This window comes from Pseudomonas sp. B3G-3, assembly GCF_028640915.1.
Taxonomy (GTDB): Bacteria; Pseudomonadota; Gammaproteobacteria; order Pseudomonadales; family Pseudomonadaceae; genus Aquipseudomonas; species Aquipseudomonas chlororaphis_I.
Map to the genome: position 1 here is coordinate 1 of NZ_JAQZAB010000115.1, position 57671 is coordinate 57671.

General features: G+C 61.7%; 50 protein-coding genes (1 of these 50 running past the window's edge). 15 read left to right on the forward strand and 35 right to left on the reverse strand.

The window, feature by feature from the left end:
* Nucleotides 1-217: 217 nt before the first annotated feature.
* From rpoS to PVZ80_RS20215, 8 genes are all read right to left on the reverse strand, one after another.
* A complete protein-coding gene (rpoS, locus tag PVZ80_RS20180; RefSeq protein WP_007924026.1) occupies nucleotides 218-1222 on the reverse strand; it encodes an RNA polymerase sigma factor RpoS in 1005 nt (334 codons plus the stop codon).
* 106 nt (nucleotides 1223-1328) lie between these two features.
* On the reverse strand, nucleotides 1329-2162 hold the full coding sequence (locus PVZ80_RS20185) for a peptidoglycan DD-metalloendopeptidase family protein (RefSeq protein ID WP_007924027.1): 834 nt from the start codon (nucleotides 2160-2162) through the stop codon (nucleotides 1329-1331).
* Between the two features lie 209 nt (nucleotides 2163-2371).
* Nucleotides 2372-3007, reverse strand: coding sequence for a protein-L-isoaspartate(D-aspartate) O-methyltransferase (locus tag PVZ80_RS20190; RefSeq protein WP_172833404.1), 636 nt, complete (start codon nucleotides 3005-3007; stop codon nucleotides 2372-2374).
* Between the two features lie 41 nt (nucleotides 3008-3048).
* Nucleotides 3049-3798: a 5'/3'-nucleotidase SurE gene (gene surE / locus PVZ80_RS20195; protein ID WP_009047229.1), complete on the reverse strand. Its 750-nt coding sequence runs from the start codon at nucleotides 3796-3798 to the stop codon at nucleotides 3049-3051.
* Entirely contained in the window at nucleotides 3786-4844 is a 1059-nt protein-coding gene (truD, locus tag PVZ80_RS20200; protein ID WP_135006284.1) for a tRNA pseudouridine(13) synthase TruD, read from the reverse strand. Before truD ends, surE begins: the two co-directional genes overlap by 13 nt.
* On the reverse strand, nucleotides 4841-5314 hold the full coding sequence (gene ispF, locus PVZ80_RS20205; RefSeq protein WP_007924033.1) for a 2-C-methyl-D-erythritol 2,4-cyclodiphosphate synthase: 474 nt from the start codon (nucleotides 5312-5314) through the stop codon (nucleotides 4841-4843). The genes truD and ispF overlap by 4 nt, the downstream gene beginning before the upstream one ends.
* Nucleotides 5315-5366: 52 nt before the next feature.
* Nucleotides 5367-6218: an S-formylglutathione hydrolase gene (fghA, locus tag PVZ80_RS20210; protein WP_162094495.1), complete on the reverse strand. Its 852-nt coding sequence runs from the start codon at nucleotides 6216-6218 to the stop codon at nucleotides 5367-5369.
* An 82-nt stretch (nucleotides 6219-6300) separates the two neighbouring features.
* Nucleotides 6301-7413 carry an S-(hydroxymethyl)glutathione dehydrogenase/class III alcohol dehydrogenase gene (locus PVZ80_RS20215; protein ID WP_016705316.1) on the reverse strand — a complete coding sequence of 371 codons (1113 nt, stop codon included), beginning with the start codon at nucleotides 7411-7413 and terminating at the stop codon, nucleotides 6301-6303.
* A 106-nt stretch (nucleotides 7414-7519) separates the two neighbouring features.
* Here PVZ80_RS20215 and PVZ80_RS20220 point away from each other — a divergent pair, with 106 nt between their 5' ends.
* The gene (locus PVZ80_RS20220) at nucleotides 7520-8416 is read left to right on the forward strand and encodes a LysR substrate-binding domain-containing protein (RefSeq protein WP_009047227.1); all 897 of its coding nucleotides are present in this window, start codon (nucleotides 7520-7522) and stop codon (nucleotides 8414-8416) included.
* Nucleotides 8417-8547: 131 nt separating this feature from the next.
* Here the strand turns inward: PVZ80_RS20220 and ispD are convergent, their stop codons facing one another.
* The 23 genes from ispD to rpsB form a co-directional block, all read right to left on the reverse strand.
* Complete coding sequence (gene ispD / locus PVZ80_RS20225) at nucleotides 8548-9255, reverse strand: 2-C-methyl-D-erythritol 4-phosphate cytidylyltransferase (protein ID WP_016705315.1); 708 nt, start codon at nucleotides 9253-9255, stop codon at nucleotides 8548-8550.
* Complete coding sequence (gene ftsB / locus PVZ80_RS20230; protein ID WP_007924039.1) at nucleotides 9252-9530, reverse strand: cell division protein FtsB; 279 nt, start codon at nucleotides 9528-9530, stop codon at nucleotides 9252-9254. The genes ispD and ftsB overlap by 4 nt, the downstream gene beginning before the upstream one ends.
* Nucleotides 9531-9702: 172 nt before the next feature.
* A complete protein-coding gene (eno, locus tag PVZ80_RS20235; RefSeq protein WP_009047225.1) occupies nucleotides 9703-10992 on the reverse strand; it encodes a phosphopyruvate hydratase in 1290 nt (429 codons plus the stop codon).
* Between the two features lie 157 nt (nucleotides 10993-11149).
* The gene (gene kdsA / locus PVZ80_RS20240; RefSeq protein ID WP_009047224.1) at nucleotides 11150-11995 is read right to left on the reverse strand and encodes a 3-deoxy-8-phosphooctulonate synthase; all 846 of its coding nucleotides are present in this window, start codon (nucleotides 11993-11995) and stop codon (nucleotides 11150-11152) included.
* A gap of 5 nt (nucleotides 11996-12000) precedes the next feature.
* Complete coding sequence (locus tag PVZ80_RS20245) at nucleotides 12001-13632, reverse strand: CTP synthase (protein WP_007924045.1); 1632 nt, start codon at nucleotides 13630-13632, stop codon at nucleotides 12001-12003.
* Between the two features lie 274 nt (nucleotides 13633-13906).
* Nucleotides 13907-15235, reverse strand: a complete 1329-nt coding sequence (tilS, locus tag PVZ80_RS20250) for a tRNA lysidine(34) synthetase TilS (RefSeq protein ID WP_273864470.1) — start codon at nucleotides 15233-15235, stop codon at nucleotides 13907-13909.
* Nucleotides 15236-15354: 119 nt separating this feature from the next.
* Nucleotides 15355-16302: an acetyl-CoA carboxylase carboxyltransferase subunit alpha gene (locus tag PVZ80_RS20255; protein WP_016705313.1), complete on the reverse strand. Its 948-nt coding sequence runs from the start codon at nucleotides 16300-16302 to the stop codon at nucleotides 15355-15357.
* A gap of 140 nt (nucleotides 16303-16442) precedes the next feature.
* Nucleotides 16443-19967 carry a DNA polymerase III subunit alpha gene (gene dnaE / locus PVZ80_RS20260; protein WP_009047221.1) on the reverse strand — a complete coding sequence of 1175 codons (3525 nt, stop codon included), beginning with the start codon at nucleotides 19965-19967 and terminating at the stop codon, nucleotides 16443-16445.
* 69 nt (nucleotides 19968-20036) lie between these two features.
* Nucleotides 20037-20669 (reverse strand): ribonuclease HII, encoded by a 633-nt coding sequence (rnhB, locus tag PVZ80_RS20265; protein ID WP_016705311.1) that lies wholly within the window; start codon nucleotides 20667-20669, stop codon nucleotides 20037-20039.
* Nucleotides 20670-20680: 11 nt separating this feature from the next.
* The gene (gene lpxB, locus PVZ80_RS20270; RefSeq protein ID WP_009047219.1) at nucleotides 20681-21811 is read right to left on the reverse strand and encodes a lipid-A-disaccharide synthase; all 1131 of its coding nucleotides are present in this window, start codon (nucleotides 21809-21811) and stop codon (nucleotides 20681-20683) included.
* Between the two features lie 2 nt (nucleotides 21812-21813).
* Nucleotides 21814-22590, reverse strand: a complete 777-nt coding sequence (lpxA, locus tag PVZ80_RS20275) for an acyl-ACP--UDP-N-acetylglucosamine O-acyltransferase (RefSeq protein ID WP_007924057.1) — start codon at nucleotides 22588-22590, stop codon at nucleotides 21814-21816.
* Nucleotides 22587-23027 carry a 3-hydroxyacyl-ACP dehydratase FabZ gene (gene fabZ, locus PVZ80_RS20280; RefSeq protein ID WP_007924058.1) on the reverse strand — a complete coding sequence of 147 codons (441 nt, stop codon included), beginning with the start codon at nucleotides 23025-23027 and terminating at the stop codon, nucleotides 22587-22589. Before fabZ ends, lpxA begins: the two co-directional genes overlap by 4 nt.
* A 109-nt stretch (nucleotides 23028-23136) precedes the next feature.
* Entirely contained in the window at nucleotides 23137-24192 is a 1056-nt protein-coding gene (gene lpxD, locus PVZ80_RS20285; protein ID WP_273864471.1) for a UDP-3-O-(3-hydroxymyristoyl)glucosamine N-acyltransferase, read from the reverse strand.
* A gap of 3 nt (nucleotides 24193-24195) precedes the next feature.
* Complete coding sequence (locus PVZ80_RS20290) at nucleotides 24196-24699, reverse strand: OmpH family outer membrane protein (protein ID WP_007924063.1); 504 nt, start codon at nucleotides 24697-24699, stop codon at nucleotides 24196-24198.
* A 45-nt stretch (nucleotides 24700-24744) separates the two neighbouring features.
* The gene (gene bamA, locus PVZ80_RS20295; RefSeq protein WP_009047217.1) at nucleotides 24745-27132 is read right to left on the reverse strand and encodes an outer membrane protein assembly factor BamA; all 2388 of its coding nucleotides are present in this window, start codon (nucleotides 27130-27132) and stop codon (nucleotides 24745-24747) included.
* A 74-nt stretch (nucleotides 27133-27206) separates the two neighbouring features.
* Complete coding sequence (gene rseP, locus PVZ80_RS20300; RefSeq protein ID WP_009047216.1) at nucleotides 27207-28559, reverse strand: sigma E protease regulator RseP; 1353 nt, start codon at nucleotides 28557-28559, stop codon at nucleotides 27207-27209.
* A gap of 53 nt (nucleotides 28560-28612) precedes the next feature.
* Complete coding sequence (gene ispC / locus PVZ80_RS20305; protein ID WP_009047215.1) at nucleotides 28613-29803, reverse strand: 1-deoxy-D-xylulose-5-phosphate reductoisomerase; 1191 nt, start codon at nucleotides 29801-29803, stop codon at nucleotides 28613-28615.
* Complete coding sequence (locus PVZ80_RS20310; RefSeq protein ID WP_028681758.1) at nucleotides 29800-30606, reverse strand: phosphatidate cytidylyltransferase; 807 nt, start codon at nucleotides 30604-30606, stop codon at nucleotides 29800-29802. Before PVZ80_RS20310 ends, ispC begins: the two co-directional genes overlap by 4 nt.
* On the reverse strand, nucleotides 30606-31361 hold the full coding sequence (gene uppS / locus PVZ80_RS20315) for a polyprenyl diphosphate synthase (RefSeq protein ID WP_009047213.1): 756 nt from the start codon (nucleotides 31359-31361) through the stop codon (nucleotides 30606-30608). The genes PVZ80_RS20310 and uppS overlap by 1 nt, the downstream gene beginning before the upstream one ends.
* 16 nt (nucleotides 31362-31377) lie before the next feature.
* Nucleotides 31378-31935: a ribosome recycling factor gene (gene frr / locus PVZ80_RS20320; protein ID WP_009047212.1), complete on the reverse strand. Its 558-nt coding sequence runs from the start codon at nucleotides 31933-31935 to the stop codon at nucleotides 31378-31380.
* Complete coding sequence (gene pyrH, locus PVZ80_RS20325; RefSeq protein ID WP_007924076.1) at nucleotides 31932-32675, reverse strand: UMP kinase; 744 nt, start codon at nucleotides 32673-32675, stop codon at nucleotides 31932-31934. The genes frr and pyrH overlap by 4 nt, the downstream gene beginning before the upstream one ends.
* 208 nt (nucleotides 32676-32883) lie before the next feature.
* Nucleotides 32884-33750, reverse strand: coding sequence for a translation elongation factor Ts (gene tsf / locus PVZ80_RS20330; RefSeq protein WP_009042383.1), 867 nt, complete (start codon nucleotides 33748-33750; stop codon nucleotides 32884-32886).
* 204 nt (nucleotides 33751-33954) lie between these two features.
* Complete coding sequence (gene rpsB, locus PVZ80_RS20335; protein ID WP_007924078.1) at nucleotides 33955-34695, reverse strand: 30S ribosomal protein S2; 741 nt, start codon at nucleotides 34693-34695, stop codon at nucleotides 33955-33957.
* A gap of 407 nt (nucleotides 34696-35102) precedes the next feature.
* Between rpsB and map the strand changes: the two genes are divergently transcribed.
* Genes map through dapC form a run of 3 tightly spaced genes read left to right on the forward strand, consistent with a single transcriptional unit; the run spans nucleotide 35103 to nucleotide 39874 of the window.
* Nucleotides 35103-35885 (forward strand): type I methionyl aminopeptidase, encoded by a 783-nt coding sequence (gene map, locus PVZ80_RS20340; protein WP_009047211.1) that lies wholly within the window; start codon nucleotides 35103-35105, stop codon nucleotides 35883-35885.
* Nucleotides 35886-35932: 47 nt separating this feature from the next.
* Nucleotides 35933-38635: a [protein-PII] uridylyltransferase gene (locus PVZ80_RS20345; protein WP_038581786.1), complete on the forward strand. Its 2703-nt coding sequence runs from the start codon at nucleotides 35933-35935 to the stop codon at nucleotides 38633-38635.
* A 39-nt stretch (nucleotides 38636-38674) separates the two neighbouring features.
* On the forward strand, nucleotides 38675-39874 hold the full coding sequence (gene dapC / locus PVZ80_RS20350; protein WP_009047209.1) for a succinyldiaminopimelate transaminase: 1200 nt from the start codon (nucleotides 38675-38677) through the stop codon (nucleotides 39872-39874).
* 109 nt (nucleotides 39875-39983) lie between these two features.
* Here the strand turns inward: dapC and PVZ80_RS20355 are convergent, their stop codons facing one another.
* On the reverse strand, nucleotides 39984-41630 hold the full coding sequence (locus PVZ80_RS20355; protein ID WP_009047208.1) for a Na+/H+ antiporter: 1647 nt from the start codon (nucleotides 41628-41630) through the stop codon (nucleotides 39984-39986).
* A 280-nt stretch (nucleotides 41631-41910) separates the two neighbouring features.
* On the opposite strand from PVZ80_RS20355, the gene PVZ80_RS20360 reads away from it, so the two are divergent.
* The 4 genes from PVZ80_RS20360 to PVZ80_RS20375 all read left to right on the forward strand — a co-directional run bounded on the left by PVZ80_RS20360 (nucleotide 41911) and on the right by PVZ80_RS20375 (nucleotide 44971).
* Nucleotides 41911-42219, forward strand: a complete 309-nt coding sequence (locus PVZ80_RS20360) for an arsenate reductase (protein ID WP_231999350.1) — start codon at nucleotides 41911-41913, stop codon at nucleotides 42217-42219.
* Between the two features lie 34 nt (nucleotides 42220-42253).
* The gene (gene dapD / locus PVZ80_RS20365; RefSeq protein ID WP_009047206.1) at nucleotides 42254-43288 is read left to right on the forward strand and encodes a 2,3,4,5-tetrahydropyridine-2,6-dicarboxylate N-succinyltransferase; all 1035 of its coding nucleotides are present in this window, start codon (nucleotides 42254-42256) and stop codon (nucleotides 43286-43288) included.
* A 76-nt stretch (nucleotides 43289-43364) separates the two neighbouring features.
* The gene (locus tag PVZ80_RS20370) at nucleotides 43365-44570 is read left to right on the forward strand and encodes an aminotransferase class V-fold PLP-dependent enzyme (protein WP_028681756.1); all 1206 of its coding nucleotides are present in this window, start codon (nucleotides 43365-43367) and stop codon (nucleotides 44568-44570) included.
* Nucleotides 44567-44971, forward strand: coding sequence for a SufE family protein (locus tag PVZ80_RS20375; RefSeq protein ID WP_009047204.1), 405 nt, complete (start codon nucleotides 44567-44569; stop codon nucleotides 44969-44971). Before PVZ80_RS20370 ends, PVZ80_RS20375 begins: the two co-directional genes overlap by 4 nt.
* Nucleotides 44972-45070: 99 nt before the next feature.
* Here PVZ80_RS20375 and tcdA read toward each other — a convergent pair whose 3' ends face one another.
* Nucleotides 45071-45886, reverse strand: a complete 816-nt coding sequence (gene tcdA, locus PVZ80_RS20380; RefSeq protein WP_162098622.1) for a tRNA cyclic N6-threonylcarbamoyladenosine(37) synthase TcdA — start codon at nucleotides 45884-45886, stop codon at nucleotides 45071-45073.
* A 263-nt stretch (nucleotides 45887-46149) separates the two neighbouring features.
* Between tcdA and PVZ80_RS20385 the strand changes: the two genes are divergently transcribed.
* From PVZ80_RS20385 to PVZ80_RS20400, 4 genes are all read left to right on the forward strand, one after another.
* Nucleotides 46150-48744, forward strand: a complete 2595-nt coding sequence (locus PVZ80_RS20385; protein WP_053268333.1) for a glycosyltransferase — start codon at nucleotides 46150-46152, stop codon at nucleotides 48742-48744.
* 233 nt (nucleotides 48745-48977) lie between these two features.
* A complete protein-coding gene (gene dapE / locus PVZ80_RS20390) occupies nucleotides 48978-50129 on the forward strand; it encodes a succinyl-diaminopimelate desuccinylase (protein ID WP_053268449.1) in 1152 nt (383 codons plus the stop codon).
* Nucleotides 50129-50938 (forward strand): putative RNA methyltransferase, encoded by an 810-nt coding sequence (locus PVZ80_RS20395; RefSeq protein WP_038630709.1) that lies wholly within the window; start codon nucleotides 50129-50131, stop codon nucleotides 50936-50938. Before dapE ends, PVZ80_RS20395 begins: the two co-directional genes overlap by 1 nt.
* An 83-nt stretch (nucleotides 50939-51021) precedes the next feature.
* Entirely contained in the window at nucleotides 51022-51399 is a 378-nt protein-coding gene (locus tag PVZ80_RS20400) for a hypothetical protein (RefSeq protein ID WP_007927921.1), read from the forward strand.
* Between the two features lie 94 nt (nucleotides 51400-51493).
* Here the strand turns inward: PVZ80_RS20400 and PVZ80_RS20405 are convergent, their stop codons facing one another.
* Nucleotides 51494-51703 (reverse strand): cold-shock protein, encoded by a 210-nt coding sequence (locus tag PVZ80_RS20405; RefSeq protein WP_007927922.1) that lies wholly within the window; start codon nucleotides 51701-51703, stop codon nucleotides 51494-51496.
* Nucleotides 51704-51947: 244 nt separating this feature from the next.
* Between PVZ80_RS20405 and plsB the strand changes: the two genes are divergently transcribed.
* Genes plsB through PVZ80_RS20420 form a run of 3 tightly spaced genes read left to right on the forward strand, consistent with a single transcriptional unit; the run spans nucleotide 51948 to nucleotide 55620 of the window.
* Complete coding sequence (gene plsB, locus PVZ80_RS20410; protein WP_273864472.1) at nucleotides 51948-54452, forward strand: glycerol-3-phosphate 1-O-acyltransferase PlsB; 2505 nt, start codon at nucleotides 51948-51950, stop codon at nucleotides 54450-54452.
* A gap of 52 nt (nucleotides 54453-54504) precedes the next feature.
* Nucleotides 54505-54903: a YbaY family lipoprotein gene (locus tag PVZ80_RS20415; RefSeq protein ID WP_273864473.1), complete on the forward strand. Its 399-nt coding sequence runs from the start codon at nucleotides 54505-54507 to the stop codon at nucleotides 54901-54903.
* A 27-nt stretch (nucleotides 54904-54930) separates the two neighbouring features.
* On the forward strand, nucleotides 54931-55620 hold the full coding sequence (locus PVZ80_RS20420; protein ID WP_009047196.1) for a DUF4197 domain-containing protein: 690 nt from the start codon (nucleotides 54931-54933) through the stop codon (nucleotides 55618-55620).
* Nucleotides 55621-55744: 124 nt separating this feature from the next.
* On the opposite strand, the gene PVZ80_RS20425 is transcribed toward PVZ80_RS20420, so the two are convergent.
* Nucleotides 55745-57671: the 3' portion of an efflux RND transporter permease subunit gene (locus PVZ80_RS20425; protein ID WP_041985754.1), read on the reverse strand. 1139 nt of this gene lie beyond the right edge of the window; the window shows 1927 of its 3066 coding nt (coding positions 1140-3066); the start codon falls outside the window, past its right edge; the stop codon is at nucleotides 55745-55747.

Genomic DNA, 57671 nt, shown 5'->3' on the forward strand with positions numbered 1-57671 from the left:
CCATCAGGCTTGATCGTGACGACAGAAAAGCCCTCCCAAAAAGGAAGGAAAGTATTAATATCGTGCATAAGAACGCCGGTTTTTTAGATGTGTTTGCTCGCACGAACATCATCAATCAAATCGGCGTTCTTGTTTCTGTGTTTCCCGGAATTCCGTGAAGAACCAATAAAAAGCCCCGAACATGTCGGGGCTTTTCACGGCAGGATTGCTCGTACCGTTACTGGAACAGCGACTCGCTGGAGAGGCCGTTCTTCTCGAGGATCTCACGCAGACGCTTGAGACCTTCGACCTGGATCTGGCGTACCCGCTCTCGGGTAAGCCCGATCTCCAGGCCCACATCTTCCAGGGTGCTGCTCTCGTGGCCGCGCAAGCCGAAGCGGCGAACGACCACTTCACGTTGCTTGTCGGTCAATTCGGAAAGCCACTGATCGATGCTTTGCGACAGGTCGTCATCCTGCAGCAGCTCGCACGGATCGGTAGGACGATCGTCGGTGAGGGTGTCCAGCAGGGTTTTATCCGAATCCGGACCCAGCGAGACGTCGACTGAAGAAACCCGCTCGTTCAAGCCCAGCATGCGCTTGACCTCACCTACCGGTTTCTCCAGCAGGTTGGCGATTTCTTCAGGGGAGGGTTCATGGTCGAGTTTCTGTGTCAGCTCCCGTGCTGCCCGCAGGTAGACGTTGAGCTCTTTGACCACATGAATCGGCAGCCGGATAGTCCGGGTCTGGTTCATGATTGCCCGTTCGATGGTTTGACGGATCCACCAGGTGGCATAGGTCGAGAAGCGGAAACCGCGCTCCGGATCGAACTTCTCCACCGCCCGGATCAAACCGAGGTTGCCCTCTTCGATCAGGTCCAGCAGCGAAAGCCCACGATTGACATAACGCCGGGCGATTTTCACCACCAGACGCAGGTTGCTTTCAATCATGCGCTTGCGCCCGGCCGGATCGCCACTTTGCGACAGACGCGCAAAATGAACTTCTTCTTCCGGAGAGAGCAATGGGGAAAAGCCGATTTCATTGAGATACAGCTGCGTCGCGTCGAGCGCTCGCGTGTAATCAATGTACTTGTGTTGTTTCAATGAAGCGGAGTGTTTGGATTTGGCACGAACTGAAGGTACAGCAGATCCCTCATTCGACATCGAATCAGTGGCGATATCCGTCTCCATAAGGAGAACTTCATCGTCGATGTCAAACTCCGGCACTTCTTTACTGAGAGCCATTGTTATAGTCCTTTGGTGAGTTCGACCTCAGGCTCAAGCGACGCCTTTATCCTTGGCAACGCTGGAACCTGTTCCCTCTACGTGACGGAACAGGCTTGGTAACGGATCAACGACGTGGCAGGAATTGCAGCGGATCTACAGGTTTACCTTGTCGGCGAATCTCAAAGTGCAGTTTCACCCGGTCTGTACCAGTTGATCCCATTTCGGCAATTGTCTGTCCGACTTTGACCTGCTGCCCCTCCCGAACCAACAGCCTACGGCTGTGGCCGTAAGCACTGACGTAGGTATCGCTGTGTTTGATGATGACCAGTTCGCCGTAGCCCCTTAAGCCACTCCCGGCGTAAACCACCGTCCCATCAGACGCAGCTAAAACAGGCTGTCCCAAATCCCCGGCGATATCAATGCCTTTATTCAAACTACCGTTTGAAGAGAATTTTCCAATCAGAATACCGTTCGCAGGCCAGCCCCAGCCCTTTGGCGCGGGGCCTGCAGGCGGTAATGGAGCCGGCGCGGGCTGGCTCGCAATCGTTGGCGCGGCACCTGCCGGACGACGAATTACTGTGGTTTTACTTGAAGAAGATGCACTGGAAGCCGACTTTGTAACCACCGCTGTCGGTGCCGAACCCGAGCGGCCGTCGAAGCGGATGGTCTGCCCCGGGTGAATGGTGTACGGCTCGGCAATATTGTTGCGCGCGGCCAGGGCCTTGTAATCCCAGCCATAACGGAAGGCGATCGAGAACAGGGTGTCGCCGCGACGAACCGTGTATTGCCCCGTGGTCACCGTCGGGCGCTGCGGTACCGCACTGGTGCGATCGACGACCCGGGCGCTGCTCGATTTATTGCTCGAACACCCGACCAACAGAGAACTCAAGACAAGGCCAATCACCAGTCGCTGAAAGCTTGTTGTACCCATACGCTGCGCAATGACTGTGAGACTCACCCGCCGCTCCCTTTGTGGTGGTTGAAGATAAATGATGCCTGGCTCAGGCATGAAATGTCGCAAGTATAACCGGCCACCCGCGCTTTACTCCCGGTAAAGCGAAATCGGCAGGTACCGGCATATCGATCAGGGTTCAAGGTTGCTTAACCGATTGATCAAGCTGTAAGACCAAGCCGATCAAACAGAATTCACCCGCTCCAAACAAATGCTCAGGCCAACGGCCCGTTGAGCAAGGGAACGAAGCGAACCGCGCCGAGAACCTGCCGCGAAAACCCCTGCTCTTCACGAATGACCAGCATCAGTTGCTGCACTTCGCCGGCCCCGACCGGAATCACCATCCGGCCACCCGGCGCCAACTGGTCCAGCAGGGCCTGAGGGATGTCGGTGGCGACCGCCGTCACGATGATCCCGTTGTACGGCGCCAGCGCCGGCCAGCCTTCCCAGCCGTCGCCCCAGCGGAATACCACGTTGCGCAGGTTCAGCTCGACCAGACGTTCCTTGGCCCGATCCTGCAACACCTTGATGCGCTCGACCGAGAACACCCGCTCCACCAGTTGCGACAACACCGCTGTCTGGTAGCCCGAGCCAGTGCCGATCTCCAGCACCTTGTCCAATGGGCCGGCCGCCAGCAGCAACTCGCTCATGCGCGCCACCATATAAGGCTGCGAGATCGTCTGGTTGTGCCCGATCGGCAAGGCCGTGTCTTCATAGGCGCGATGCGCCAGGGCCTCGTCGACGAACAGATGCCGCGGCGTACGCCGAATGACTTCCAGCACCTGGGCGTTGGACAGGCCTTCATCGTAAAGACGCTGGATCAGGCGTTCGCGGGTACGCTGGGAAGTCATCCCGATACCGCGACGCAACAAATCGTCCTGTTCGCGAGCCATCAGCGCAGCCCCTCCAGCCAGCCATCAAGACTTCTGAAAGCATCGTTGAAGGTGCGATCGAGCTGCAACGGCGTGACCGAGACATAACCCTGCATGATCGCGTGGAAGTCCGTACCCGGGCCACCGTCCTCGGCGTCCCCCGCCGCGGCGATCCAGTAACCGGCCTTGCCGCGCGGGTCGACCGTCTTCATCGGTGCCGCCGCCCGGGCGCGATGGCCCAGACGAGTCAGCTGAATGCCGCGAATATGATCGAGGGGTAGATTGGGAATGTTCACATTCAGCACGGTACGTGGTGGAAGATCCAGCTGCCCATGGGCCTCGACCAGTTTGCGGGCGAAATAGGCCGCCGTCGGCAGATTATCCACCTGACGCGAGACAAACGAAAAGGCAAATGCCGGAAGCCCCAGAAAACGCCCTTCCAGGGCCGCGGCGACAGTACCGGAATACAGCACGTCGTCACCCAGGTTCGCCCCGAGGTTGATTCCGGATACGACCATGTCCGGATCGCGCTCCAGCAGCCCGTTGAGGCCCAGGTGCACGCAATCGGTGGGGGTGCCATTGATACTGATGAAACCGTTACTCAAGGTATGCGGGTGCAACGGCCGGTCGAGCGTCAGCGAGCTGCTGGCGCCACTTTTGTCCTGGTCCGGGGCGATCACCACACACTCGGCGTAATCCGCCAGCGCAGCATGAAGCGCGGCGAGACCGGGTGCTGTTACACCATCGTCGTTAGAAATCAGAATACGCATGGGCTGTCCGTCTGCCCCACCGGCACCAGATCGACGAGTTCACGCACCAATACGGTGGCGAAGCATCCGGCCGGCAGGACGAATTCCAGTTGCAGAATGTCAGGCTCGGGATAATGCCACGTCAACCCGCCAATGGGCAGCCGCAGGATGCGACGTTCGTGGCTCATTCCGGCTTTAATCAACCAATCGCGCAGATCCGCTTCGTCGCCAGCCACCTGCTGTTCCAGCAGATGGGTCGCTCCCGCAGCAGGCGATTCGCCCTCACCCCACTGCGGGCCGGTCGGGTGCAAGTCGAGGATGGCCAGGCGCGGATCGCCGCATTCGGCTTCGCCGGCCGGGAAAAAACTGCGGCTGTCGGTGAAGGCCAGCAGGTCGCCGACCTGGGCCCGCTGCCAGCTGCCATCGGCCACACGCGCCGCCAGCACCCGGTTGAACAGATAGCTGCGCGCGGTGGAAAGCAGCCGCGAACGCACGTTGCGCTGTTCCGGCAAGGCCTTGCGGGCGGCCCAATCGCGGGCATCGACCAGGTTGCCGCCGTTATGGCCAAAACGCTGGGCGCCGAAATAATTGGGGATGCCGTGCTTGGTGATCGATTGCAGGCGCTCTTCGATCCCCGCCTTGTCTGCCTTCAATTCGGTCAGGCGCAGGGTAAAGCCGTTGGCCGCATGGGCGCCGCGTTGCAGCTTGCGCTTGTGGCGGGTCAGCTTGAGGATCTTCAGCGTGTCGTTTTCAGCCGCCGACAGATCGGGGTCGGCCTTGCCAGGCAGTTGGATGCTGAACCACTGCCGGGTCAGCGCCTGGCGATCCTTCAAGCCGGCATAGCTGACAGTGCGCAACGGCACGCCCGCGGCCTTGGCAATCCGCCGCGCCGCTTCTTCGGTGTTCAGGCCGCGCTTTTCCACCCACAACCACAGGTGTTCGCCTTCGCCGGTCAGGGGGATGTCCAGGACTTCGTCGACCTGGAAGTCTTCGGCGGTGGCCTTCAGTACCGCGCTGCCCAGGGCTTCGCCATAGGCCCGCGGGCCCAACAGTTGCAGTTCGTTCATGCGCGCAGCAACAAGGCAACGGAATGTACGGCGATGCCTTCTTCGCGCCCGACGAAGCCGAGCTTTTCGGTGGTGGTGGCCTTGACGTTCACTTGATCCAGCTCGACTTGCAGATCCGCGGCGATCAGCGCGCGCATCGTTTCAATATGGGGGGCCATCTTCGGCGCCTGGGCCACGATGGTGTTATCGACGTTGCCGACCTTCCAGCCCTTGGCATGGATCAGTGCGACGACATGACGCAACAGCGCACGGCTGTCGGCGCCCTTGAACTGCGGATCGGTGTCCGGAAAATGCTTGCCGATGTCGCCCAGCGCGGCAGCCCCCAGCAAGGCATCGCTCAGAGCGTGCAGCAGCACATCGCCGTCGGAGTGGGCGAGCAGCCCGAAGCTGTGTGCAATCCGCACGCCGCCCAGAGTGATGAAATCGCCTTCAGCGAAACGGTGCACATCGTAGCCGTGGCCAATACGCATAAAAAAACGCCCTGATTGAGTCAGGGCGTGATTCTACCTGCTTTGGCAGACATTAGCCGCTCAGAGCGCGCGCATGATGCTGCAGGTGGTCGCCAATGAAGCTGGCGATAAAGAAATAGCTGTGGTCGTAGCCGGGTTGCAGGCGCAACGTTAGCGGATGACCCGCGGCTTTCGCCGCCTGCTGCAGCACTTCGGGCTTGAGCTGATTGGCCAGGAAATCGTCACGATCGCCCTGGTCCACCAGCAACGGCAGCTTTTCGCTGGCCTCCTGGATCAGCACGCTGGCATCCCATTCGCGCCAGCGGGAGCGCTCTTCGCCCAGGTAGCGGGAAAAGGCTTTCTGCCCCCACGGGCAATCCATCGGGTTGCTGATCGGCGCGAATGCCGACACCGACTGGTAACGTCCCGGATTGCGCAACGCGCAGACCAGAGCACCGTGGCCGCCCATGGAGTGCCCGCTGATGCCACGCTTGTCCGAGGCAGGGAAATGCGCCTCGACCAATGCCGGCAGCTCCTGCACCACATAGTCATGCATGCGGTAATGCTCGGCCCAGGGCTGCTGGGTGGCATTCAGGTAGAACCCGGCCCCCAGGCCGAAGTCCCAGGCGCCATCCGGATCGCCCGGCACGCCAGGGCCACGCGGGCTGGTATCCGGCGCGACGATGATCAACCCCAGTTCGGCGGCCAGGCGCTGGGCGCCGGCCTTTTGCATGAAGTTCTCATCGGTGCAGGTCAGGCCGGACAACCAGTACAGCACCGGCAGCTTGCCACCCTGCTCCGCCTGTGGCGGCAGGTACACGGCAAACACCATGTCGCAGCCCAGCACCTCGGAATGATGCTTGTAGCGTTTGTGCCAGCCGCCGAAGCTTTTCTGGCAGGACAGGTTTTCCAGACTCATGGGCATTTCAGCCGCAGGCTTCAAGCTTCAGGCTGCAAGTTGGCGGTGATCGCTCTCGCAGCTTCTGCTTGCCGCTTGCCACTGCTCCTTAGAAATGAATGACGGTACGGATGCTCTTGCCTTCGTGCATCAGGTCGAAGGCCTTGTTGATGTCCTCCAGCCCCATGGTGTGGGTGATGAAGGTATCCAGCGGGATTTCGCCGGTCTGGGCCATTTCCACATAGCTTGGCAACTCGGAACGGCCACGCACGCCGCCGAACGCCGAACCGCGCCAGACACGGCCGGTCACCAGCTGGAACGGACGGGTGGAGATTTCCTGGCCGGCACCGGCCACGCCGATGATCACCGACTCGCCCCAGCCCTTGTGGCAGCACTCCAGCGCGGCACGCATCAACTGCACGTTGCCGATGCACTCGAAGGAGAAGTCCACGCCGCCGTCGGTCATGTCGACGATGACCTCCTGGATCGGCCGGTCGAAGTCTTTCGGGTTCACGCAATCAGTGGCACCCAGCTGTTTGGCGATTTCGAACTTGGCCGGGTTGATGTCGATGGCGATGATCCGGCCAGCCTTGGCTTTCACCGCGCCAATCACCGCCGACAGGCCGATACCGCCCAGGCCGAAGATCGCCACGGTGTCGCCGGCCTTGACCTTGGCGGTATTGATCACCGCACCGATCCCGGTGGTGACGCCGCAACCCAGCAGGCAGACTTTTTCCAGAGGCGCTTCTTTAGGGATCTTGGCTACCGAGATTTCCGGCAACACGGTGTACTCGGAAAAGGTCGAGGTGCCCATGTAGTGGAAAATCGGCTGGCCTTTATAGGAGAAACGAGTGGTGCCGTCCGGCATCAGGCCCTTGCCCTGGGTGGCGCGGATCGCCTGGCACAGGTTGGTCTTGCCCGACAGGCAGAATTTGCACTTGCCGCATTCCGGGGTGTACAGCGGGATCACATGATCGCCCACAGCCACCGAGGTCACGCCCTCGCCGATGGCCTCGACCACGGCACCACCTTCGTGACCGAGGATCGACGGGAAGATGCCTTCCGGGTCGGCCCCGGACAGGGTGTAGGCGTCGGTATGGCAAACGCCGGAAGCGACGACCCGCAACAACACCTCGCCGGCCTTGGGCATGGCGACATCGACTTCAACGATCTCAAGGGGTTTCTTGGCCTCGAAGGCAACGGCAGCGCGCGACTTGATCATCCTGGGTCTCCAGCGAATAAAAACGAGACCGGGAGTGTAAAACAGCGCCTGGCGATGAATAATCAGGACAAAAGCAAAACATTATTGCTGTACAGGGATAATCGTCATGAATGAGAACCGCTGGGAAGGCATCGATGAGTTCGTTGCCGTGGCCGAGTGCAGCCAGTTCACTGCCGCCGCGGAACGCCTCGGGGTGTCGTCTTCCCATATCAGCCGGCAGATCGTCCGCCTGGAAGAACGGCTGCAGACCCGCCTGCTGTATCGCAGTACCCGCCGGGTGACCCTGACCGAAGCCGGGCAGACTTTCTTGCAGCATTGCCAGCGCCTGCAGGATGGACGCGAAGAGGCGTTGCGCGCCGTCGGCGACCTGACCAGCGAACCCAAGGGCATGCTGCGCATGACCTGCGCAGTGGCCTATGGCGAACGGTTTATCGTGCCGCTGGTCACCAGTTTCATGGGGCTTTATCCGCAACTGCGGGTGGATATCGAACTGAGCAACCGCCCTTTGGACCTGGTGCATGAAGGCCTGGACCTGGCGATCCGTCTTGGTCGCCTGCAGGATTCACGACTGGTGGCGACCCGCCTGGCGCCGCGTCGCATGTACCTTTGCGCCTCGCCGTCCTACCTGGAGCGTTATGGTCGCCCCCACAGCTTGTCGGAGTTGAGTCGACACAACTGCCTGATCGGCAGCTCGGATATCTGGCAGCTGGAGCAGGACGGCCGCGAGTTCTCCCAGCGGGTGCAAGGCAACTGGCGCTGTAACAGCGGGCAGGCTGTGCTGGATGCGGCGCTGCAGGGGGTTGGCCTCTGCCAGCTACCGGACTATTACGTGCTGGAGCATCTGCATCAAGGCACCCTGATTTCCCTGCTCGAGGCGCATCAGCCACCGAATACCGCGGTGTGGGCGCTGTATCCGCAACAACGGCATCTGTCGCCCAAGGTGCGCAAGCTGGTGGACTATCTCAAGGAGGGGTTGGCCAAGCGGCCGGAGTACAAGGATTGATCCGTAGACGCTGCGGCAGGCTGCGATCGGCCCGGAACGAGGTGCGCTTTTCGCAGGTCATCACCACGCATAGTCAAACCGATCGACCGTGTTGCCCGGTAAGCGGCTACAGGGACCAGCGAAACCTAAGATCAGCGGCGATTGGCCCAACGCTGGCGTAGCCACTCCAGATCTTCCGGGCGGGTCACCTTGAGATTGTCCGAACGCCCTTCGATCAGGCGCGGTGCCTGGCCGGCCCACTCCATTGCCGACGCCTCATCGGTAATCGCCACATCCGCCACCAGGCTGTCGGCCAAGGCGCGATGCAAGGCGCCAAGACGGAACATCTGCGGCGTATAGGCTTGCCAGATCAGGCTGCGATCCACGGTTTCCAGCACTCGGCCGTGCTTGTCGATCCGTTTCAGGGTGTCACGGGCCGGCACCGCGAGCAGGCCGCCCACGGGGTCATCCGCCAGCTCGCCCAGCAACTTGTCCAGGTCATCCCGGGACAGGTTCGGCCGTGCGGCATCGTGGACCAGCACCCAGTCATCATCCGCAGCGCCTTGGGCGTGCAGATGGAGCAAGGCATTGAGGACCGATCCGGAACGCTCCGCGCCACCTTCGACCCGCTGGATCCGCGGGTCGTGGGCACAGGCCAGGGTCGGCCAGTAAGGATCGTCAAGCGCCAGGCTGACCACCAGCCCCTTCAGGGAAGGATGGTCGAGGAAACAGCCGAGGCTGTGTTCGAGAATAGTGCGCCCGCCCAGTTGCAAGTATTGCTTGGGACGGTCCGCGGCCATGCGGGCACCGACGCCCGCGGCAGGAATCACGGCCCAGAAGGCCGGTAGAGACTGAATCATTGGGCCAACTGGTAGAGGGTTTCGCCCTCCTTGACCATGCCCAGTTCATGACGAGCCCGCTCTTCCACGGTCTCCATGCCTTTCTTCAATTCCATGACTTCCGCGTCGAGTACACGATTGCGCTCCAGCAGGCGCTCGTTTTCAGCGCGCTGATCGGCAATTTGCTGAGTCAGGTCTGTTACCTGCGCCAAGCTGCCATTCCCCACCCAGAGGCGGTACTGCAGGCCAGCCAGCAGCAAGAGCAAGACGAGGAACAACCAATTGGGACTGCGCATCGAATATCGGGTATCCAGTGAAAAAAGACAGCCATGCCAACAACTTCGAACCTACTGACAGCACGAAGCCTGGAAGAACCAGGCTTGTGCTCTTAAGGCATCAGATTAGTGGCAAAAACCTCGCTGATGCGATTTTTCTGACCCAATCCGGTGTCTTTGTACCATCTACCGCTTAACCGCGAAACTCGCTGCGGCCGTTGTACTTGGCCTTGCCATTCAATTGCTCTTCGATACGCAGCAATTGGTTGTACTTGGACACGCGGTCGGAACGGCACAGCGAACCGGTCTTGATCTGGCCAGCCGAGGTGCCCACGGCCAGGTCGGCAATGGTCGAATCTTCGGTTTCGCCGGAACGGTGCGAAATCACTGCGGTGTAACCGGCAGCCTTGGCCATCTGGATGGCTTCCAGGGTTTCGGTCAGGGTACCGATCTGGTTGAACTTGATCAGGATCGAGTTGGCGATCTTCTTGTCGATGCCTTCTTTCAGGATCTTGGTGTTGGTCACGAACAGGTCGTCGCCCACCAGCTGGGTCTTCTCGCCGATCTTGTCGGTGAGGATCTTCCAGCCAGCCCAGTCGGACTCGTCCAGACCGTCTTCGATGGAGATGATCGGGTAACGCTCGGTCAGGCCCTTGAGGTAGTCGGCGAAACCTTCAGCGGTGAACACCTGGCCTTCGCCGGACAGGTTGTACTTGCCGTCTTCGAAGAACTCGCTGGCTGCGCAGTCCAGAGCCAGGGTCACGTCGGTGCCCAGCTTGTAACCGGCGTTGGCCACCGCTTCGGAGATCACTTTCAGGGCGTCTTCGTTGGAAGCCAGGTTCGGTGCGAAACCACCTTCGTCACCTACGGCGGTGCTCAGGCCACGGGCCTTCAGCACGGCTTTGAGGTGATGGAAAATCTCGGTGCCCATGCGCAGGCCTTCGGAGAAGGACTTTGCGCCAACCGGCTGCACCATGAATTCCTGGATGTCGACGTTGTTATCGGCGTGCTCGCCACCGTTGATGATGTTCATCATCGGCACCGGCATCGAGTAGACGCCCGGTGTGCCGTTCAGGTTGGCGATGTGCGCGTACAGCGGCAGGTCCTGGTCCTGTGCTGCTGCCTTGGCCGCGGCCAGGGACACGGCGAGGATCGCGTTGGCGCCCAGGGTTGCCTTGTTTTCAGTACCGTCCAGCTTGATCATCGCCTGATCGAGGGCCTTCTGGTCGCTTGGGTCTTTACCCAGCAGCAGGTCACGGATCGGACCATTGATGTTGGCTACGGCCTTCAGTACGCCCTTGCCCAGGTAACGGCTCTTGTCGCCATCACGCAGCTCCAGCGCTTCACGCGAGCCGGTGGAAGCACCGGACGGCGCGCAGGCGCTGCCGATGATGCCGTTATCGAGAAGCACGTCCGCTTCGACGGTGGGGTTGCCACGGGAGTCGAGAACTTCACGACCTTTGATGTCGACGATTTTTGCCATTGTTGTAAACACTCCAAAGTTGACGAAAACGACGCAGCTGAAGGGAATCTCTTTACCGTCGGCAAGCAGGGAACAGGGGGCAGACTTGCGGACGATAAGGCTCAGGCCCGCGGGCCTGAGCATTTAATCGTGCGGTACTTTACCGGAGAAATCGGTTTTACGCGGTCTCTACCGTCGGAAAACTCTTAACCAGTTCGTCCAGGGCCTTGAGCTGGGCCAGGAAAGGTTCGAGCTTGTCCAGGCGCAGGGCGCATGGACCGTCGCATTTGGCGTTGTCCGGATCCGGGTGGGCTTCCAGGAACAGGCCGGCCAGGGACTGGCTCATGCCGGCCTTGGCCAGGTCGGTGACCTGGGCACGACGACCGCCGGCCGAGTCGGCACGACCGCCGGGCATTTGCAGCGCGTGGGTCACGTCGAAGAACACCGGGTATTCGAACTGCTTCATGATGCCGAAGCCGAGCATGTCCACCACCAGGTTGTTGTAACCGAAGCTCGAACCACGCTCGCAGAGGATCAACTGATCGTTACCCGCTTCTTCGCACTTGCTCAGGATGTGTTTCATTTCCTGGGGCGCGAGGAACTGGGCTTTCTTGATGTTGATCACCGCACCGGTCTTGGCCATCGCGACCACCAGGTCGGTCTGGCGCGAAAGGAAGGCCGGCAGCTGAATGATGTCGCAGACCTCGGCGACGACCGCGGCCTGGTACGGCTCGTGGACGTCGGTGATGATCGGCACGCCGAAGGCTTGCTTGATGTCCTGGAAGATGCGCATGCCCTCTTCCAGGCCAGGACCACGATAAGAGGTCACAGAAGACCGGTTGGCCTTGTCGAAACTGGCCTTGAACACGTAAGGGATACCGAGCTTTTCGGTGACCTTCACGTACTCTTCGCAGACCTGCATGGCCATGTCACGGCTTTCCAGCACGTTCATGCCGCCGAACAGCACCATGGGCTTGTCGTTGGCAATCTCGATGTCGCCGACGCGGATGATCTTCTGTGCCATCGGGGTTACGCCTTCTTCTGGTGTTGAGCCAAAGCGGCCTTGACGAAGCCACTGAACAGCGGATGGCCGTCACGTGGGGTCGAGGTGAACTCAGGGTGGAACTGGCAGGCGACGAACCATGGATGGTCCTGTGCCTCGACCACTTCAACCAGCGCGCCATCGCCGGAACGACCGGAAATCTTCAGGCCGGCGTCGATCAGCTGTGGCAGCAGGTTGTTGTTCACTTCGTAACGGTGACGGTGACGCTCGACGATCACATCCTTGGCGTAGCAATCGTGCACCTTGGAGCCGGCTTCGAGCAGGCATTCCTGAGCGCCGAGACGCATGGTGCCGCCCAGGTCGGAAGCTTCGGTACGGGTTTCGACGGCACCGGTGGCATCAGCCCACTCGGTGATCAGGCCGACGACCGGGTGACCGCTGGCGCGATCGAACTCGGTGGAGTTGGCGTCCTTCCAGCCCATGACGTTACGAGCGAACTCAATCACGGCCACTTGCATGCCCAGGCAGATACCCAGGTAAGGCACCTTGTTTTCGCGAGCGTACTGGACGGCGGTGATCTTGCCTTCCACGCCACGCAGGCCGAAACCGCCTGGAACCAGGATCGCATCGACACCTTCGAGCAGCGCGGTGCCCTGGTTCTCGATGTCTTCGGAGTCGATGTAACGCAGGTTGACCTTGGTACGGTTGGTAATACCGGCGTGACTCATCGCTTCGATCAGCGACTTGTAGGCGTCCAGCAGCTCCATGTACTTGCCGACCATGGCGATGGTGACTTCGTGCTCGGGGTTGAGCTTGGCGTCGACCACTTTTTCCCACTCGGACAGATCGGCACCGTTGCATTGCAGGCCGAAACGCTCGACGACGAAATCGTCCAGACCCTGGGCGTGCAGCACGGCCGGGATCTTGTAGATGGTGTCGACGTCTTCCAGGGAGATCACCGCGCGCTCTTCAACGTTGGTGAACAACGCGATCTTGCGACGCGAGGACACGTCCACCGGGTGGTCGGAGCGGCAGATCAGCACGTCAGGCTGCAGGCCGATGGAGCGCAGCTCTTTCACCGAGTGCTGGGTCGGCTTGGTCTTGGTCTCGCCAGCGGTGGCGATGTACGGAACCAGGGTCAGGTGCATCAGCATCGCGCGCTTGGAACCGACTTCGACGCGCAGCTGGCGGATGGCCTCGAGGAACGGTTGCGACTCGATGTCACCCACGGTGCCGCCGATCTCCACCAGGGCCACGTCGGCATCGCCGGCGCCCTTGATGATGCGACGCTTGATCTCGTCGGTGATGTGCGGAATCACCTGGATGGTGGCGCCCAGGTAATCACCACGGCGCTCTTTGCGCAGCACGTGCTCGTAGACACGACCGGTGGTGAAGTTGTTGTTCTGGGTCATGGTCGTGCGGATGAACCGCTCGTAGTGGCCCAGGTCCAGGTCGGTCTCGGCGCCGTCGTGGGTGACGAACACTTCACCGTGCTGGAACGGGCTCATGGTGCCCGGGTCGACGTTGATGTACGGGTCCAGCTTGAGCATGGTGACCTTAAGTCCCCGCGCCTCCAGGATGGCCGCCAATGAAGCCGAGGCAATGCCTTTCCCCAATGAAGAAACAACACCGCCCGTGACGAATATGTAGCGCGTCATGAAAAACCCTAGAAGTCTGCGTTAAAGCGGTCCGAGCCGCCGGGGAAAGCGAAGGAAGGCCGAAGCCCCCGATCACCTGCATTAATCACAGTGCACCTTTCAAAAAAACCGCCGCGTTGGGACAGACCGGAAGAGAAAACACCGGTACGTTGCTCGCTACACATTTTTTGGAATCGCCCAGCAAAGACTGCTTGGTAATCGGCAACTCCTGCAATTCAGGCGAATCCACAGAAGTTGTATCAAGAAGGGAGCGTAGTCTACCGGAAAGGGACTTTCAGCTCAAACCTTGATCGTTCGAAGGCGGCTGCCAATGCAATTGCCAGCCTTCATGGGTATTTGCGTCAAGACCTGGCAGGTTCGCCACCGCGAGCAATTCTTCACCTCGATACAGCAGCGGCAATCTGCCACGGACGAAGGCCGGCAGACCCGCCTCATTGAGCAGACGCTTGAGATCGCGGTGGCCGCGCCCAGGCAGTTGCATCACCTCACCCCCCTGACGGTAACGCACCTGCAAGGGCCCTTGCGGCGCGCCATCGATGAATTGCAATTGACCATTACCCGGCAACAGCAGAGGCGCAGCGGTATCGGCCCAACTCGGCGCAGACAGCACGGGTTGCAGCCAGCTATCCGACAACCACCAGACGCGCCCTGCCGCCCGCTGCAACTCGCCCCGCCCCAGCCGCCATACCGGACGGCTGTCGCCCGCGGCATCGCGCAGCGTTTGCCAGCCCGCCCAGTGGTCGCTGTCAGGCAGCGGCGTGAGCCGGCTCAGCCAGTGACTCAGGGCATTGCGCTGACGCGCCTCCGACAAACCGACCAAAGGCGCCAGCGCCAGGGACGGCAATCCCAGCCACTCGAATTCAGCGCCCAAAGCCGCCTCTTGCAGATCAATGAGCGCCAACTCATCCAGCAACTCCCGTGCCTCGCGCAAATGCGCCGCGCTGCGCGCCATGCTACTGGCAGCCTGTGGCCAGCGAGCGGTCAGCAATGGGAACACCTGATGGCGCAGGTAGTTGCGGGAGAACTGCCGGTCCTGGTTGGAGGGATCGTCGATCCAGCGCAGCTGGTGATCACGAGCGTAACGCTCCAGCTCGTCGCGGGAGATATCGAGCAAGGGCCGCAGCAAGTGCCCCTGCCCCAGCACACGGGACGCCGGCATGGCGGACAAGCCCCTGACCCCGGCCCCACGCAGCAAACGGAACAACAGGGTTTCCGCCTGATCGTCACGGTGCTGAGCCGTCAGCAACAGCTCATTGCTGCCGGTTACCTCTTCGAACGCGGCATAACGCGCCTCCCGCGCTGCACGCTCCAGGCTGGCCCCCGGTTGCACCTGCACCGCCACTATTTGCAACGGCACCGCCAAGGCCTCGCACTGGGTTCGACAATGCTCCGGCCAGGCGTCAGCCACAGCCTGAAGGCCGTGATGCACATGGATGGCGGTTAACGGGGGAAGTGTGTGTCGCTGCCTGAGTTGGGCAAGCAAGTGCAGCAGGACGGTGGAGTCGAGGCCACCGGAGAACGCGATGCGCCAGGCCGATCGGTCCAGCCAGGGCAGGAGGCGTTGCAGCAGTTTTTGCGTAAGGGCGGTATCGAATGGGCTCATGAGTGGACCGGATCCTGAGTAGAGACCGAGCTTGCTCGCAGTGCCTGAAAAGCCTCGACCTGAATGGCCGAGGCGCCCATTTCGCGAGCAAGCCCGCCCCTACAAGGAGCGTCGATCTGTCAGAGACCGTAGCTCATCAGGCGATCGTAACGACGCGCCAGCAGGGTATCGTTATCCATCTTCTTGAGCATCGCCAGCTGGGAGGTCAGCTCGGCGCGGATCAGAGCAGCAGCGGCAGCCGGATCACGGTGCGCGCCACCCAGCGGCTCGCTGATGACCTTATCGACAATGCCCAGGCCTTTCAGGCGCTCGGCGGTGATGCCCATGGCTTCGGCAGCATCCGGCGCTTTCTCGGCGGTTTTCCACAGGATCGAGGCGCAGCCTTCCGGCGAGATCACCGCGTAAGTGGAGTACTGCAGCATGTTCAGTTGATCGCAGACACCGATGGCCAGCGCACCGCCAGAACCACCTTCACCGATCACGGTGGCGATGATCGGGGTTTTCAGGCGCGCCATGACCCGTAGGTTCCAGGCGATAGCCTCGCTCTGGTTGCGCTCTTCGGCGTCGATGCCCGGGTAGGCGCCCGGGGTGTCGATGAAGGTCAGGATCGGCATCTTGAAGCGCTCGGCCATTTCCATCAGGCGGCAGGCCTTGCGATAGCCTTCAGGACGCGGCATGCCGAAGTTGCGACGGACTTTCTCGCGCACTTCACGGCCTTTCTGGTGGCCGATGATCATGACCGGCTGGTCGTCCAGACGGGCAACACCGCCGACGATCGCGGCGTCGTCGGAGAAGTGACGGTCGCCATGCAGCTCGTCGAACTCGGTGAAGATGTGCTCGATGTAGTCCAGGGTGTACGGACGACGCGGGTGACGCGCCAGGCGTGCGATCTGCCAGCTGGTCAGCTTGCCGAAGATGTCCTCGGTCAAGGTGCTGCTCTTGTCTTGCAGGCGGGAGATCTCATCGCCGATATTCAGCGAATTGTCATTACCGACCAAGCGCAACTCTTCGATCTTGGCTTGCAGGTCGGCGATCGGCTGTTCGAAATCAAGAAAATTCGGGTTCATAGGCGTCCGTCTTGGGTCGACGTCCAAGAGAGCTTGGGCCGGCCGGTTGTCTATTCGCGCCCTACCTTAAGGGAGAGGCGCGTTCAGGTCGAGATTAAAAGTTCGGGTCGAGATCGGCGCACTTTCATGGCGCCTGACCGTCAACGGTATTGGAGGAAGACGTTGTCTCGCCCGAACTGGTCACGCAGGGCTTGAATCAAGGCATCTGCCGGGTCGATCCGCCAGGCTTCGCCGAACTGCAGCAAGGCCTTGGCGTCCTCCTTGGTGTACTCCATGGAGATCGGGCAAGCACCGCGATGGCGTTTGCACAGCTCCCCCAGCCAGCGTAGCTGATCGCCCTTGAGGGCTTCGGTATGCACCTTCAGGCGCAGGCTTTCCGCCAGGTTGGTGCGGGCATCTTCCATACTCATCACCCGCTTGACCCGCAGGCGCAGGCCGCCGGAGAAGTCGTCGTTGCTGACCTCGCCCTCGACCACCACCATCGCGTCGGTCTGCAGCAGGGACTGGGCCGAATGGAAGGCATCGGCGAACAGCGAGGCCTCGATCCGCCCCGAACGATCGTCAAGGGTGATGAACCCCATCTTGTCGCCCTTTTTGTTCTTCATGACCCGCAGGGCAATGATCATGCCCGCGACGGTCTGGGTATCGCGCGCCGGCTTCAGGTCGACGATGCGCTGGCGGGCGAAACGCCGGATCTCACCTTCGTATTCGTCGATCGGGTGCCCGGTCAGGTACAGGCCGAGGGTATCTTTCTCCCCTTTCAGGCGCTCCTTGAGGGTCAGTTCCTTGGCCTTGCGATGATTGGCGTAGACATCCGCATCCTCTTCGACGAAGACCCCGCCGAACAGGTCGGCGTGGCCACTGTCGGCGGTTCGCGCGGTCTGCTCGGCCGCCTTGACCGCTTCCTCCAGGGCCGACAACAGCACCGCGCGGTTGCGGTCGATGTTGGCCTGGTAGGCCTTGAGTTCGTCGTGGAAGTAGGGGCCCAGGCGATCCAGGGCACCACTGCGGATCAGCGCATCGAGGGTACGCTTGTTGATGCGTTTGAGGTCGACCCGGCTGCAGAAGTCGAACAGGTCCTTGAACGGGCCACCTTCGGCACGGGCCTCGACGATCGCCTCCACCGGCCCCTCGCCCACACCCTTGATCGCTCCCAGGCCATAGACAATACGGCCGTCGTTGTTGACGGTGAACTTGAAGTCGGAACTGTTCACATCCGGCGCATCGAGGCGCAGCTTCATGCTGCGCACTTCTTCGATCAGCACCACCACCTTGTCGGTGTTGTGCATATCCGCGGACAGTACCGCCGCCATGAAAGGCGCCGGGTGATGCGTCTTGAGCCATGCAGTCTGGTAGGACACCAGCCCGTAGGCGGCCGAGTGGGACTTGTTGAAACCGTAGCCGGCGAATTTTTCCACCAGGTCGAAGATGTTGCCCGCCAGGTCGGCATCGATACCGTTGTTGGCGCAACCTTCGATGAAGCCGCCGCGCTGCTTGGCCATCTCCTCGGGTTTCTTCTTACCCATGGCACGACGCAGCATGTCGGCCCCACCAAGGGTGTAGCCAGCCATCACCTGGGCAATCTGCATCACCTGTTCCTGATACAGGATGATGCCGTAGGTCGGTGCCAGTACCGGCCGCAAGCCATCGTACTGGTAGTCCGGATGCGGATAGGCCAGTTCGGCGCGACCGTGCTTACGGTTGATGAAGTCGTCCACCATGCCCGATTGCAACGGACCGGGACGGAACAACGCTACCAGTGCGATCAAGTCTTCCAGGCAGTCGGGCTTGAGCTTCTTGATCAGCTCTTTCATGCCTCGGGATTCGAGCTGGAACACCGCGGTGGTCTCGGCCTTCTGCAGCAGCTCGTACGTCTTCTTGTCGTCCAGCGGGATGAAGTCGATGTTGACGTCGGGCAGGTTCTTTTTCACCTGCTCGCGGTTGATGGTCTCCATCGCCCACTTGATGATGGTCAGGGTCCGCAGGCCGAGGAAGTCGAACTTCACCAGGCCGGCAGCCTCGACGTCGTCCTTGTCGAACTGGGTTACCAGGCCGTCGCCGGCTTCGTCGCAATAGATCGGCGAGAAGTCGGTCAGCTTGGTCGGGGCGATAACCACGCCACCGGCGTGCTTGCCGACGTTACGCACCACGCCCTCGAGCTTGCGCGCCATCTCCCAGATTTCCGCCGCTTCTTCATCGACCTTGATGAAGTCGCGCAGGATTTCTTCCTGCTCGTAGGCTTTTTCCAGGGTCATGCCGACTTCGAAGGGGATCATCTTCGACAGACGGTCAGCCAGGCCGTAGGACTTGCCCTGCACCCGCGCCACGTCCCGCACCACAGCCTTGGCGGCCATGGAACCGAAGGTGATGATCTGGCTTACGGCGTTGCGGCCATATTTCTCGGCCACGTAGTCGATAACCCGGTCACGACCGTCCATGCAGAAGTCGACGTCGAAGTCGGGCATGGAAACCCGTTCCGGGTTGAGGAAACGTTCGAACAGCAGGTCGTAGGCCAGCGGGTCGAGGTCGGTGATCTTCTGCACGTAGGCCACCAGGGAACCGGCACCCGAGCCCCGGCCAGGACCTACCGGCACACCGTTGCTCTTGGCCCACTGGATAAAATCCATAACGATCAGGAAGTAACCGGGGAACCCCATCTGGATGATGATATCCAGCTCGAAATTCAGCCGGTCGACATACACCTGGCGCTTGGCTTCATAGTCTTCGGTGGTGTCCTTGGGCAGCAGCACGCTGAGGCGCTCTTCCAGCCCGTCGAAGGAAACCTTGCGGAAATATTCATCGATGGTCATGCCATCGGGAATCGGATAGTCAGGCAAGAAGTGCTTGCCCAGCTTCACTTCGATATTGCAGCGCTTGGCGATCTCGACCGTGTTTTCCAGGGCCTCGGGCAGGTCGCTGAACAGCTCGGCCATTTCCTCGGCGCTTTTCAGGTACTGCTGGTCGCTGTAGTTCTTCGAGCGACGCGGGTCGTCGAGGGCGCGGCCTTCACCGATGCAGACCCGGGTTTCATGGGCCTCGAAGTCTTCGCGCTTGATGAACCGCACATCGTTGGTCGCCACCAGCGGCGCGCCGATCTTGTCCGCCAGGGCCACGGCTGCGTGCAACTGCTCTTCGTCGTTGGGACGGTTGGTACGCTGGACTTCCAGATAGAAACGGTCCGGGAACACCGCCATCCATTCGCGAGCCAGGGTTTCCGCTTCTTGCAGGTCGCCAGAGAGCAGGGCAAGACCGATCTCGCCCTCTTTCGCGGCCGAGAGCATGATCAGGCCTTCGGCGGCCTCGGCCACCCACTCGCGCTCGATGATGATCTGGCCATTACGCTGGCCATCGATAAAGCCGCGGGAAATCAGCTCGGTCAGGTTGCGATAGCCAACGGCGTTCATCACCAGCAGGCTGATGCGGCTCAGTGGATTCTCGGGATCCTTGTTCGACAGCCACAGGTCGGCGCCACAGATCGGCTTGATCCCGGTGCCCATGGCCGCCTTGTAGAACTTGACCAGGGAACACATGTTGTTCTGGTCGGTAACCGCCACCGCGGGCATGCCCATGCCGGCCAACGTCTTGACCAGCGGTTTGATCCGCACCAGACCGTCAACCAGGGAATATTCAGTGTGCAGGCGTAGATGAACGAATGAAGCCGGCATAGTGATCCTGTAATGAGCACAAAAACAACAAGGCCCGGATTGTACCGGGCCTTCGCTAAAACATCAGCCTCAGGACTGAATCTCGCCCAGGTTCTCACGGGCTTCGTAGGCTTGGCGTACCGGCGCGAACGAGCGCCGGTGAATCGGCGTCGGCCCCAGGCGGGCCAGCGCTTCCAGATGAACGGGCGTTGGATATCCCTTGTGTCCGCCGATGCCATAGCCTGGGTAGATCAGCTCGAACGCCGCCATCTCGCGATCCCGGCTGACCTTGGCCAGAATCGACGCCGCGGCGATCGCCGGCACCTTGCTATCGCCCTGGACCACGGCTTCGGCAGGCATCGACAATTTCGGGCAACGATTACCATCGATCATCGCCAGTTTCGGGGTCACGCTCAGCCCTTCTACCGCGCGCTGCATCGCCAGCATGGTGGCATGCAGGATATTCAGTTCGTCGATTTCCTCGACTTCGGCGCGGGCAATGCACCAGCTCAGGGCTTTCTCACAAATCTCGTCGTAGAGCTTTTCGCGACGGGCCTCGGTGAGCTTCTTCGAGTCGTTCAGGCCGAGAATCGGCCGGCTCGGATCGAGAATGACCGCAGCCGTGACCACTGCGCCGCACAACGGGCCGCGCCCGACTTCGTCGACACCGGCCACCAGGTCTTCGGCATCGGCCACCAGAGAGAAATCCAGTCCCATCTGCATCTTTTCGTTACTCATGCCGGTTTGCCAATCAGGTTCAACACCGCTTCAGCCGCCTGGTTGGAGGCATCCCGGCGCAAAGTGCGATGGATCTCGTCAAAACCGCGGGTCTGCTCCTGGCCGTCTTCGATCAAGGGCGACAGGGTCTGGGCCAGGGCCTCCGCAGTCGCGTCATCCTGCAGCAGTTCGGGAACCAGCAGGCGCTGGGCCAGCAGGTTCGGCAGGGAAATATAAGGGCTCTTGACCATACGCTTGAGAATCCAGAAGGTCAGCGGCGCCAGGCGATAGGCGACGACCATCGGGCGCTTGTAGAGCAGCGCCTCAAGGGTTGCGGTGCCGGAGGCGATCAATACCGCATCGCAAGCCGCCAGCGCCTGATGCGACTGGCCGTTGAGCAGGGTCAACGGCAGGTCGCGACCGGCCAGCAGCTCTTCCAGCTGAGTACGCCGCTCGGGGCTCGCGCAAGGCATGACGAAACGCACCCCTGGACGCAAGGCGCGCAGGCGTTGTGCCGCGTCGAGGAACAAGGCCCCGAGGCGCCCGACTTCGCCGCCACGGCTGCCCGGCATCAGGGCCACCAGCGGCCCCTCGGGCAAGCCCAGCTCAGCGCGAGCCGCGGCCCGATCGGCCTCCAGCGGAATGGCATCGGCCAGGGAGTGCCCGACGAACCGCACCGGCACGCCCTTCTCTTCATAGAATTTGGCTTCGAACGGGAACAGCGTCAGCATCAGGTCGCAACCTTCGCGGATCTTCAGCACGCGCTTTTGCCGCCAGGCCCAGACCGAAGGACTGACGTAGTGCACGGTCTTGATGCCGGCCTGACGCAACTGGAGTTCGATGTTCAGGTTGAAATCGGGGGCGTCGATGCCGATGAACACGTCCGGCTTTTCGGCGATCAGGGTCTGCACCAGCTTCTTGCGCCGGGCCAGCAGTTCGCGCAGGCGTCCCAGGACCTCTACCAGGCCCATGACCGCCAGGCGCTCCATCGGGAAGTAGGAAACCAGCCCTTCGGCCTGCATCAGCGGGCCACCGACACCGATGAACTCAACGGAGGGATGCTGGACCTTGAGCGCGCGCATCAAACCGGCGCCAAGAATGTCGCCGGAAGCTTCGCCAGCCACCAGCGCAATACGCAGTTTGCTCATGATTAACGGGTGATGCCGCGAGTCGAAGACTGGATCGAGTCACGAAATACCGCGACTTCGGGAAATTGTGCAGCAGCTTCTGCCAGCTCGACGAGCGCCTGATCGACGGTCAAGCCCTGGCGATACACCACTTTATAGGCTCGACGCAGGGCGTGAATCGCGTCTTCGCTGAAACCACGACGGCGCATGCCCTCGAAGTTCATGCTGCGCGCCTCGGCCGGGTTGCCGAACACTGTGACAAAGGCCGGAACATCCTTGCCGATCGCCGTCCCCATGCCGGAAAAGCTGTGGGCGCCGATATGGCAGTACTGGTGAACCAGGGTGAAGCCGGACAGGATCGCCCAATCATCCACATGCACATGGCCGGCCAACGCCGTGTTGTTGACCAGGATGCAGTGGTTGCCGATCACGCTGTCGTGACCGATATGGGCATACGCCATGACCAGGTTGTGATCACCGAGAGTGGTCTCGGAACGGTCCTGGACAGTGCCGCGATGAATGGTCACGCCTTCACGAATGACGTTGTGGTCACCAATCACCAGGCGGGTTTCCTCGCCTTTGTATTTCAGATCGGGAGTGTCTTCGCCTACCGAGGAGAACTGGTAGATACGATTGTGCTTACCGATCCGGGTCGGGCCTTTGAGCACCACATGCGGCCCGATCACCGTACCCTCGCCGATTTCCACACCGGCGCCAACGATCGACCACGGGCCAACCTCAACGTCGTCGGCCAGAATGGCCGTCGGATCGATGATTGCGCGAGGGTCAATCAAACTCATAGTTTGCGTTCCGCACAGATGATTTCAGCGGAGCAGACTGGCTTGCCGTCGACCGAAGCCTGGCATTCGAATTTCCAGATCTGGCGCTTGCAGCTGATGAACTTGGCTTCCAGGATCAACTGGTCGCCCGGCAGTACCGGCTGGCGGAAGCGCAGCTTGTCGGAACCGACGAAGTAGTAGAGGGTGCCATCGGCCGGCTTCACGTCCAGCATCTTGAAACCAAGAATGCCCGCAGCCTGAGCCATGGCTTCGATGATCAGCACGCCCGGCATGATTGGATGCGCGGGGAAGTGACCATTGAAGAAAGGTTCGTTGATGCTGACATTCTTGTAGGCACGAATGCACTTGCCCTCAACATCCAGATCCACTACCCGGTCCACCAACAGGAACGGGTAACGGTGAGGCAGGTATTCGCGAATCTCGTTGATGTCCATCATTTCGGGGGGAAGCCTGTAGTAAAGATTGGGAGCGCGCGACTAACGCACACTCCTCTAGCAAATCAAGGAGGCAGTCTAACGGCTGTGCACACTTGATATGGAAATGGTATCAGCCATCTGATGAAGCTTTACCGTCGGGGGTCACGTCCCCTACGCGCTTTTCCAGTTGTCGCAGGCGTCGCGCGAGATCATCGAGCTGACGGATGCGTGCCGCGCTTTTGCGCCACTCGGCAGCAGGCTGCATGGCTGTACCGGAAGAGTAGGAGCCCGGCTCGGTAATCGAGTGGGTCACCATGGTCATCCCGGTCAGGAAAACGTTATCGCAAATATCGATATGGCCAACCAGCCCGACACCGCCGGCGAGCATGCAGTGCTTGCCGATCCGGGTGCTGCCGGAAATACCGACACAGGCTGCCATGGCGGTGTGATCACCGACCTGGACGTTGTGGGCGATCTGAATCTGGTTATCCAGCTTCACGCCATTGCCAATGACGGTATCGGCCAGCGCACCGCGATCGATAGCGGTATTCACGCCAATCTCGACATCATCGCCAATGGTGACGCCACCAACCTGCGCAATCTTCTGCCAGATGCCTTTCTCGTTGGCGAAACCGAAACCTTCACCGCCCAGTACCGCACCAGACTGAATGACCACACGCTTGCCGATACGCACATCGTGGTAAAGCGTCACGCGTGGAGCCAGCCAGCCGCCCTCGCCAATCTGGCAACGGGCACCGATAAAACAATGAGCACCGATCGTGACACCCGCGGCGATTTGCGCACCGCTCTCGATGACCGCAAACGCGCCAATACTGGCAGCCGCGTCGACCACAGCATCCTCGGCAATGACCGCAGTCGGATGAATACCGGCAGCAGCCTTGGGCTTGGGATCGAACAGGTGGGAAATGCGTGCGTACGACAGGTAGGGGTCGGCCACTACCAGGGCATCACCGGCATAACCTTCGGCATCCGCCGCCTTCAGCAGCACGGCACCCGCCTGGCTGTCAGCCAGATACTTACGGTATTGGGGATTTGCCAAAAAGCTCAACTGAGCTGGGCCAGCCTCCTGCAAGGTGGCTAGCCCAGTGATTTCTTTCTCTGCGGAGCCACACAGGGTGGCTCCGAGGAACTCGGCCAGCTGGCCGAGCTTTATAGTCGCTGTCATGGGTTACTTCAGCTGATTCATGCGCTCGATAACCTGGCGAGTGATGTCGTACTGAGGTTTGACATCAATCACTGCACCACGCTCGAACACCAGGTCAAAACCACCTTTCTTGATGACTTCTTCCACGGCGCTGTCGAGTTTCGGCTTCAGTTGCTTGAGCATTTCACGATCGGCAACGGCCTTGGCTTCGTTCAGTTCCTTGGACTGGAACTGGAAGTCACGGGCTTTCTGCTTGAATTCGAGCTCCAGGCGCTCACGCTCGCCCTGCTGCATCTTGTCGCCACCGGCAACCAGACGATCCTGGATGCCCTTGGCGCTGCTTTCCAGGGTTTTCAGCTTGTTCAACTGCGGGCCGAACTTCTTCTCGGCATCCACCGCGTATTTCTTCGCAGCATCGGATTCCAGCAGTGCCATCTGATAGTTCAGTACGGCGATTTTCATGTCGGCGAAGGCCGGACCTGCTACCAGGACAGTCGCCAGGAGAACCAATTGAGTCAACTTACGCACGATGCACTCCTACAAAATCCATTGTCGTTATCTTGGGTCAGGCTCTTAGAAAGTCTGGCCGAGGGAGAATTGGAACACCTGGGTTTCAGCGTTGTCAGGTTTCTTGACCGGCATTGCAAGAGCAAAACTCAGCGGCCCCAGAGCGGTTACCCACGTCACGCCGACACCCACGGAACTGGCCAGATTGCTCAGACTGACGTCATTACACTGCGTATCGGAACGCAAACCACTAGGGTTTCTGACCTGCTCGCATTTGGAGTCGAACACATTACCCACGTCCCAGAATACGGAGGTACGAAGAGAGCGTTGGTCCTTGACGAACGGCATCGGGAACAGCACCTCGACACCGCCCTGGATCAGCACGTTGCCACCGAATGGCAGCGGATCCTGATCCGGATCACGAGTCGTGCCGGCGTTGCCCGTCGCACCTGCACCACGGCTCGGAGTACTACGAGGACCCAGGGTGCTGTCCTTGAAACCACGGACCGAGTTGAAACCACCAGCATAGTAGTTTTCATAGAACGGCAAGCCGTCGGTCGAACCATAACCGTCGCCATAACCCAGCTCGGTGTGCAGGCGCATGGTGTAGGTGTCGGTCAGCGGCTGGAACAACTGGCCACGGTAGTCGAGCTTGAAGAACGACAGGTCGCTGCCCGGAGTAGTGGCTTCCAGCACCAGGCTCTGGGAATGACCACGGGTCGCCAGGACACCTTTGTTCAGGGTCGACTCGGACCAGCCGGCCGAAGCCTTGAAGTTCAGATAGTTGTCGCCTTCGCGGTTCACGAAGTCGAAGATTTCATCGACGGTATAACGACCGGTCTTGATCTTGTCCTGCTGCGCGGTCAGGCCGAAGGTCAGACGCGAAGTCTCGCTGATCGGGTAACCAACGCTGACGCCGGCACCCAGGCTGTCTACCGCATAGCTCGCCACGTCGACATCGAGGTCGTCGTAGTCGGTGGTGCGATAGAACGCGTTGTAACCCAGGCTCACGCCATCGGCAGTCCAGTAGGGATCGACATAACCGAAGTTGTAACGGCTTTGGTATTCGCTGCGGGTCAGGCCGATGCTGACCTTGTTACCGGTACCCAGGAAGTTGTTCTGGGTGATCGAACCACCGAGGATCAGGCCCGCACTCTGGGCGAAACCGACGCTGGCGGTAATCGAACCGGAAGCCTGTTCTTCTACTGCGTAGTTGACGTCTACCTGGTCGTCGACACCTGGCACGGCCGGGGTTTCGACGTTGACTTCCTTGAAGAAGCCCAGGCGCTCCAGACGGGTCTTGGACTGGTCGATCAGATAGGTCGAAGCCCAGCCACCTTCCATCTGACGCATTTCACGGCGCAGCACTTCGTCCTCGGACTTAGTGTTGCCGCGGAAGTTGATGCGGTTCACGTAGGCACGCTTGCCGGGATCGACCACGAAAGTGATATCGACCGTGTGATCTTCGTCGTGCGGCTGCGGAACACCGTTGACGTTGGCGAAGGTATAACCCTCGTTGCCCAGGCGGCGGGTGATCAGCTCGGAAGTGGTGGTCATCAGTTTGCGCGAGAACACCTGGCCCTTCTCGACCAGCAGCAGCGACTTGACCTGGTCTTCAGGCACTTTCAGGTCACCGCTGAGCTTCACGTCACGAACGCTGTACTTCTCGCCTTCGTTGACGTTCACAGTGATGTAGACGTGTTTCTTGTCCGGAGTGATCGAAACCTGGGTCGAAGCGATATCCATGTTGATATAGCCACGATCCAGATAGTAGGAACGCAGGCGCTCCAGGTCACCGGACAGCTTCTCACGCGCATACTTGTCGTCGTTCTTGAAGAACGACAGCCAGTTGGTGGTTTTCAGTTCGAACAGGTCAACCAGGTCTTCGTCCGGGAATACGGTATTGCCCACGACGTTGATGTGCTGGATGGCCGCTACGGTGCCTTCGTTGATATTGACCTTCAACGCCACACGGTTGCGCGGCTGCGGGACCACTTCGGTATCGACGGTGGCCGAGTAGCGGCCCTGAGCGACATATTGGCGCTGCAGTTCGTTACGAACACCTTCAAGGGTCGCGCGCTGGAAGATTTCGCCTTCCGCGAGACCGGATTGCTTGAGGCCTTTCATCAGGTCTTCAGTGGAAATCGCCTTGTTGCCTTCGATTTCGATACTGGCGACGGATGGACGCTCGACTACCGTGATGACCAGGACATTGCCATCGCGGCCCAGCTGGATATCTTGAAAGAAGCCGGTTTTGAACAGCGCACGAGTGGATTCCACGAGGCGACGATCGTCCGCCTGCTCACCGACGTTCAGCGGCAAGGCCCCAAAGACGCTACCCGCGGAGACCCGCTGGAGGCCATTGACGCGGATATCGGAGATAGTGAAGGACTCGGCGTGAACTTCGGCGATCATCAATACGGAGAGAACCGCAGTTAGCAGCAGACGTTTCATGAAGTCCTTTCTTATTCCAACTGGCAATAAAGAAACTGCCGCAAAATGCGGCAGATTCGCAATTCAGCGAAGCGTTACAGACGACCCAGATCGTTGACCAGGGCAAGCAACATCACCCCGACCACCAAGCTGATACCGATCTGTATCCCCCAACCTTGCACCCGATCCGACAAGGGACGACCACGCGCCCACTCGATCAGATAAAACAACAGATGCCCCCCATCCAGTACAGGAATGGGCAGCAAGTTCAGAACCCCTAGGCTAATACTCAGATAAGCAAGGAAATTCAAGAAATCAGCAACGCCCGACTGGGCAGAAGCGCCCGCCACTTTAGCAATGGTTATCGGTCCACTCAAGTTTTTTACCGAGAGCTCGCCGAACAACATTTTCTTCAGTGAGTCGAGGGTCAGCACGCTCATGGTCCAAGTACGCCGGGCACCTTCCCCAATGGCAGCCAGAGGACCATAACTGACCTCGCGAAGCATTTCCGGCGGCCAATCGACCGCCTTCACCCCAGCCCCCAGATAACCACTGGCGACCTTCTCTTTACCGCGTGCGGCCAGGGTCACCGGGACGTCGATTTGAGCACCATCACGCTCGACGTGCAGCACAATTTTGGTATCAGGACGTACACGCACCCAGTCGACGACCTGCTGCCAATCGGTCAGCGCCTGACCATCCAGCGCCAGCAAGCGATCGCCGGTTTTCAGGCCAGCCGCCTGGGCCGGGCCTTTCGGATCGAGTTCAGCCAGAACGGGGGCGAGCGCCGGACGCCAGGGGCGAATCCCCAGGGAACGAATAGGATCAGGTTCATCGGTACCCTTGAGCCAGTTGTCGAGCACCAGCTCGCGTGGCGAATCGGCGGTCGAACCCTGCTCGCGAACCAGCAACTGCAAGGTACCGCTTTCGCCCAGACGTCGGATCAGTTGCAGGTTGACCGCCGACCAGCCCACGGTGGGCTCGCCATCGATGGCAACAATTTCCTGGCCAGGGCTCAGGCCAGCCTTGGCGGCAATGCTCCCAGACTCGACACTGCCGATGACCGGACGCACCTGCTCGGTACCGAGCATCGCCAGCCCCCAGAAGAACACCAGTGCCAGCAGGAAGTTGGCGACAGGACCGGCAGCAACGATGGCGATACGCTGGCGTACCGACTTGCGATTGAACGATTGATCGAGCTGATCGACGGGCACCTCGCCCTCGCGCTCGTCGAGCATCTTCACGTAGCCACCCAGCGGAATGGCGGCAATCACGAATTCGGTACCTTGCCGGTCATACCAACGCAGCAGCGGCATGCCGAAGCCCACGGAGAAACGCAGAACCTTGACGCCGCAACGACGCGCCACCCAGAAGTGACCGAATTCATGGAAGGTGACCAGCACACCCAAGGCGATCAGGGTGCCGACAATCATATAGAGCGCGCTCATCTACTTTCTCCGCAATCCTATCCAGTACCGATACGCTCGGGCTTGTCGCAACTTTACCGGCCGTTGCGACCCAGCCACTGCTCAGCCAGGGCACGGGCTTTGGCGTCCGCCGCGAACACGGCGCTCAGCTCATCGACTGCGACAACCGGTTCAAGGCTTAAAACTTCTTCGATGATACTCGCGATCTCGGGGTAGCGGATGCGCCGTTCGAGAAACGCGGCAACAGCTACCTCGTTGGCGGCATTCAACATGGCCGGAGCACTGTTGCCGGCCTCGGCGGCCTGGCGCGCCAGACGCAAGCACGGGAACCGCTCTTCATCAGGCGCCTGGAAATCCAGGCGCGCCACGGCGAACAGATCCAGCGGCGGCACGCCCGAGTCGATTCGCTCCGGCCAGGCCAGGGCATTGGCGATCGGCGTGCGCATATCCGGGTTGCCCAACTGGGCCAGTACCGAACCGTCCACATAGTCGACCAGCGAGTGAATCACGCTTTGCGGATGAATCACCACCTCGACCTGGGCAGGCTTGGCATCGAACAGCCAGCACGCCTCGATCAGCTCAAGGCCTTTATTCATCATGCTGGCCGAATCGACGGAAATCTTGCGCCCCATCGACCAGTTGGGGTGAGCACATGCCTGCTCAGGCGTTACCTGCTCCAGGTCGGCCAGCGGCGTTTGCCGGAACGGGCCACCGGATGCGGTCAGCAAAATGCGCCGCACCCCCACATGGCTCAACCCACGGGAAAAGTCCGCGGGCATGCACTGGAAGATGGCGTTGTGCTCACTGTCGATGGGCAACAATACCGAACCGCTCTTGCCCACCGCCTGCATGAACAGCGCGCCGGACATGACCAGTGCTTCTTTATTGGCCAGGAGAATTTTCTTGCCAGCCTCGACGGCAGCCAGGGTCGGACGCAAGCCCGCGGCACCGACGATAGCCGCCATGACCGCGTCGACTTCAGGGTCGGACGCCACTTCACACAAGCCCTCCTCGCCCACCAGTACACGGGTGCGCGAACCGGCATTGCGCAAGTCTTCCTGCAGGCTGCGCGCGGCAGCGATATGCGGGACGACGGCAAAACGGGGAGCATGACGGATACACAGCGCCAGCAGCTCGGCCAGACGACTGAAACCGCTCAGGGCGAAGACCTGATAACGCTCGGGATGGCGGGCAATGACATCCAGGGTGCTGAGGCCGATAGAGCCGGTGGCCCCGAGAACCGTAATCTGCTGTGGGCGACTCACAATGCAGCCATCCACAACAACACGGCGAATACCGGAATGGCCGCGGTCAGGCTATCGATACGATCAAGCACGCCACCATGGCCCGGCAGCAGGTTACTGCTGTCCTTGATCCCGGCCTGGCGCTTGAACATGCTTTCGGTCAGGTCGCCGACCACCGAGATGAACACCACGACAGCCGCTCCCAGCAAACCAAGGATGATCTGCCCGAAGGACCAGCCTGCAACCAGACCGACCACCGCAGTGATCACCAGGCTCAGCAGCAGACCGCCGTACACCCCTTCCCAGCTCTTGCCCGGGCTGACCTGCGGCGCCAGCTTTCGCTTGCCGAATGCCTTGCCGGAGAAGTAGGCACCGATATCTGCGCCCCAGACCAGCACCATCACCGCCATGATCAACCAGTTACCCAAAGGCTGCTGTTTGATGAAGACCAGGCCTTGCCAGGCCGGCAGCAGAATCAGCAGACCGATCACCAGCTTGGCCGCGGCACCGGCCCAATGCTCTCTGGTACGCGGATAGGTGAGCACCAGGAAAGTCGCCAGCCCCCACCAGAGCACCGCGGCACCAAGCACCCAAGGCGCGATACCCGGCAACAGCTGCATCAGGAACAACAGCGCAGCGACCACTACTGCATAGGCAATACGGGTCGGTTGAGCGTCGAAACCCGCCAGGCGCGCCCACTCCCAGGCCCCAAGGGTCACCACCAGCCCGATAAACAGGGCGAAGGCGGAACCTTCGAGCAGGAAAAAACCGCACAAGGCGATCGGTAGCAGGATCAGCGCAGTAATGATTCGTTGTTTGAGCATTAAACCCGGGCTCCAGCTTCGACCTGCTCGCTCGTTTTACCGAAGCGGCGCTGGCGAGAAGCGTAATCGGCCAGCGCAGCGCGCATGGCATCGTGTTTGAAGTCCGGCCAGAACAGGTCGGAGAAGTACAGCTCGGCATAAGCCAGCTGCCAGAGCAGGAAATTGCTGATGCGGTGTTCGCCGCCCGTACGGATGCACAGGTCCGGCAACGGCAGGTCGCCAGTCGCCAGGCAGGTTTGCAACAACTCGGGGGTAATGTCGTCAGGGCGCAGGTGCCCTGCCTGGACTTCCCGCGCCAGGCGCTGAGCGGCCTGGGCAATATCCCACTGACCGCCATAGTTGGCGGCGATCTGCAGAATGAAGCGATTACTCCCCGCGGTCATCGCTTCCGCCTCGCGCATCGCCGCTTGCAGCTCGGGATGGAAGCGCGAGCGATCGCCGATGATGCGCAGGCTGATGTTGTTTTCGTTGAGACGCTTGGCCTCGCGGCGCAATGCCTTGAAGAACAGATCCATCAAGGCACTGACTTCATCGGCCGGCCGCTGCCAGTTTTCACTGGAGAAGGCGAACAGCGTCAGCACCTCGACCTTGGCCTCGGCGCACACTTCAATCACCGCACGAACAGCATCGACACCCGCTTTATGCCCGGCGACACCCGGCATAAAGCGTTTTTTTGCCCAGCGATTGTTCCCATCCATGATGATCGCGACATGGCGCGGCACCGAAGACGGTACAGGCTGCTTGGTCTTGTCCATGAAAACGTCCTGACCCTTATACGGCCATCAGGTCCGCTTCTTTTTGCTTCACAGCGACTTCGATTTCCGCCACGAACTTGTCGGTCAGCTTCTGGATTTCATCGGCGGCGCGACGCTCGTCGTCTTCGCTGATTTCCTTCTCCTTGACCAGGTCCTTGAACTGGCTCAGCGCGTCACGACGCACGTTGCGCACAGCAATACGGGCGTCTTCGGCCGCTTCACGAGCCTGCTTGGTGAAGCCCTTGCGGGTTTCTTCGGTCAGCGCCGGCATGGTGATCAGCAGCAGCTCGCCCAGGTTGGTCGGGTTGAAGCCCAGGCCGGAGCTCTGGATCGCCTTGTCCACCGCCGCCAGCATGTTGCGCTCGAAGGCCACGACCTGCAGGGTGCGAGCATCCTTCACGGTGACGTTGGCCACCTGGTTGATCGGGGTGTCAGCACCGTAGTAAGGCACCATCACGCCTGCCAGGATGCTTGGGTGAGCCTGGCCGGTGCGGATGCGGCTGAATGCATGCGCCAGGGATTCCAGGGACTTCTTCATGCGCTCTTGAGCGTCTTTCTTGATTTCGTTGATCATTGTTCGCCTTCCTCGATCAGGGTTCCTTCAGCGCCGCCATGCACGATATTCAGCAGGGCGCCGGGCTTGTTCATGTTGAAGACACGCAACGGCATCTTATGGTCGCGGCACAGGCAGATCGCCGTCAGATCCATGACACCCAGCTTGCGATCCAGTACTTCATCGTAGGTCAGATGATCGAACTTCTCGGCATGCGGGTCTTTGAATGGGTCTGCGGTGTATACACCGTCAACCTTGGTTGCCTTGAGCACGACGTCGGCATCGATCTCGATCGCCCGCAGGCATGCTGCGGAGTCGGTCGTGAAGAACGGGTTGCCGGTACCGGCAGCGAAGATCACCACTTCCTTGGAGTTCAGATGACGCATCGCCTTGCGACGGTCATAGTGATCGGTCACACCGACCATGGAAATGGCCGACATGACGATCGCCGAGATATTCGCACGTTCCAGCGCGTCGCGCATGGCCAGGCCGTTCATCACAGTGGCCAGCATGCCCATGTGGTCGCCTGTCACCCGATCCATGCCGGCCGCGCTGAGCGCCGCGCCACGGAACAGGTTGCCACCGCCGATGACCAGACCGACCTGAACACCGATGCCAACCAGCTGGCCGACTTCCAGCGCCATGCGATCCAGCACCTTAGGGTCGATCCCGAACTCTTCCGAGCCCATCAGGGCCTCGCCGCTAAGCTTGAGTAGAATGCGTTTATAGCGAGCTTGATAACCACTGCCCTGCTGAGCCATTGCGAATCTCTCCTGCGGCGTATTTTAAAAATTCTCTGCAAGCTGTTTGCAGCCTGCGTTCACTCTAGCTTGACGCTGTCACAGCGCCATCAGAACACGACTTTGTAAACCGGTTCCGAAGGCAACCAACTAAATTGGTTACCCCATTTGAAAAGAGGCTGCGCGCGTGAGCGGGCAGCCTCTTTCGGGCGACAGTTGAAAAACCGTCTTACTGTTGCTTGGCAGCAGCCAGTTGTGCGGCAACTTCTTCAGCGAAGTTGTCTTCTTTCTTCTCGATGCCTTCACCTACCGCGAAGCGGGTGAACGAAACGATTTCAGCGCCGCCTTTCTTGGCCAGGGCACCTACGGTGATTTCTGGATCCTTGACGAAAGCTTGCTCAACCAGGCTGGCTTCGGCCAGGAACTTGCTGATACGGCCACCGATCATTTTTTCAACGATTTCGGCTGGCTTGCCTTTCATCTTGTCTTCGTTCAACTGCAGGAACACGGCTTTCTCGCGTTCGATGGCTTCAGCGGAAACTTGCGATGGCAGCAGGAACTCAGGGTTGCTTGCAGCCACGTGCATGGCGATGTCCTTGGCCAGCTCTACGGAACCGCCTTTCAGGACAACCGCAACACCGATCTTGTTACCGTGCAGGTAAGTACCGACCACGTCACCTTCAACGCGAGCCAGACGACGGATGTTGACGTTCTCGCCAGTTTTACCAACCAGAACCAGACGATCGGCTTCTTGAGCTTCGATCAGCGGAGCGGCGTCGGTCAGCTTGTCAGCGAACGCTTTTTCTACGCTGGCAGCAACGAATGCCTTGAAGTCGTCCTGCAGAGCCAGGAAGTCGGTCTGCGAGTTGACTTCCAGCAGAACGGCGGCTTTACCGTCGTCCTTGATGGCGATGGCGCCTTCAGCAGCGATGTTGCCTGCTTTCTTGGCAGCCTTGATGGCGCCCGAAGCACGCATGTCATCAATGGCTTTCTCGATGTCGCCGCCAGCCTTGGTCAAGGCTTTCTTGCAGTCCATCATGCCTTCGCCGGTACGCTCGCGCAGTTCTTTAACCAACGCTGCAGTAATCTCTGCCATTTTCAAATTCCTCTTGGATAGGTTTTCAACCATTCCACCCGACTCAACGGGCGATCAATTCTTGAGCTGCGCTCTCGAAAACCCTTGATAGCCGCCACACATGACAAGAACTGCAGGGGCGCCATCGGTAAATGATTTTCGAGGTGGCAAAAAGGGGGCCTAGCCCCCTTTTTGCGTACTGAGTAAACGCTAAGCGTCAGTTACTCAGGCTTCAGCTGCCGGCGCTGGAGCGTCTTCAGCGAATACTTCGGTGCCGCCAGCAACGTTGTTGCGGCCACGGATCACGGCGTCAGCCATCGAACCCATGTACAGCTGGATGGCGCGAATGGCGTCATCGTTACCTGGGATGATGTAGTCAACGCCTTCCGGGCTGCTGTTGGTATCGACAACGCCGATGACCGGGATGCCCAGCTTGTTGGCTTCGGTGATCGCGATGCGCTCGTGGTCAACGTCGATCACGAACAGCGCGTCAGGCAGACCGCCCATGTCCTTGATACCACCCAGGCTACGATCCAGCTTTTCCAGATCGCGAGTGCGCATCAGCGCCTCTTTCTTGGTCAGCTTGGCGAAGGTGCCGTCTTCCGACTGAACTTCCAGGTCACGCAGACGCTTGATGGAAGCACGGATGGTCTTGTAGTTGGTCAGCATGCCGCCCAACCAGCGGTGATCGACGTACGGCGAACCGCAACGTGCTGCTTCTTCAGCAACGATCTTGCCAGCGGAACGCTTGGTGCCGACGAACAGAATCTTGTTTTTGCCCTGGGCCAGACGCTCTACGAAAGTCAGAGCTTCGTTGAACATTGGCAGGGTTTTTTCAAGGTTGATGATGTGAATCTTGTTACGCGCGCCGAAAATGTACTTGCCCATTTTCGGATTCCAGTAACGGGTTTGGTGACCGAAGTGCACACCGGCCTTCAGCATATCGCGCATGTTGACTTGGGACATGATAGTTCCTTAATAAGTCGGGTTAGGCCTCCACGTATCCCAATGACCAACCAACAGCTTGTGCTGAGGGCACCCAGGTCATCGTGTCGACACGTGTGTGGGTTTAGGCTTTTCGGAGCATCCCCGGAAAGCGGCGCATTTTATACCACAAGAAGGGTAAAAACGGAACCCGGATTCTCATTTCCCCCGGGGCGCTTTTTTGCTCCCCCCTTGGAATCGGGCCAGAATGCTCCACTGTTATAGAAAGAAGCGACGCACAGAGCCTCAGATTTGCCCCGGGGCTCTGTTAGAATCGCACCTTTGAGGCTTTTGAAAACGTGGCGACCCCACAGCGGGCTCAGCCTTCGGTACACCGTTTTCAAGCCATTCCGTGTTTATCCGCGCCACTGAGCGTCAAGAGAGCCTGTATGACCGTCACCCTCAAAACTCCCGAGGACATCGCAAAAATGCGTGTCGCCGGCAAACTGGCCGCCGAAGTGCTGGAAATGATTGCCGAGCATGTCAAACCCGGTGTGACCACCGAAGAACTGGACCGCATCTGCCACGACTACATCGTCAATGTGCAGCATGCGATTCCCGCGCCACTGAATTACAAGGGTTTCCCCAAATCCATCTGCACCTCGATCAACCACGTGGTGTGCCACGGCATCCCGAACGAGAAGCCGCTGAAGGATGGCGACACCCTGAACATCGACGTCACTGTCATCAAGGACGGCTACCACGGCGACACCAGCCGCATGTTCCACGTCGGCACCGTGCCGGTCTGGGCCGAGCGCCTGTCGCAGATCACCCAGGAATGCATGTACAAGGCCATCGAACTGGTCAAGCCGGGCTGCCGCCTGGGCGACATCGGCGAAGTCATCCAGAAGCACGCTGAAAAGAACGGCTTCTCGGTGGTCCGCGAGTTCTGCGGCCACGGTATCGGCAAGGTGTTCCACGAAGAGCCGCAGATCCTGCACTACGGCCGCGCCGGCACCGGCATGGAACTGAAAGCCGGCATGACCTTCACCATCGAGCCGATGATCAACCAGGGCAAGGCCGACACCAAGGTGCTGGGCGACGGCTGGACCGCGATCACCAAGGACCGCAAGCTCTCCGCGCAGTGGGAACACACCCTGCTGGTGACCGAGACCGGCTACGAGATCTTCACCCTGCGCAGCGATGACACCATCCCCCGCGTCTCGGCCTGATCCACGCAGTTGCGCCCTTACCTATAGATAGAAAGGAAAGCCAATCGATGCCGCAGGTGGATCCCGAATTGTTCGACCGCGGCCAGTTCCAGGCGGAACTGGCCCTGAAGGCAAGCCCTATCGCCGCCTTCAAGAAAGCCATTCGTCAGGCACGTGAAGTGCTCGACGAGCGCTTTCGCAGCGGACGGGATATCCGCCGGCTCATCGAGGACCGCGCCTGGTTCGTCGATAACATCCTGCAAAAGGCCTGGGACCAGTTCGACTGGAGCGAAGACGCCGACATCGCCCTGGTGGCGGTCGGCGGCTACGGTCGCGGCGAGTTGCACCCCTACTCGGACATCGACCTGCTGATCCTGCTGGACAGCGCCGACCACGAGATTTTCCGCGACCCCATCGAACGTTTCCTGACCCTGCTCTGGGACATCGGCCTGGAAGTCGGGCAAAGCGTGCGCTCGGTGGAGGAATGCGCCGAAGAGGCCCGCGCCGACCTGACGGTGGTTACCAACCTGATGGAAAGCCGCACCATCTGTGGCCCCGAGCGCCTGCGCCAGCGCATGCTCGACGTCACCAGCACCGCGCACATGTGGCCGAGCAAGGACTTCTTCCTGGCCAAGCGCGCCGAACAGAAGGCCCGGCACCACAAGTACAACGACACCGAATACAACCTGGAACCCAACGTCAAAGGCTCGCCCGGCGGCCTGCGGGACATCCAGACCATCCTCTGGGTCGCCCGTCGCCAGTACGGCACGCTGAACCTGCGGGCCCTGGCCGGCGAAGGCTTCCTGGTGGAAAGCGAGAACGCGCTGCTGGCCTCGTCCCAGGAGTTCCTGTGGAAGGTCCGCTATGCCCTGCACATGCTCGCCGGGCGCGCCGAAGACCGCCTGCTGTTCGATCACCAGCGCTCGATCGCCAAGCTGCTGGGGTTCGAGGGCAACGATGCCAAGCAGGCCATCGAAAGCTTCATGCAGCAGTACTACCGGGTGGTGATGAGCATCGCCCAGCTCAGCGACCTGATCATCCAGCACTTCGAGGAAGTCATCCTCGCCCCGGAAGACGAAGCGCCGCCGCAGCCGATCAACTCGCGCTTCCAGCTGCACGACGGCTACATCGAGGCGATCAACGCCAACGTGTTCCGCCGCACGCCGTTCGCCATGCTGGAAATCTTCGTGCTCATGGCCCAGCACCCGGAGATCAAGGGCGTACGCGCCGACACCATTCGCCTGTTGCGCGAAAATCGCCACCTGATCGACGACGATTTCCGCCATGACATCCGCAATACCAGCCTGTTCATCGAGCTGTTCAAGTGCGAGATCGGCATTCACCGCAACCTGCGGCGGATGAACCGCTACGGCATTCTCGGACGTTACCTGCCGGAGTTCGGCCATATCGTCGGGCAGATGCAGCACGACCTGTTCCACATCTATACGGTCGACGCCCACACCCTGAACCTGATCAAGCACCTGCGCAAACTGCAGTACACCCAGGTTTCGGAGAAATTCCCGCTGGCCAGCAAGCTCATGGCCAAGCTGCCCAAGCCCGAGCTGATCTACCTGGCCGGGCTCTACCACGACATCGGCAAGGGCCGGCACGGCGACCACTCGGAAATCGGCGCCGTGGACGCGGAAGCCTTCTGCATCCGCCACCAGCTGCCGCTGTGGGACACCCGCCTGATCGTCTGGCTGGTGCAAAACCACCTGGTGATGTCGACCACCGCCCAGCGCAAGGACCTGTCCGACCCGCAGGTCATCCATGACTTCGCCCAGGTCGTGGTCGACCAGACCCGCCTGGACTATCTGTACGTGCTGACGGTTTCCGACATCAACGCCACCAACCCGACGCTGTGGAACTCCTGGCGCGCCAGCCTGTTGCGCCAGCTCTACACCGAGACCAAGCGCGCCCTGCGCCGCGGCCTGGAAAACCCGGTGGACCGCGAAGAGCAGATCCGCCAGACGCAAAGCGCGGCGCTGGACATCCTGGTCCGCGCCGGCACCGATCCGGACGACGTCGAGCAGCTCTGGGCGCAACTGGGGGACGACTACTTCCTGCGCCACACTGCCGGCGACGTGGCCTGGCACAGCGACGCGATCCTCCAGCAGCCGGCCGACGGCGGCCCGCTGGTGCTGATCAAGGAAACCACCCAGCGCGAATTCGAGGGTGGCACGCAGATCTTCATCTACGCCCCGGACCAGCACGACTTCTTCGCCGTGACCGTGGCCGCGATGGACCAGTTGAACCTGAACATCCACGACGCCCGGATCATCACCTCGAGCAGCCAATTCACCCTCGACACCTATATCGTGCTCGACAACGACGGCGGCTCGATCGGCAACAACCCGCAACGCGTCAAACAGATCCGCGATGGCCTTACCGAGGCCCTGCGCAACCCTGACGACTACCCGACCATCATCCAGCGTCGGGTACCGCGTCAGCTCAAGCACTTCGCCTTCCCGCCGCAAGTGACTATCCACAACGACGCCCAGCGCCCGGTCACCGTGCTCGAACTGAGCGCCCCCGATCGCCCCGGCCTGCTGGCGCGCATCGGCAAGATCTTCCTGGAGTTCGACCTGTCGCTGCAAAACGCCAAGATCGCCACCCTGGGCGAGCGCGTGGAAGACGTGTTCTTCATTACCGACGCGAACAACCAGCAACTGTCCGATCCCCAGCTGTGCAGCCGACTGCAGGACGCCATCGTCGAACAACTGAGCGTCAGCCACGAACCGCCTACCGCCTTGACGCGCCTGAACATCTGATCACGCGCCACGACCCGCTTTGAGTGAGACACCGCACCGATGAACAACGCTCTGAACCAGCTGCAGCCCTACCCGTTCGAGAAACTCCGCGCCCTGCTCGGCGGCGTCCAGCCGAACCCGGCCAAGCGCCCTATCGCGCTGTCCATCGGCGAGCCCAAGCACCGCTCGCCGAGCTTTGTCGCCGAAGCCCTGGCCAATAACCTGGACCAGATGGCGGTGTATCCGACGACCCTGGGCCTCCCTGCCCTGCGCGAAGCCATCGCCGGCTGGTGCGAACGGCGTTTTGGCGTACCCAATGGTTGGATCGATCCGGCGCGCAACGTGCTGCCGGTCAACGGCACCCGCGAGGCGCTGTTCGCCTTCACCCAGACCGTGGTCAACCGTGGCGACGACGCGCTGGTGGTCAGCCCGAACCCCTTCTATCAGATCTACGAAGGCGCGGCCTTCCTCGCCGGGGCCAAGCCGCACTACCTGCCGTGCCTGGATGAAAACGGCTTCAACCCGGACTTCGACGCGGTACCGGCCGAGATCTGGCAGCGCTGCCAGATCCTGTTCCTGTGCTCGCCGGGCAACCCGACCGGCGCGCTGATCCCGATCGAAACCCTGAAGAAACTCATCGCCCTGGCCGACCAGTACGATTTCGTGATCGCCGCCGACGAGTGCTACAGCGAGCTGTACTTCGACGAGCAGACCCCGCCGCCCGGCCTGCTCACTGCCTGCGCCGAACTGGGACGCCAGGACTTCAAGCGTTGCGTGGTGTTCCACAGCTTGTCCAAGCGCTCCAACCTGCCGGGCCTACGCTCCGGTTTCGTCGCGGGCGACGCGGATATCCTCAAGGGCTTCCTGCTGTACCGCACCTACCATGGTTGCGCCATGCCGGTTCAGACCCAGCTGGCCAGCATCGCCGCCTGGAACGACGAAGTGCATGTGCGCGCCAACCGCGCGCTGTATCGCGAGAAGTTCGATGCGGTGCTGGAGATTCTGGCGCCGGTGCTCGACGTGCAGCGCCCAGACGGCAGCTTCTACCTGTGGCCGAACGTGGCGGGCGACGATACGGCGTTCTGCCGTGACCTGTTCGAACAGGAGCATGTGACCGTGGTGCCGGGCTCCTATCTGTCGCGCGATGTCGACGGCAGCAACCCGGGAGCCGGTCGGGTACGCATGGCCCTGGTAGCGCCATTGGCCGAATGCGTGGAAGCCGCCGAGCGGATCCGGGATTTCGTTCAGCGCCGTCAATAACCCACGCCCCTGTAGGAGCGAGGCTTGCCCGCGATCAAGACAACGCCGTACATCTGATACACCGCGTTATCGTTCATCGCGGGCAAGCCTCGCTCCTACAAAGCCAGGGTCATTTCACCTGCCCCAGATTGGCCTCGCTGAGGTCCAGCTCACCCAGGACCTCGCGCAACACGTCGTCGCCGATCTGGTGCTGGCGGCTCAACCGATATAACTCCAGCCGCTGCGCCCGCAGCGCCTTCAAACGTAACTTGCGCTCCAGCAAGTCCATCTGAAACGCCAATGCCTGGGCTTCGGCGGAATCGTTGAACACCTCCAGTTGATGGCGATATTCCGACATCAACCGCCCCTTGAGCTCGGTGGCCAGCGCCGCCTGGGCCGCATCCGGCGAGTTGGCCGCATCGGCCACTTCCTCGGCTTCCAGGGCATGGATCGCCGCCTCGGCGGTTTTGCGCCAGGCGTCACGCACTTCGGCGTGGCGCTTCTCGTCGGGGCTCTTCTGGATGCCCCGCAGCAACAGCGGCAGGGCGATACAGGCGGCAATCAGCGACAACAGGATCACCCCCGCGGCAATGAAGATCAGCAGGTCGCGCTCGGGGAAAGCCTCGCCCGCCCCCAGCAACAGCGGCACCGACATGACGCCCGCCAGGGTCACCGCCCCCCGTACCCCGCCAAGCGTCAGCAACCAGCAGGAACGCGCGGTCGGCACCAGCGTCAGCTCACCCTTGCCACGCCAGCGGCGCAACAGGCCGGACAGGCGCCAGATGCTTTGCACCCAGATAAAACGCAGCACCAGCAGCACCAGGAAGATCGCCCCGACATCCAGGCAGCGATAGAACAGGGTCGGCCACAAGGTGGTTTCATGGCTGACCACGGCCTTGATGATGTCGGGCAGTTGCAGGCCCAACAGCAGGAAGATCAGGCCGTTGAAGGCGAATTCCAGCAGCGACCAGACGCTGCGGTTGAGCAAGCGGGTGCTGGTCTGCCGAGGCAACAGATCGAGCCAGCTCTGCATCATCCCCGCCGCCACCGCCGAGAGGATGCCCGAGGCTCCCAGGCGCTCGGCCAGCACGTAGGCGGCGAACGGCAGCAACAGCATGAACACCACATGGGTCGCCGGGTCATCCCAGCCGCGGGCGATCATCCAGGCACGCAAGCGCCCCACCAGCCAGCTCAGGGCCACGCCGACCGCCAGGCCACCCACCGCCACCAGGACAAAGGTCAGGCTGGCATTGGCCAGGGAAAACACCCCGGTCACGGCCGCCGCCAGGGCGAACTTGAAGGTCACCAGGCCGGAAGCGTCGTTCATCAAAGCCTCGCCCTGCAGCATGTGCATCAAGGGCGTCGGCAGGCGGTTCTGGGAAATCGCCGAGACCGCCACGGCGTCGGTCGGCGACAAGACAGCCGCCAGGGCAAAGGCCACCGGCAAGGGGATGGTCGGCAGCAACCAGTGAATGAAATAACCGGCGCCCACCACGGTGAACAGCACCAGGCCCACGGCCAGGGTCAGGATCGGCCCGCGCAGGCGCCACAGCTCACGCTTGGGCATGCGCCAGCCATCGGAGAACAGCAGCGGCGGCAGGAACAGGAATAGAAACAATTCCGGGTCCAGGGCCACGTGCAGCCCCAGGGTGGGCCAGGCCAACAAGGCCCCGGCGGCGATCTGCACCAGCGGCAACGGCAACGGAATCACCCGTCCGACCAGCCGCGAGAGACTCACCAGCATCAGCAGGATAAGGACGGTATAAGCGGTTTGCATAAAGCGGTTTTCCCAATCGATCAGCAGCAGACTTCAGGCAACAGGTTACCGTCGAAGTGCCATATTAGCCGCTTAAGCTCGGGCCTCGCCGCTGCACAAAAGTCGCAAGTGGCCCATGCCGCTGTCACACAAAGCTACAAAGCCGGGCCTTCGCCGACGCCGAACCGGCGCGGGCATGGCATAATCCGTGACCTTTAACTCCAGCATCTCAAAAGGGGGCAATTCCTTGACCGCTTCAAGCAAAACGTTGCACCTTTTCGGCATCAAAGCCTGCGACACCATGAAAAAGGCGCGCACCTGGCTCGATGAACACGCTGTCAGCTATGACTTCCACGACTACAAAGCGGTCGGTATCGACCGCGAACACCTGGCCCAGTGGTGCAACGAGCACGGCTGGCAGGTGGTGCTGAACCGTGCGGGCACGACCTTTCGCAAACTCGACGACGAACGCAAAGCCGATCTCGACCAGGCGAAAGCGATCGAACTGATGCTCGCACAACCCTCGATGATCAAGCGCCCGGTGCTCGATCTCGGTGACCGAACCCTGATTGGCTTCAAGCCCGATATCTACGCGGCAGAAATCAAATAACGCCTGCCCGTTCAATTTTGTAAGAGGTAACAGCATGTCCACTACCCTGTTCAGCCTGGCCTTTGGTGTCGGCACTCAAAACCGTCAAGGCGCGTGGCTGGAAGTGTTCTACGCCGCGCCCCTGGTCAAGCCATCCGCGGAAATCGTTGCCGCCATCGCCCCGGTACTGGGCTACAGCGAAGGCAACCAGGCCATCACCTTCACCACCGCCCAGGCCGCGCAACTGGCCGAGGCCCTGAAAAGCATCGACGCCACCCAGGCCGCGCTGCTGACCCGCCTGGCCGAGAGCCACAAGCCGCTGGTTGCCACCCTGCTGGCCGAAGACGCCCAGCTGACCTCCACCCCGGAGGCCTACCTGAAGCTGCACCTGCTGTCCCACCGCCTGGTCAAGCCACACGGCCTGAACCTGGCCGGGATCTTCCCGCTGCTGCCGAACGTGGCCTGGACCAACCAGGGCGCGGTCGACCTCGGCGAACTGGCCGAGCGTCAACTGGAAGCGCGCCTGCGCGGCGAGCTGCTGGAAGTGTTCTCGGTGGACAAGTTCCCGAAAATGACCGACTACGTGGTACCGAGCGGCGTGCGTATCGCTGACAGCGCGCGTATTCGCCTGGGCGCCTACATCGGCGAAGGCACCACCGTGATGCACGAAGGTTTCGTCAACTTCAACGCCGGCACCGAAGGCCCGGGCATGATCGAAGGCCGGGTTTCCGCGGGCGTATTCGTCGGCAAGGGTTCCGACCTAGGCGGCGGCTGCTCGACCATGGGCACCCTGTCGGGCGGCGGCAACATCGTGATCAAGGTCGGCGAAGGCTGCCTGATCGGCGCCAACGCCGGCATCGGTATCCCGCTGGGCGACCGCAACACCGTGGAATCGGGCCTGTACGTGACTGCCGGGACCAAGGTGGCGCTGCTGGACGAGAACAACCAGCTGGTCAAGGTGCTCAAGGCCCGCGAACTGGCCGGCCAGCCTGACCTGCTGTTCCGCCGCAATTCGGAGACCGGTGCCGTGGAGTGCAAGACCCACAAATCGGCCATCGAGCTGAACGAAGCGCTGCACGCTCACAACTAAGCAGCGATTCGGTTCCACTGAAACCGGCCGGGCGCTTATCATCGGCGCCCGGCCTGTTCAAACGAGTTCTGCCACCATGCTTGTACCCTCCCCCTGGCGCGCCGACTTCCCGGCCATCGCCGCCCTGCAACGGCAGGACCAGACCTACCTGGACAACGCCGCCACCACGCAAAAACCCCAAGCCCTGCTGGACGCCCTGGCGCACTACTACGCCAATGGCGCGGCCAACGTGCATCGCGCGCAGCACTTGCCCGGCGCTCACGCCACCCAGGCATTCGAGAACAGCCGGCACAAAGTGGCGCAGTGGCTGAATGCCAGTGACAGCGGGCAGATCATCTTCACCCACGGCGCGACCTCCGCGCTGAATCTCCTGGCCTATGGCCTGGAACACCAGTTCAACCCGGGCGACGAGATCGTCATCAGCGCCCTGGAACATCACGCCAACCTGCTGCCCTGGCAGCAACTGGCACACCGTCGCGGCCTCGACCTGGTGGTCCTGCCGCTGGACGACGACGGCCTGATCGATCTCGACGCCGCGGCCCGTCTGATCGGTCCGCGCACCCGGCTACTGGCCGTCAGCCAGCTGTCCAACGTGCTCGGTGCCTGGCAACCCCTGCCGCAGCTGCTGGCCCTGGCCAAGGCGCACCATGCCCTGACCGTGGTTGACGGCGCCCAGGGCGTGGTCCATGGCCGCCACGATGTGCAGGCGCTGGGCTGCGATTTCTATGTGTTCTCCAGCCACAAGCTCTACGGTCCGGACGGCGTCGGCGTGCTCTACGGACGCAACGAGGCGTTGCCAGGCCTGCGTCACTGGCAGTTTGGCGGCGAGATGGTCCAGCAGGCCGACTACCAGCACGCCAGCTTCCGCCCCGCCCCACTGGGTTTCGAGGCCGGTACACCGCCGATTGCCAGTGTGATCGGCCTGGGAGCGACCCTGGACTACCTCAGCGGCCTCGACCAGGACGCCGTCAACGCCCATGAAGCCGCGCTGCACGACTACCTGCTGCATGGCCTGCTGGCCCGCAAAGGCCTGCGCCTGCTGGGCAAGCCGCAGCTGGCGCTGGTCAGTTTCGTGGTCGATGGCGTGCACAACGCCGACCTGGCTCACCTGCTGACCGAACAGGGCATCGCCGTGCGTGCCGGGCATCACTGCGCCATGCCGCTGCTGAAAAGCTTCGGCCTGGCCGGGGCGATCCGCGTGTCCCTGGCGCTGTACAACGACTCCGAGGACTTGGAGCGCTTCTTCGAGGCCCTCGATCAGGCCCTGGAGCTGTTGCGATGAGCCTGCCCGCCGAAGCCCTGGCCGCCCTCGACAGTTTCCAGGGCGCCCCCGGCTGGGAACAGCGCGCACGCTTGCTGATGCAATGGGGCGAACGCCTGGCGCCGCTGGCTGAAGCCGACAAGGTCGAGGCCAATCGGGTGCATGGCTGTGAAAGCCAGGTCTGGCTGGTGGGCACCTTGCAGGACGGTCACTGGCAGTTCGCCGCCAGCAGCGATGCGCGCCTGATCCGTGGCCTGGTGGCCCTGCTGTTGGCGCGGGTCAACGGTCTGTCCGCCGAGGAGCTGCAACGGGTGGATTTGCCGGACTGGTTCAATCAGCTGGGCCTGTCGCGCCAGCTGTCACCGTCGCGCAGCAATGGGCTGAATGCGGTATTGCAGCGGATGCGCGAGCTCTCAGCCTGACGCCCATCCCTGTAGGAGCGAGGCTTGCCCGCGATAGCGGTCTATCTGACACACCGCATTTCGCGGGCAATCGAGCGTCGACCGGCCGCTCCTACAGAGTCAAACGGCCGCGGGCTTGACCCGGTCCGCCGGGCGCCGCACGCCAGCCACCAGCTTGTCCACCGCCTTGGTCGCCGCGACCATGCCGAAGGTCGCGGTGACCATCATCACCGCGCCAAAACCGCCGGCGCAGTCGAGTTTCACGCCATCGCCGACAAAGCTCTTCTGCAGGCAGATGCTGCCGTCCGGTTTCGGGTAGCGCAGTTGCTCGGTGGAAAACACGCAAGGCACGCTGTAGTGACGGGTCACGGTGCGGGAAAAACCGTAGTCGCGACGCAGGGTCGAGCGCACTTTCGAGGCCAGCGGGTCGTTGAAGGTGCGGTTCAGGTCACAGACCTGGATCAGCGTCGGGTCGATCTGCCCGCCCGCGCCGCCGGTGGTGATGATCTGGATCTTGCGCCGCTTGCACCAGGCGATCAGCGCCGCCTTGGCGTTGACGCTGTCGATGCAGTCGATCACGCAGTCGATGTTCGGCGTGATGTACTCGGCCATGGTCTCGCGGGTGACGAAGTCCGCCACCGCATGCACGGTGCAAGCCGGATTGATCCCGCGCAGGCGCTCGGCCATGACCTCGACCTTGGCCTTGCCGACCGTGCTGTCGAGGGCGTGCAGCTGCCGATTGCTGTTGCTGACGCAGACGTCGTCCAGGTCGAACAGCGAGATCTCGCCCACGCCACAACGGGCGATGGCTTCCGCCGCCCAGGAACCGACGCCACCGACCCCGACGATCGCCACATGGGCGGCGCGCAAGCGTTCCAGCCCCTCGATGCCATACAAACGGGCGACGCCAGCAAACCGCGGATCTTCTGTACTCATGACCATTACCCCAAAAACCGGCGCGCATTATAGGGCCGATGTCCGCCAAGAGCATCTTTGCCCTATGAATGGCAGTCAGGGCTGCTTTAATGAGGGAACAATCTGAAAATTCCGGCGCCGAGAACTTAAATCGAGTTGGATTGCCCAACCTGCGGCCTTCTCCTGTGCGCTGTACGCTCAGCCGAAGGCCAGTGTAGGATGCGCGCCGCTTGGCGCATGCCGACCGTTCCCCCGTTCCACACCCTTTGGAACCCGAAATAGCTATGTCATCGCGTAAATTTGGACTCAACCTGGTGGTGGTTCTGGCAATCGCCGCCCTGTTCACCGGCTTCTGGGCACTGGTCAACCGCCCGGTTTCCGCCCCCAATTGGCCTGCACAAATCTCCGGCTTTTCCTACTCGCCTTTCCAGCTGGGCCAGTTCCCGCAGAAAGACCAGTTCCCGACCGACGATGAAATGCGTCGCGACCTGGAGATCATGAGCAAGCTGACCGACAACATTCGCACCTACTCGGTCGACGGCACGCTGGAGAACATCCCCAAGCTGGCGGAAGAGTTCGGCCTGCGCGTGACCCTGGGGATCTGGATCAGCCCGGACCTGGAACGCAACGAGCGTGAAATCACCCGCGCCATCGACATCGCCAACAACTCGCGCAGTGTGGTGCGCGTGGTGGTCGGTAACGAAGCGATCTTCCGCAAGGAAATCACCGCCGACCAGTTGAGCGTCCTGCTCGATCGCGTGCGCGCTGCCGTCAAGGTGCCAGTCACCACCTCCGAGCAGTGGCACGTCTGGGAAGAACACCCGGAACTGGCCCAGCACGTCGACCTGATCGCCGCCCACGTCCTGCCCTACTGGGAATTCATCCCGATGGACAAGGCCGGGCAGTTCGTCCTCGACCGCGCCCGTGACCTGAAAAAGATGTTCCCGAAAAAACCGCTGCTGCTGTCCGAGGTGGGCTGGCCGAGCAACGGCCGCATGCGTGGCGGCGCCGACGCCAGCCCGGCGGATCAGGCGATCTACCTGCGTAACCTGGTCAACAAGCTCAACCGCCAGGGCTACAACTACTTCGTGATCGAAGCCTTCGACCAGCCGTGGAAGGCCAGCGACGAAGGTTCGGTGGGCGCCTACTGGGGCGTGTTCAACGCCGCGCGCCAGCAGAAGTTCAACTTCGAAGGCCCGGTGGTGGCGATCCCGCAGTGGCGCGTGCTGGCCATCGGCTCGGTGGTCCTGGCGCTGCTGTCCCTGACCCTGCTGATGATCGACGGCTCGGCCCTGCGCCAGCGCGGCCGGACCTTCCTGACCTTTATCGCCTTCCTCTGCGGTTCGGTGCTGGTGTGGATCGGCTACGACTACAGCCAGCAATACAGCACCTGGTTCAGCCTGACGGTGGGCTTCCTGCTCGCCCTGGGTGCGCTCGGGGTGTTCATCGTGTTGCTCACCGAGGCCCATGAATTGGCCGAGGCGGTCTGGGTGCACAAGCGCCGGCGCGAGTTCCTGCCGGTCGAAGGCGACTCCAGTTACCGGCCGAAAGTCTCGATCCATGTGCCGTGCTACAACGAGCCGCCGGAGATGGTCAAACAGACCCTCAATGCCCTGGCCAACCTCGACTATCCGGACTTCGAAGTCCTGATCATCGACAACAACACCAAGGACCCGGCGGTCTGGGAGCCGGTGCAGGCCTATTGCGAGACCCTCGGCCCGCGCTTCAAGTTCTTCCACGTCGCGCCCCTGGCCGGCTTCAAGGGCGGCGCGCTGAACTACCTGATCCCGCACACCGCCAAGGACGCCGAAGTGATCGCGGTGATCGACTCGGACTACTGCGTCGACCGTAACTGGCTCAAGCACATGGTGCCGCACTTCGCCGACCCGAAAATCGCCGTGGTGCAATCGCCACAGGACTACCGCGACCAGAACGAAAGCACCTTCAAGAAGCTCTGCTACGCGGAATACAAGGGCTTTTTCCATATCGGCATGGTTACCCGCAACGACCGTGACGCGATCATCCAGCACGGCACCATGACCATGACCCGCCGTTCGGTCCTGGAAGAACTGGGCTGGGCCGACTGGTGCATCTGCGAAGACGCCGAGCTGGGCCTGCGGGTGTTCGAAAAAGGCCTGTCGGCGGCGTACTACCACGAAAGCTACGGCAAGGGCCTGATGCCGGATACCTTCATCGACTTCAAGAAACAGCGTTTCCGCTGGGCCTATGGGGCGATCCAGATCATCAAGCGCCACACTGCCAGCCTGCTGCGCGGCAAGGACACCGAGCTGACCCGTGGCCAGCGCTATCACTTCCTCGCGGGCTGGCTGCCGTGGGTGGCGGACGGCATGAACATCTTCTTCACCCTCGGCGCCCTGTTGTGGTCGGCGGCGATGATCATCGTGCCGCAGCGCGTCGATCCGCCGTTGCTGATCTTCGCGATCCCGCCCCTGGCGCTGTTCGTGTTCAAGGTCGGCAAGATCATCTTCCTCTACCGCCGGGCGGTCGGGGTCAACCTCAAGGATGCGTTCTGCGCGGCCGTGGCGGGCCTGGCGTTGTCCCACACCATTGCCAAGGCGGTGCTGTACGGCTTCTTCACCAGCAGCATTCCGTTCTTCCGCACACCGAAGAATGCCGACAACCACGGTTTCTGGGTGGCGATCTCGGAAGCCCGGGAAGAGCTGTTCATCATGCTGCTGTTGTGGGGCGCGGCGCTGGGTATCTACCTGGTGCAAGGCGGCCTGCCGAGCAACGACATGCGCTTCTGGGTGACCATGCTGCTGGTGCAGTCGCTGCCGTATGTGGCGGCGCTGGTCATGGCCTTCCTGTCGTCGCTGCCAAAACCCGTTGCCGAAAGCGCGCCGGTGGCGGCGGCATAAATCGCGGCAAAGCACTAAACGGCGGCCTCTGGCCGCCGTTTTGCTTTAAGATATCCGCCATTTTGCGCGCCTTGCCCGCCGCCGCCTCTGTAGGAGCGAGCTTGCTCGCGATGGATATCAAGAATAACGCGCAGCCCCTGATGCACTGCGCCGCTCTTGCGTCCATCGCGAGCAAGCTCGCTCCTACGGAGAAAGAGCAGCGCCTGACCTTGCCCCTGCTTCGGAGTTTCCCCATGACGGCCCACGCCGACCTTTCGCCGACCCTGCAACTCGCCTGTGACCTGATCCGCCGCCCGTCGGTGACGCCGGTCGACGCCGACTGCCAGAAGCTGATGATGCAGCGCCTGGGCGATGCCGGCTTCAAGCTGGAGCCGATGCGCATCGAGGATGTGGATAACTTCTGGGCCACCCACGGCAAGCACGAAGGCCCGGTGCTGTGTTTCGCCGGCCACACCGACGTGGTGCCCACCGGCCCGGTCCAGGCCTGGCAGAACGACCCGTTCGACGCGTTGATCGACGAGCACGGCATGCTCTGCGGGCGCGGCGCGGCGGACATGAAAGGCAGCCTGGCGGCGATGCTGGTGGCGACCGAGCGTTTCGTCGCCGACTACCCGGACCACAAAGGCTCGGTGGCGTTCCTGATCACCAGCGACGAAGAAGGCCCGGCGCACCACGGCACCAAGGCCGTGGTCGAGCGCCTGGCGGCGCGCAAGGAACGCCTGGACTGGTGCATCGTCGGTGAGCCGTCGAGCACCAGCCTGGTCGGTGACGTGGTCAAGAACGGCCGTCGCGGCTCCCTCGGCGCCAAGCTCACGGTGCGCGGCGTGCAGGGCCACGTGGCCTACCCGCACCTGGCCAAGAACCCGATCCACCTGGCCGCCCCGGCCCTGGCCGAACTGGCTGCGGAGCATTGGGACGACGGCAATGCCTTCTTCCCGCCGACCAGCTTCCAGATTTCCAACCTGAATTCCGGCACCGGCGCGACCAACGTGATCCCCGGCGAGCTGGTGGCAGTGTTCAACTTCCGCTTCTCCACCGAATCCACGGTTGAAGGCCTGCAACAGCGCGTGGCCACCATCCTCGACAAGCACGGCCTGGACTGGCATGTGGAGTGGGCGTTGTCGGGCCTGCCGTTCCTCACCGAGCCGGGCGCCCTGCTCGACGCGGTGTCGGCCAGCATCAAGGACGTCACCGGCCGCGAGACCAAAGCTTCCACCAGCGGCGGCACCTCCGACGGGCGCTTCATCGCCACCCTCGGCACCCAGGTGGTCGAGCTGGGCCCGGTCAACGCCACCATCCACCAGGTCAACGAGCGGGTGCTGGCCAGCGATCTCGACGTGCTGACCGAAATCTACTACCAGACCCTGATCAAGTTGCTCGCCTGATGCTTGCCTGCCCTATCTGCGCGGCGCCCCTGAGCGCCGTCGACAACGGTGTCGTGTGCCCGGCCGGGCACCGCTTCGACCGCGCCCGCCAGGGTTACCTGAACCTGCTGCCGGTGCAGCACAAGAACAGTCGCGACCCGGGCGACAACCAGGCCATGGTCGAAGCCCGCCGCGACTTTCTCAATGCCGGTCATTACGCCCCGGTGGCCAGGCGCCTGGCCGAACTGGCCGCCGAGCGCGCCCCGCAGCACTGGGTCGATATCGGTTGCGGCGAGGGTTACTACACCGCACAGATTGCCCAAGCGCTGCCCCAGGCGGACGGTTATGCCCTGGACATCTCCCGGGAAGCGGTCAAGCGCGCCTGTCGCCGTGCCCCGCAGCTGACCTGGTTGATCGCCAGCATGGCCCGGGTGCCCCTGGCCGATGCCAGCTGCCAGTTCCTCGCCAGTGTCTTCAGCCCGCTGGACTGGCAGGAAGCCAAGCGCCTGCTCAGCCCTGGCGGCGGCCTGATGAAGGTCGGGCCGACCAGCGGTCACCTGATGGAATTGCGCGAGCGCCTGTACGACGAGGTCCGCGAATACACCGACGACAAACACCTGGCGCTGGTGCCCGCGGGCATGGCGCTGCAACACAGTGAAACCCTGGACTTCAAGCTGACGTTGAGTAATCCGCAGGATCGCGCCAACCTGCTGGCCATGACGCCCCACGGCTGGCGCGCCAGTGCCGAACGCCGAGCCAGCGTGATCGAGCAGGCCGAGCCCTTCGAGGTCAGCGTGTCGATGCGCTACGATTACTTCGTTCTGCAATAACCCATCAATCCACGGCCTCGAGCAGCGACTCGAGGCCGAATAAATCCGCGAATGGATTTTTCAGACCCGCAGTGAGGACATCCATGCGCCAACCGGATATCGAGATTTACCTGAAAGACGCCGACGTCGACCACAAGGCTATCGCCGCCTGGCTCGGCGCAGCCCTGGGCCCGTGCAGCGACTGGGTGCAGAAAGGCCAGACCTACAAATGCAAGGCCGGCAGCGTGCCGGTGACCTGGCTGCCGAAAGCCGTGGGCAAGTGGAACAGCCTGTACCTGGAAAGCGACCAGACGCCGTGGGACGACGACATCGCCTGCGCCCGCGCCGCCTTCGCCGCGCTGAACGTCGAAGTGCGCTGCGCACCGGGCAGCTGGGTCGAGGAAGAAGGTGAAGAATCGGCCGACCGCTGGATTCGCATCAGCGCCGACGGGGAAGAAGAGATTACCTGGCGTACCGCCTGATTCCGATTACTGTAGGAGCGAGGCTTGCCCGCGATAGCGTTTTACCTGACACAACGCTATCGCGAGCAAGCTTCGCTCCTACAAGGCACAACGCTTACAAGCCCACTACATCCTCAGCCTGCAACCCCTTCTGCCCCTCTACCACGGCGTATTCAACCTGCTGCCCTTCGGTCAGCGAGCGGTGGCCTTCACCACGAATAGCACGGTAGTGGACAAATACATCGGCACCACCTTCACGCTGAATGAAGCCGTAGCCCTTGGCGTCGTTGAACCACTTCACGCTGCCGGTCTCGCGAGTTGCCATCAATCCATCCTCCGTCTTTTTATTATCAGTCGGCTTACTGAAACGAAGCCGTGAGAACTTTCGCCTGGACCTGGGTTTCTATTGATGGGGCCCACATGCCCAGGCGTCAGTCGGGCGAGTATATGACAGGCACAAAAACTCTCAACTCAATCTTGTTTGCCGCTTTTTTGCCGATTTTCGGTGAATCCGGCACACTAGCCGCCCCGAGCAACTGCTCGGTTTTTTCCACTAAAGCAGAAGCCGTATGACCCGCTCCCCGTTCCGCCGTCTTGTGTTTGGCACCTTGCGCCGACTGTTGTACCTCTGGGTTCGCTCGGAGACGATCAACCAGTCGTCCTTCACCCTCAACCTCGACCGCAGTCGCCCGGTGTTCTACGTCCTGCAAAACCCTTCGCTCACCGACCTCGCCGTGGTCGATACCGAGTGCACCAAGGCCGGGCTGCCGCGCCCGGTGCTGCCGGTCTCGGTGGGCAACCTGCTGGAACCCGCCGCATTCTTCTACCTGACCCCGGCCCCGGACTGGCTCGGTCGCCAGGACAAACGCGGTGCGCCACCGACCCTGACCCGCCTGGTCAGCGCCCTGAGCCAGAATGCCGCCGAAGACGCGCAGATCATTCCGGTCAGCGTGTTCTGGGGCCAGTCGCCAGACAGCGAATCGAGCCCGTGGAAACTGCTGTTCGCCGACAGCTGGGCGGTCACCGGGCGCCTGCGCCGGCTGCTGAGCATCATGATTTTGGGCCGCAAGACCCGGGTGCAATTCTCCGCGCCGATCCACCTGCGCGAGCTGATCGAGCACAACAAGGGCCACGAGCGCACCGTGCGCATGGCCCAGCGCATCCTGCGGGTGCATTTCCGCAACCTGAAGGCCGCGGTGATCGGCCCGGACATTTCCCACCGCCGCAACCTGGTCAAGGGCCTGCTGAACCAGCCGCTGGTCAGGCAGGCGATCCTCGACGAAGCCGAACGGGAAAAGATCTCCCCGGAAAAAGCCAAGGCCGTGGCCCTGCGCTATGGCAACGAGATCGCCTCGGACTACACCTTCACCGCGATCCGCTTCCTCGAAGTGGTGCTGAGCTGGTTCTGGAACAAGATCTACGACGGGATCAAGGTCAACCACATCGAAAGCGTGCAGAAAGTCGCCCCCGGTCACGAAGTGATCTATGTGCCCTGCCACCGCAGCCATATCGACTACCTGCTGCTGTCCTACCTGCTGTTCCGCAACGGCCTGACCCCGCCGCACATCGCCGCCGGGATCAACCTGAACATGCCGGTGATCGGCAGCCTGCTGCGCAGGGGTGGCGCGTTCTTCATGCGCCGCACCTTCAAGGGCAACCCGCTCTACACCTCAGTGTTCAACGAATACCTGCACACCCTGTTCACCAAGGGTTTCCCGGTGGAGTACTTCGTCGAAGGCGGGCGCTCGCGCACCGGGCGCATGCTGCAACCGAAAACCGGGATGCTGGCCATCACCCTGCGCAGCTTCCTGCGCTCCTCACGCATGCCGATCGTCTTCGTGCCGGTGTACATCGGCTACGAGCGCGTGCTGGAAGGCCGCACCTACCTGGGCGAACTGCGCGGCGCGAGCAAGAAGAAAGAGTCGATCTTCGACATCTTCAAGGTCATCGGCGCCCTCAAGCAGCGCTTCGGCCAGGTGGCGGTGAACTTCGGCGAGCCGATCAAGCTGGCCGAGTTTCTCGATCAGGAACAGCCGGGCTGGCGCGCCCAGGAGCTGGGCCCGCAGTTCAAGCCGGCCTGGCTCAATGAAACCACCAACCGCCTGGGTGAAAAAGTCGCCCAGCACCTGAACGAAGCGGCGGCGATCAACCCGGTCAACCTGGTGGCACTGGCGTTGCTCTCCACCAGCCGCCTGGCCCTCGACGACCGTGCCATGGCCCGGGTCCTGGACCTGTACCTGGCGCTGCTGCGCAAAGTCCCCTACTCGCCCCACACCACCCTGCCGGAAGGCGACGGCCGGGCCTTGATCGAACATGTGAAGGACATGGACCTGCTGTCCGAGCAGAGCGATGCCCTGGGCAAGATCCTCTACCTGGACGAGCAGAACGCCGTCCTGATGACCTACTACCGCAACAACGTGCTGCACATCTTCGCCCTGCCGGCGTTGCTGGCGAGCTTCTTCCAGAGTTCGTCGCGCATGAGCCGCGAACAGATCCTGCGCTACACCCGGGCGCTGTATCCCTACCTGCAGTCGGAGCTGTTCATCCGCTGGCCCCTGGACGAGCTGGACGGGGTGATCGACCAGTGGCTGGAAGCCTTCGTCGAGCAAGGCCTGCTGCGCTTCGAGAAGGACCTGTACCTGCGTCCGGCGCCGAGTTCGCGGCACTTCGTGCTGCTGACCCTGCTGTCCAAGAGCATCGCCCAGACCCTGCAGCGCTTCTACATGGCCATCTCGCTGCTGCTCAACAGCGGCCAGCGCAGCATCAGCGCCGAAGAACTGGAAGACCTGTGCACGGTCATGGCCCAGCGCCTGTCGATCCTGCATGGCCTGAATGCCCCGGAGTTCTTCGACAAGAGCCTGTTCCGCCACTTCATCCAGACCTTGCTGGAGCAGGACGTGCTGCGCCGCGACGAAGCCGGCAAGCTGAGCTACCACGAATTGCTCGGCGAACTGGCCGAAGGCGCCGCCAAGCGCGTGCTGCCGGCGGAGATTCGCCTGTCGATCCGCCAGGTGGCCCTGCACCGCAGCGAAGATGCCGCCGAGCAGGTCGCCGCCCCGCAACAAAGCGACTAGATTCTTATCGGCGCCAGGCGGTTTCTGGCGCCTCCCGATACGGAGATCCATCATGAAAAAGCTCACCCTGCTCGCCCTTACCACCCTGCTCGGGGCTTGTAACAGCATGCAACCTGCCAGCAACGCCAGCCTCGACGGCGAAGTCTTCTACCTGCAACGCATCGCCCTGCCGCCAGCCGCCACCCTCAGCGTCAGCCTGCAGGACGTGTCGCTGGCCGACGCCCCCGCGGTGGTGCTGGCCGAACAGAAAGGCCCGGTCAAAGGCCAGGTGCCGCTGCCCTTCCACCTCAGCTACGACCCGGCCCAGGTCAAACCCGGGCACCGTTATTCGGTCCGCGCGCGGATCGAGCTGGCCGGCAAACTGCTGTTCGTCACCACCGAGCACAACGGGGTGAAACTCGACGGCAGCGACCCGCAACCGCTGAAAATCCGCGTCGACGCGGCTCGTTAATCCCTTTTCTTGAACAAGGAAGCTGCCATGCTCCGTTCTTCCCTTCGCTTCACCAGCCTGTGCGCCGGCCTGTTGATCTCCGCCAGTGCCCTGGCGCTGTCCCTCGGCGACCTGTCGCAGCAAGATGCCACCGGCGGCCTCAAGGACGCCCTGACCCAGGGAGCCCAGGTCGCGGTCAAACAGCTGGGCACCGCCGGCGGTTTCAGCAATAACCCGGACGTGCGCATCGAGTTGCCGGGCAACCTCGGCAAAGTGGCGAAGAAAATGAAGCAGTTCGGCATGGGCGCCCAGGTCGAAGAACTCGAGAGCAGCATGAACAAGGCCGCCGAGGCCGCTGTGCCGCAGGCCCAGGCGCTGCTGGTGGATGCGGTGAAGAAGATGAGCGTGGAGGACGCCAAGGGCATTCTCAGCGGCGGCAAGGATTCCGCCACCCAGTACCTGAGCAAGACCAGCCGCGAGCAGATCCGCGTGAAGTTCCTGCCGATCGTCAAGCAGGCCACCGACCAGGTGGGCCTGGCCAAGCAGTACAACGCCTTCGCCGGCCAGGCCGCCACCCTCGGCGTGCTGGATGCGAAGAACGCGAATATCGAAGGCTACGTGACCGAACAGGCGCTCAACGGCCTGTTCGAGATGATCGGCAAGCAGGAAGCGACCATTCGCGAGAACCCGGCGGCAGCGGCCACCAGCCTGGCGAAGAAGGTGTTCGGTACCCTCTAACCCCTACCCGACCCCCTGTAGGAGCGAGCTTGCTCGCGATGGATATCAAGGATGACGCGGGGCACCTGATGCACTGCGGTGCTATTGAGTCCATCGCGAGCAAGCTCGCTCCTACAGAAATAAATCAGGTTTTCTTGACCCTGAACCACGCCGCATACAGCGCCGGCAAGAACAGCAGGGTCAGCGCCGTCGCCACAATCAGCCCACCCATGATCGCCACCGCCATCGGCCCGAAGAACACGCTGCGTGACAGCGGGATCATCGCCAGCACCGCCGCCAGCGCGGTCAGCACGATCGGCCGGAAGCGCCTTACCGTCGCTTCGATGATTGCCTGCCACGGCTTGAGCCCGGCGGCGATGTCCTGCTCGATCTGATCCACCAGGATCACCGAGTTGCGCATGATCATCCCCGACAGCGCGATGGTCCCCAGCATGGCCACGAAGCCGAACGGCTGGCGGAACACCATCAGGAACAGGGTCACGCCGATCAGCCCCAGCGGCGCGGTGAGGAACACCATCGCCGTGCGCGAGAAGCTGCGCAGTTGCAGCATCAGCAGGGTCAGCACCACCACGATGAACAGCGGCACGCCGGCCTTCACCGAGTTCTGCCCGCGGGCCGAGTCTTCCACGGTGCCGCCGACGTCCAGCAGGTAACCGTCCGGCAATTCGGCGCGGATCGGCTCGAGGGTCGGCAGGATCTGCTGCACCAGGGTCGCCGGTTGTTCCTTGCCATAGATGTCGGCACGCACGGTGACGTTCGGCAGACGGTTGCGGTGCCAGATGATGCCTTCCTCGAAGCCGTATTCCAGGGTCGCGACCTGCGACAGCGCCACGCTCTTGCCGTTGTCGGTGGGCACCGCCAGGCTCGACAGCAGCGACAGCTCGGTACGTTCATGCAGGGTCCCGCGCAGCAGGATCTCGATCAACTCGTTGTCTTCGCGGTACTGGCTGACGCTGGAGCCGGTGAGCGAGCTTTGCAGGAATTTCGCCAGGTTGGCCGTGCTCACGCCCAGGGCCCGCGCACGGTCCTGATCGATATTGAGGTAGACCACCTTGCTCGGCTCTTCCCAGTCCAGGTGCACGTTGGTCACATGGGGGTTCTCGCGCACCTTGGCCGCCACCTTGCGCGCCAGGGCCCGCACTTCTTCGATGTGCTCGCCGGTGACGCGGAACTGCACCGGGTAACCCACGGGCGGGCCGTTCTCCAGGCGGGTGACCCGCGAACGCAGGGTCGGGAACTGTTCGTCGAGGGTTTCGATCAGCCAGCTGCGCAGGCTTTCCCGCTCCTCGATGGTCTTGGCCAGCACCACGAACTGGGCAAAACTCGCCGCCGGCAGTTGCTGGTCCAGGGGCAGGTAGAAACGCGGCGAACCGGTGCCGACGTAAGCCACGTAGTTATCGATGCCGGCGTGCTCCTTGAGCATCGCCTCCAGGCGCTTGACCTGATCGGCGGTGTTGCTCAGGGACGCGCCTTCGGCCAGCTTCAGGTCGACCATCAGCTCCAGCCGCCCAGAAGCCGGGAAGAACTGCTGCGGCACGAAGCGGAACAGCATCACCGAGGCAATGAACAGCAGCACGGTCAGGGCGATCACGGTCTTGCGCCGGCGCACGCACCATTCAACCATCCGCCGCACCCGCTGATAGAACGGCGTGCCGTACGGATCGGGCTGGCCGTCACCGTTGCCGTGCTTGGCCGCATGCAGCTTGGCCAGGTCCGGCAGCAACTTCTCGCCCAGATAGGGCACGAACACCACCGCGGCGATCCACGAAGCCAGCAGGGCGATGGTCACCACCTGGAAGATCGAACGGGTGTATTCGCCGGTGCCCGACTGCGCCGTGGCAATCGGCAGGAAACCCGCGGCGGTGATCAGGGTACCGGTGAGCATCGGGAACGCGGTGCTGGTCCAGGCGTAGCTGGCGGCCTTGAGCCGGTCGTAGCCCTGCTCCATCTTGATCGCCATCATCTCCACCGCGATGATCGCGTCGTCCACCAGCAGGCCAAGGGCCAATACCAGCGCGCCGAGGGAGATCTTGTGCAGGCCGATCCCCAGG

Coding starts and splice junctions, on each gene's coding strand:
- ispD (WP_016705315.1), bottom strand. CDS start 9,255: ATGATTCAGTCTCTACCGGCCTTCTGGGCCGTGATTCCTGCCGCGGGC.
- frr (WP_009047212.1), bottom strand. CDS start 31,935: ATGATCAACGAAATCAAGAAAGACGCTCAAGAGCGCATGAAGAAGTCC.
- dapC (WP_009047209.1), top strand. CDS start 38,675: ATGAACAACGCTCTGAACCAGCTGCAGCCCTACCCGTTCGAGAAACTC.
- PVZ80_RS20355 (WP_009047208.1), bottom strand. CDS start 41,630: ATGCAAACCGCTTATACCGTCCTTATCCTGCTGATGCTGGTGAGTCTC.
- PVZ80_RS20310 (WP_028681758.1), bottom strand. CDS start 30,606: ATGCTCAAACAACGAATCATTACTGCGCTGATCCTGCTACCGATCGCC.
- eno (WP_009047225.1), bottom strand. CDS start 10,992: ATGGCAAAAATCGTCGACATCAAAGGTCGTGAAGTTCTCGACTCCCGT.
- fabZ (WP_007924058.1), bottom strand. CDS start 23,027: ATGATGGACATCAACGAGATTCGCGAATACCTGCCTCACCGTTACCCG.
- ispF (WP_007924033.1), bottom strand. CDS start 5,314: ATGCGTATTGGCCACGGCTACGATGTGCACCGTTTCGCTGAAGGCGAT.
- PVZ80_RS20215 (WP_016705316.1), bottom strand. CDS start 7,413: ATGATCAAGTCGCGCGCTGCCGTTGCCTTCGAGGCCAAGAAACCCCTT.
- rseP (WP_009047216.1), bottom strand. CDS start 28,559: ATGAGCGCGCTCTATATGATTGTCGGCACCCTGATCGCCTTGGGTGTG.
- PVZ80_RS20255 (WP_016705313.1), bottom strand. CDS start 16,302: ATGAACCCGAATTTTCTTGATTTCGAACAGCCGATCGCCGACCTGCAA.
- pyrH (WP_007924076.1), bottom strand. CDS start 32,675: ATGGCTCAGCAGGGCAGTGGTTATCAAGCTCGCTATAAACGCATTCTA.
- PVZ80_RS20375 (WP_009047204.1), top strand. CDS start 44,567: ATGAGCCTGCCCGCCGAAGCCCTGGCCGCCCTCGACAGTTTCCAGGGC.
- PVZ80_RS20415 (WP_273864473.1), top strand. CDS start 54,505: ATGAAAAAGCTCACCCTGCTCGCCCTTACCACCCTGCTCGGGGCTTGT.
- PVZ80_RS20395 (WP_038630709.1), top strand. CDS start 50,129: ATGCTTGCCTGCCCTATCTGCGCGGCGCCCCTGAGCGCCGTCGACAAC.
- dapE (WP_053268449.1), top strand. CDS start 48,978: ATGACGGCCCACGCCGACCTTTCGCCGACCCTGCAACTCGCCTGTGAC.
- bamA (WP_009047217.1), bottom strand. CDS start 27,132: ATGAAACGTCTGCTGCTAACTGCGGTTCTCTCCGTATTGATGATCGCC.
- truD (WP_135006284.1), bottom strand. CDS start 4,844: ATGAACGAACTGCAACTGTTGGGCCCGCGGGCCTATGGCGAAGCCCTG.
- PVZ80_RS20385 (WP_053268333.1), top strand. CDS start 46,150: ATGTCATCGCGTAAATTTGGACTCAACCTGGTGGTGGTTCTGGCAATC.
- rpsB (WP_007924078.1), bottom strand. CDS start 34,695: ATGTCCCAAGTCAACATGCGCGATATGCTGAAGGCCGGTGTGCACTTC.
- PVZ80_RS20420 (WP_009047196.1), top strand. CDS start 54,931: ATGCTCCGTTCTTCCCTTCGCTTCACCAGCCTGTGCGCCGGCCTGTTG.
- lpxD (WP_273864471.1), bottom strand. CDS start 24,192: ATGACAGCGACTATAAAGCTCGGCCAGCTGGCCGAGTTCCTCGGAGCC.
- rpoS (WP_007924026.1), bottom strand. CDS start 1,222: ATGGCTCTCAGTAAAGAAGTGCCGGAGTTTGACATCGACGATGAAGTT.
- rnhB (WP_016705311.1), bottom strand. CDS start 20,669: ATGCAGATGGGACTGGATTTCTCTCTGGTGGCCGATGCCGAAGACCTG.
- fghA (WP_162094495.1), bottom strand. CDS start 6,218: ATGCCCATGAGTCTGGAAAACCTGTCCTGCCAGAAAAGCTTCGGCGGC.
- PVZ80_RS20190 (WP_172833404.1), bottom strand. CDS start 3,007: ATGACTTCCCAGCGTACCCGCGAACGCCTGATCCAGCGTCTTTACGAT.
- surE (WP_009047229.1), bottom strand. CDS start 3,798: ATGCGTATTCTGATTTCTAACGACGATGGTGTAACAGCACCCGGTCTC.
- uppS (WP_009047213.1), bottom strand. CDS start 31,361: ATGGACAAGACCAAGCAGCCTGTACCGTCTTCGGTGCCGCGCCATGTC.
- PVZ80_RS20360 (WP_231999350.1), top strand. CDS start 41,911: ATGAAAAAGGCGCGCACCTGGCTCGATGAACACGCTGTCAGCTATGAC.
- lpxB (WP_009047219.1), bottom strand. CDS start 21,811: ATGAGCAAACTGCGTATTGCGCTGGTGGCTGGCGAAGCTTCCGGCGAC.
- tcdA (WP_162098622.1), bottom strand. CDS start 45,886: ATGAGTACAGAAGATCCGCGGTTTGCTGGCGTCGCCCGTTTGTATGGC.
- lpxA (WP_007924057.1), bottom strand. CDS start 22,590: ATGAGTTTGATTGACCCTCGCGCAATCATCGATCCGACGGCCATTCTG.
- PVZ80_RS20345 (WP_038581786.1), top strand. CDS start 35,933: ATGCCGCAGGTGGATCCCGAATTGTTCGACCGCGGCCAGTTCCAGGCG.
- PVZ80_RS20405 (WP_007927922.1), bottom strand. CDS start 51,703: ATGGCAACTCGCGAGACCGGCAGCGTGAAGTGGTTCAACGACGCCAAG.
- dapD (WP_009047206.1), top strand. CDS start 42,254: ATGTCCACTACCCTGTTCAGCCTGGCCTTTGGTGTCGGCACTCAAAAC.
- kdsA (WP_009047224.1), bottom strand. CDS start 11,995: ATGGCACAGAAGATCATCCGCGTCGGCGACATCGAGATTGCCAACGAC.
- map (WP_009047211.1), top strand. CDS start 35,103: ATGACCGTCACCCTCAAAACTCCCGAGGACATCGCAAAAATGCGTGTC.
- PVZ80_RS20370 (WP_028681756.1), top strand. CDS start 43,365: ATGCTTGTACCCTCCCCCTGGCGCGCCGACTTCCCGGCCATCGCCGCC.
- tilS (WP_273864470.1), bottom strand. CDS start 15,235: ATGAGCCCATTCGATACCGCCCTTACGCAAAAACTGCTGCAACGCCTC.
- tsf (WP_009042383.1), bottom strand. CDS start 33,750: ATGGCAGAGATTACTGCAGCGTTGGTTAAAGAACTGCGCGAGCGTACC.
- PVZ80_RS20400 (WP_007927921.1), top strand. CDS start 51,022: ATGCGCCAACCGGATATCGAGATTTACCTGAAAGACGCCGACGTCGAC.
- PVZ80_RS20220 (WP_009047227.1), top strand. CDS start 7,520: ATGAATGAGAACCGCTGGGAAGGCATCGATGAGTTCGTTGCCGTGGCC.
- PVZ80_RS20245 (WP_007924045.1), bottom strand. CDS start 13,632: ATGACGCGCTACATATTCGTCACGGGCGGTGTTGTTTCTTCATTGGGG.
- plsB (WP_273864472.1), top strand. CDS start 51,948: ATGACCCGCTCCCCGTTCCGCCGTCTTGTGTTTGGCACCTTGCGCCGA.
- dnaE (WP_009047221.1), bottom strand. CDS start 19,967: ATGCCGGCTTCATTCGTTCATCTACGCCTGCACACTGAATATTCCCTG.
- ftsB (WP_007924039.1), bottom strand. CDS start 9,530: ATGCGCAGTCCCAATTGGTTGTTCCTCGTCTTGCTCTTGCTGCTGGCT.